The 57,158-nt window shown below is 71.0% G+C and carries 46 protein-coding genes and 3 pseudogenes (1 of these 49 running past the window's edge); 16 read left to right on the top strand and 33 right to left on the bottom strand.

The window, feature by feature from the left end; all coding sequences use genetic code 11:
- A protein-coding gene (locus LG395_RS37425) for a S8 family peptidase (RefSeq protein WP_225813481.1) crosses the window boundary here: on the bottom strand, positions 1 to 2,507 show its 5' portion. Its footprint begins 1,234 nt before the window's first position; 2,507 of the gene's 3,741 nt are visible here — the first part of the coding sequence; it begins with the start codon at positions 2,505 to 2,507; its stop codon lies beyond the left edge, outside the window.
- Positions 2,508 to 3,210: 703 nt separating this feature from the next.
- Here LG395_RS37425 and LG395_RS37420 point away from each other — a divergent pair.
- Complete coding sequence (locus tag LG395_RS37420) at positions 3,211 to 4,332, top strand: epoxide hydrolase family protein (RefSeq protein ID WP_225813480.1); 1,122 nt, start codon at positions 3,211 to 3,213, stop codon at positions 4,330 to 4,332.
- A 364-nt stretch (positions 4,333 to 4,696) separates the two neighbouring features.
- Here the strand turns inward: LG395_RS37420 and LG395_RS37415 are convergent.
- Positions 4,697 to 4,862 (bottom strand): annotated as a pseudogene (locus tag LG395_RS37415) (IS5/IS1182 family transposase); the annotation flags it as partial.
- Between the two features lie 86 nt (positions 4,863 to 4,948).
- Positions 4,949 to 5,737, bottom strand: coding sequence for an SDR family NAD(P)-dependent oxidoreductase (locus LG395_RS37410; protein ID WP_225813479.1), 789 nt, complete (start codon positions 5,735 to 5,737; stop codon positions 4,949 to 4,951).
- A 122-nt stretch (positions 5,738 to 5,859) separates the two neighbouring features.
- Here LG395_RS37410 and LG395_RS37405 point away from each other — a divergent pair, with 122 nt between their 5' ends.
- Together LG395_RS37405 and LG395_RS37400 are read left to right on the top strand one after the other, a co-directional pair.
- Positions 5,860 to 6,498, top strand: a complete 639-nt coding sequence (locus LG395_RS37405; protein ID WP_225813478.1) for a TetR/AcrR family transcriptional regulator — start codon at positions 5,860 to 5,862, stop codon at positions 6,496 to 6,498.
- A 417-nt stretch (positions 6,499 to 6,915) separates the two neighbouring features.
- The gene (locus LG395_RS37400; protein WP_225813477.1) at positions 6,916 to 7,713 is read left to right on the top strand and encodes a hypothetical protein; all 798 of its coding nucleotides are present in this window, start codon (positions 6,916 to 6,918) and stop codon (positions 7,711 to 7,713) included.
- A gap of 48 nt (positions 7,714 to 7,761) precedes the next feature.
- Here the strand turns inward: LG395_RS37400 and LG395_RS37395 are convergent, their stop codons facing one another.
- A complete protein-coding gene (locus LG395_RS37395; protein ID WP_225813475.1) occupies positions 7,762 to 8,628 on the bottom strand; it encodes an SDR family oxidoreductase in 867 nt (288 codons plus the stop codon).
- 385 nt (positions 8,629 to 9,013) lie between these two features.
- Between LG395_RS37395 and LG395_RS37390 the strand changes: the two are divergent.
- Positions 9,014 to 9,135, top strand: a pseudogene (locus LG395_RS37390) (nucleotidyltransferase domain-containing protein); the annotation flags it as partial.
- Positions 9,136 to 9,282: 147 nt separating this feature from the next.
- On the opposite strand, the gene LG395_RS37385 reads toward LG395_RS37390, so the two are convergent.
- Positions 9,283 to 9,762: a hypothetical protein gene (locus LG395_RS37385; RefSeq protein ID WP_225813473.1), complete on the bottom strand. Its 480-nt coding sequence runs from the start codon at positions 9,760 to 9,762 to the stop codon at positions 9,283 to 9,285.
- Between the two features lie 567 nt (positions 9,763 to 10,329).
- On the opposite strand from LG395_RS37385, the gene LG395_RS37380 reads away from it, so the two are divergent.
- The 4 genes from LG395_RS37380 to LG395_RS37365 all read left to right on the top strand — a co-directional run bounded on the left by LG395_RS37380 (position 10,330) and on the right by LG395_RS37365 (position 13,979).
- Positions 10,330 to 10,557 carry a ferredoxin gene (locus LG395_RS37380; RefSeq protein ID WP_225813471.1) on the top strand — a complete coding sequence of 76 codons (228 nt, stop codon included), beginning with the start codon at positions 10,330 to 10,332 and terminating at the stop codon, positions 10,555 to 10,557.
- Entirely contained in the window at positions 10,554 to 11,960 is a 1,407-nt protein-coding gene (locus LG395_RS37375; RefSeq protein ID WP_225813469.1) for an NAD(P)/FAD-dependent oxidoreductase, read from the top strand. Before LG395_RS37380 ends, LG395_RS37375 begins: the two co-directional genes overlap by 4 nt.
- Positions 11,957 to 13,177 (top strand): cytochrome P450, encoded by a 1,221-nt coding sequence (locus LG395_RS37370; protein WP_225813468.1) that lies wholly within the window; start codon positions 11,957 to 11,959, stop codon positions 13,175 to 13,177. The genes LG395_RS37375 and LG395_RS37370 overlap by 4 nt, the downstream gene beginning before the upstream one ends.
- A gap of 262 nt (positions 13,178 to 13,439) precedes the next feature.
- Complete coding sequence (locus LG395_RS37365; RefSeq protein ID WP_225813466.1) at positions 13,440 to 13,979, top strand: manganese efflux pump MntP; 540 nt, start codon at positions 13,440 to 13,442, stop codon at positions 13,977 to 13,979.
- 104 nt (positions 13,980 to 14,083) lie between these two features.
- Here the strand turns inward: LG395_RS37365 and pqqE are convergent, their stop codons facing one another.
- From pqqE to LG395_RS37315, 10 genes are all read right to left on the bottom strand, one after another.
- Positions 14,084 to 15,187 (bottom strand): pyrroloquinoline quinone biosynthesis protein PqqE, encoded by a 1,104-nt coding sequence (pqqE, locus tag LG395_RS37360; protein WP_225813464.1) that lies wholly within the window; start codon positions 15,185 to 15,187, stop codon positions 14,084 to 14,086.
- A complete protein-coding gene (gene pqqD, locus LG395_RS37355; protein ID WP_225813463.1) occupies positions 15,180 to 15,509 on the bottom strand; it encodes a pyrroloquinoline quinone biosynthesis peptide chaperone PqqD in 330 nt (109 codons plus the stop codon). Before pqqD ends, pqqE begins: the two co-directional genes overlap by 8 nt.
- Before the next feature lie 5 nt (positions 15,510 to 15,514).
- On the bottom strand, positions 15,515 to 16,213 hold the full coding sequence (gene pqqC / locus LG395_RS37350; protein WP_225813462.1) for a pyrroloquinoline-quinone synthase PqqC: 699 nt from the start codon (positions 16,211 to 16,213) through the stop codon (positions 15,515 to 15,517).
- Positions 16,214 to 16,519: 306 nt separating this feature from the next.
- Entirely contained in the window at positions 16,520 to 16,615 is a 96-nt protein-coding gene (gene pqqA, locus LG395_RS37345; RefSeq protein ID WP_225813461.1) for a pyrroloquinoline quinone precursor peptide PqqA, read from the bottom strand.
- Between the two features lie 48 nt (positions 16,616 to 16,663).
- On the bottom strand, positions 16,664 to 18,373 hold the full coding sequence (locus LG395_RS37340) for a PQQ-dependent dehydrogenase, methanol/ethanol family (RefSeq protein ID WP_225813459.1): 1,710 nt from the start codon (positions 18,371 to 18,373) through the stop codon (positions 16,664 to 16,666).
- Between the two features lie 22 nt (positions 18,374 to 18,395).
- On the bottom strand, positions 18,396 to 18,860 hold the full coding sequence (locus tag LG395_RS37335; RefSeq protein WP_225813457.1) for an MSMEG_3727 family PQQ-associated protein: 465 nt from the start codon (positions 18,858 to 18,860) through the stop codon (positions 18,396 to 18,398).
- Between the two features lie 274 nt (positions 18,861 to 19,134).
- Positions 19,135 to 21,375: a catalase/peroxidase HPI gene (katG, locus tag LG395_RS37330; RefSeq protein WP_225813455.1), complete on the bottom strand. Its 2,241-nt coding sequence runs from the start codon at positions 21,373 to 21,375 to the stop codon at positions 19,135 to 19,137.
- A gap of 41 nt (positions 21,376 to 21,416) precedes the next feature.
- Entirely contained in the window at positions 21,417 to 22,811 is a 1,395-nt protein-coding gene (locus LG395_RS37325) for a DNA-binding protein (RefSeq protein WP_225813453.1), read from the bottom strand.
- Between the two features lie 477 nt (positions 22,812 to 23,288).
- Positions 23,289 to 23,822: a 2'-5' RNA ligase family protein gene (locus tag LG395_RS37320; RefSeq protein WP_225813451.1), complete on the bottom strand. Its 534-nt coding sequence runs from the start codon at positions 23,820 to 23,822 to the stop codon at positions 23,289 to 23,291.
- Between the two features lie 9 nt (positions 23,823 to 23,831).
- A complete protein-coding gene (locus LG395_RS37315; protein WP_225813449.1) occupies positions 23,832 to 24,833 on the bottom strand; it encodes a LysR family transcriptional regulator in 1,002 nt (333 codons plus the stop codon).
- Between the two features lie 84 nt (positions 24,834 to 24,917).
- Here LG395_RS37315 and LG395_RS37310 point away from each other — a divergent pair, with 84 nt between their 5' ends.
- Together LG395_RS37310 and LG395_RS41345 are read left to right on the top strand one after the other, a co-directional pair.
- Complete coding sequence (locus tag LG395_RS37310; RefSeq protein WP_225813447.1) at positions 24,918 to 25,868, top strand: PhzF family phenazine biosynthesis isomerase; 951 nt, start codon at positions 24,918 to 24,920, stop codon at positions 25,866 to 25,868.
- Positions 25,869 to 26,038: 170 nt separating this feature from the next.
- Positions 26,039 to 26,173: a hypothetical protein gene (locus tag LG395_RS41345; protein ID WP_263983504.1), complete on the top strand. Its 135-nt coding sequence runs from the start codon at positions 26,039 to 26,041 to the stop codon at positions 26,171 to 26,173.
- Positions 26,174 to 26,180: 7 nt separating this feature from the next.
- On the opposite strand, the gene LG395_RS37305 is transcribed toward LG395_RS41345, so the two are convergent.
- Both LG395_RS37305 and LG395_RS37300 read right to left on the bottom strand, forming a co-directional pair.
- On the bottom strand, positions 26,181 to 26,822 hold the full coding sequence (locus tag LG395_RS37305) for a hypothetical protein (RefSeq protein WP_225813445.1): 642 nt from the start codon (positions 26,820 to 26,822) through the stop codon (positions 26,181 to 26,183).
- Positions 26,823 to 27,011: 189 nt separating this feature from the next.
- Positions 27,012 to 27,179, bottom strand: a complete 168-nt coding sequence (locus tag LG395_RS37300) for a hypothetical protein (protein ID WP_225813443.1) — start codon at positions 27,177 to 27,179, stop codon at positions 27,012 to 27,014.
- A gap of 463 nt (positions 27,180 to 27,642) precedes the next feature.
- Between LG395_RS37300 and LG395_RS37295 the strand changes: the two genes are divergently transcribed.
- Positions 27,643 to 28,176, top strand: a complete 534-nt coding sequence (locus LG395_RS37295) for an EF-hand domain-containing protein (protein WP_225813441.1) — start codon at positions 27,643 to 27,645, stop codon at positions 28,174 to 28,176.
- Positions 28,177 to 28,358: 182 nt separating this feature from the next.
- On the opposite strand, the gene LG395_RS37290 is transcribed toward LG395_RS37295, so the two are convergent.
- The 9 genes from LG395_RS37290 to LG395_RS37250 all read right to left on the bottom strand — a co-directional run bounded on the left by LG395_RS37290 (position 28,359) and on the right by LG395_RS37250 (position 38,025).
- Positions 28,359 to 29,264: a class I SAM-dependent methyltransferase gene (locus tag LG395_RS37290; RefSeq protein WP_225813439.1), complete on the bottom strand. Its 906-nt coding sequence runs from the start codon at positions 29,262 to 29,264 to the stop codon at positions 28,359 to 28,361.
- A gap of 80 nt (positions 29,265 to 29,344) precedes the next feature.
- Positions 29,345 to 30,451 (bottom strand): NAD(P)-dependent alcohol dehydrogenase, encoded by a 1,107-nt coding sequence (locus LG395_RS37285; RefSeq protein ID WP_225813437.1) that lies wholly within the window; start codon positions 30,449 to 30,451, stop codon positions 29,345 to 29,347.
- A gap of 2 nt (positions 30,452 to 30,453) precedes the next feature.
- Positions 30,454 to 31,857: an aldehyde dehydrogenase family protein gene (locus LG395_RS37280; protein WP_225813435.1), complete on the bottom strand. Its 1,404-nt coding sequence runs from the start codon at positions 31,855 to 31,857 to the stop codon at positions 30,454 to 30,456.
- Between the two features lie 8 nt (positions 31,858 to 31,865).
- Positions 31,866 to 32,621, bottom strand: a complete 756-nt coding sequence (locus LG395_RS37275) for a (5-formylfuran-3-yl)methyl phosphate synthase (protein WP_225813433.1) — start codon at positions 32,619 to 32,621, stop codon at positions 31,866 to 31,868.
- 268 nt (positions 32,622 to 32,889) lie between these two features.
- Positions 32,890 to 35,184 (bottom strand): FdhF/YdeP family oxidoreductase, encoded by a 2,295-nt coding sequence (locus LG395_RS37270; RefSeq protein WP_225813431.1) that lies wholly within the window; start codon positions 35,182 to 35,184, stop codon positions 32,890 to 32,892.
- Positions 35,181 to 35,690: a universal stress protein gene (locus tag LG395_RS37265; protein ID WP_225813429.1), complete on the bottom strand. Its 510-nt coding sequence runs from the start codon at positions 35,688 to 35,690 to the stop codon at positions 35,181 to 35,183. The genes LG395_RS37270 and LG395_RS37265 overlap by 4 nt, the downstream gene beginning before the upstream one ends.
- Positions 35,687 to 37,039, bottom strand: a complete 1,353-nt coding sequence (locus LG395_RS37260) for an MFS transporter (RefSeq protein WP_225813428.1) — start codon at positions 37,037 to 37,039, stop codon at positions 35,687 to 35,689. Before LG395_RS37260 ends, LG395_RS37265 begins: the two co-directional genes overlap by 4 nt.
- Positions 37,040 to 37,135: 96 nt before the next feature.
- On the bottom strand, positions 37,136 to 37,471 hold the full coding sequence (locus LG395_RS37255; RefSeq protein ID WP_225813427.1) for a carboxymuconolactone decarboxylase family protein: 336 nt from the start codon (positions 37,469 to 37,471) through the stop codon (positions 37,136 to 37,138).
- Positions 37,471 to 38,025, bottom strand: coding sequence for a hypothetical protein (locus tag LG395_RS37250; protein WP_225813426.1), 555 nt, complete (start codon positions 38,023 to 38,025; stop codon positions 37,471 to 37,473). Before LG395_RS37250 ends, LG395_RS37255 begins: the two co-directional genes overlap by 1 nt.
- A 513-nt stretch (positions 38,026 to 38,538) precedes the next feature.
- On the opposite strand from LG395_RS37250, the gene LG395_RS37245 reads away from it, so the two are divergent.
- Positions 38,539 to 39,420, top strand: a complete 882-nt coding sequence (locus LG395_RS37245; RefSeq protein ID WP_225813421.1) for a LysR family transcriptional regulator — start codon at positions 38,539 to 38,541, stop codon at positions 39,418 to 39,420.
- A 28-nt stretch (positions 39,421 to 39,448) separates the two neighbouring features.
- On the opposite strand, the gene LG395_RS37240 is transcribed toward LG395_RS37245, so the two are convergent.
- Positions 39,449 to 40,348, bottom strand: coding sequence for a LysR family transcriptional regulator (locus tag LG395_RS37240; RefSeq protein WP_225813420.1), 900 nt, complete (start codon positions 40,346 to 40,348; stop codon positions 39,449 to 39,451).
- 99 nt (positions 40,349 to 40,447) lie between these two features.
- On the opposite strand from LG395_RS37240, the pseudogene LG395_RS37235 reads away from it, so the two are divergent.
- Positions 40,448 to 41,277 (top strand): annotated as a pseudogene (locus LG395_RS37235) (SDR family NAD(P)-dependent oxidoreductase).
- 135 nt (positions 41,278 to 41,412) lie between these two features.
- On the opposite strand, the gene LG395_RS37230 reads toward LG395_RS37235, so the two are convergent.
- The 3 genes from LG395_RS37230 to LG395_RS37220 all read right to left on the bottom strand — a co-directional run bounded on the left by LG395_RS37230 (position 41,413) and on the right by LG395_RS37220 (position 49,245).
- Positions 41,413 to 41,700 carry a hypothetical protein gene (locus tag LG395_RS37230; RefSeq protein WP_225813418.1) on the bottom strand — a complete coding sequence of 96 codons (288 nt, stop codon included), beginning with the start codon at positions 41,698 to 41,700 and terminating at the stop codon, positions 41,413 to 41,415.
- Between the two features lie 73 nt (positions 41,701 to 41,773).
- Positions 41,774 to 47,860 (bottom strand): DNRLRE domain-containing protein, encoded by a 6,087-nt coding sequence (locus LG395_RS37225; RefSeq protein ID WP_225813417.1) that lies wholly within the window; start codon positions 47,858 to 47,860, stop codon positions 41,774 to 41,776.
- A 788-nt stretch (positions 47,861 to 48,648) separates the two neighbouring features.
- On the bottom strand, positions 48,649 to 49,245 hold the full coding sequence (locus LG395_RS37220; RefSeq protein ID WP_225813416.1) for a dihydrofolate reductase family protein: 597 nt from the start codon (positions 49,243 to 49,245) through the stop codon (positions 48,649 to 48,651).
- 312 nt (positions 49,246 to 49,557) lie between these two features.
- Between LG395_RS37220 and LG395_RS37215 the strand changes: the two genes are divergently transcribed.
- Complete coding sequence (locus tag LG395_RS37215; protein WP_225813415.1) at positions 49,558 to 50,736, top strand: S1 family peptidase; 1,179 nt, start codon at positions 49,558 to 49,560, stop codon at positions 50,734 to 50,736.
- A gap of 218 nt (positions 50,737 to 50,954) precedes the next feature.
- Here LG395_RS37215 and LG395_RS37210 read toward each other — a convergent pair whose 3' ends face one another.
- From LG395_RS37210 to LG395_RS37200, 3 genes are all read right to left on the bottom strand, one after another.
- Entirely contained in the window at positions 50,955 to 51,320 is a 366-nt protein-coding gene (locus tag LG395_RS37210; protein ID WP_225813414.1) for a nuclear transport factor 2 family protein, read from the bottom strand.
- Positions 51,321 to 51,403: 83 nt separating this feature from the next.
- On the bottom strand, positions 51,404 to 52,075 hold the full coding sequence (locus LG395_RS37205; RefSeq protein WP_225813413.1) for an enoyl-CoA hydratase-related protein: 672 nt from the start codon (positions 52,073 to 52,075) through the stop codon (positions 51,404 to 51,406).
- 46 nt (positions 52,076 to 52,121) lie between these two features.
- Positions 52,122 to 52,733, bottom strand: coding sequence for a TetR/AcrR family transcriptional regulator (locus LG395_RS37200; protein ID WP_225813412.1), 612 nt, complete (start codon positions 52,731 to 52,733; stop codon positions 52,122 to 52,124).
- A 450-nt stretch (positions 52,734 to 53,183) separates the two neighbouring features.
- Between LG395_RS37200 and LG395_RS37195 the strand changes: the two genes are divergently transcribed.
- Positions 53,184 to 55,406 carry a peptidoglycan recognition protein family protein gene (locus tag LG395_RS37195; RefSeq protein WP_225813411.1) on the top strand — a complete coding sequence of 741 codons (2,223 nt, stop codon included), beginning with the start codon at positions 53,184 to 53,186 and terminating at the stop codon, positions 55,404 to 55,406.
- A 268-nt stretch (positions 55,407 to 55,674) separates the two neighbouring features.
- A partial coding sequence (locus LG395_RS37190) for a lamin tail domain-containing protein (RefSeq protein WP_225813409.1) occupies positions 55,675 to 57,158 on the top strand: 1,484 nt, incomplete at its 3' end.

The following is a 57,158-nucleotide window of genomic DNA, read 5'->3' as shown; positions in this document are numbered from 1 at the left end:
TGGTCGGTGGCGGTCACCTCGGTGCTGTGCCGGACGACGACGGCCTTGCCGCGGGCGTCGAGGCCGGCGTACTCGGCGGTCGTGCCGGTGCCGGCGAAGACGGCTTCGACGTGGGTGGTGCCGTCCGGGAAGGGGTGGCTTCCGGGTTGCGTCAGCAGAGTGTCGTCGAGGGTGTGCCCGCCGCGGTAGGTGATCCTCAGGGGGGTCTGTTCGGCGCGGATGCGGGTGGTGAAGACGAAGCTGCCCTTCTTCACCCGTCCCTTGGTCGGCAGCGCCCACAGGCTGTCGTAGGCGGCCGAGGGCATGAGGATCTCGTGCAGGGCCTGTCCGTCGCCGGGTGACGGGGTGTTCGAGGTGAAGGAGCGGAACAGGTCGATCCTGCTGGTGGTGACGGATGTGGGCTTGGGGGTGTCCACCTTGATCCGGCGGATGCGGGAGGCGTCGAGGACGACGTCCCGGTCGCCGGTCAGGTCGAGTTCGGGGTCGGTCAGCACGGCGTAGCCGAGGGAGTGGGGGCCGTGGCGTCCCTCGACGTCCAGGGTGGAGACGATCGTGTACGAGCCGGGGGCCAGGCGGGTGGTGAGCGTTCCGTGCGGTACCCACATGACGGTGGTGCGTCCGTCCGCGCCGGTGATCTCGACATCGTTGTCCACGGGCTTGCCGTGCCGGTCCTTGAGGTGGACCGTCAGGTCGTACTTCTCGGACTCGACGGACATGCCCACGACCGTGTGGACGGCACCCGTCGCGGAGCGGGCGACGACCTGTGCGCCGTACTGTCCCGGTGCCAGCCCCTTCGGGTCGGCGAGGAGACCGACCGTGGAGGTGCCGTGGGCCGGCACGGTGACGTGGGAGGCGGCCGGTGTGAACACTCCGGCGGGCGAGGTGCCGGGGTCGACGGAGAGGGCGAGCGTGACGGCGTGGCCGGTGGTGTTGCGATAGGTGAGGTGCCGCTCGACCGGCGCGTGCTGGTGGTCCGCCGACCAGCGGACGAGTCCGGCGTCCACCGAGCCGCTGGCGATGATGTGGTCGTTCAGGTAGGCGGCGGCGACGTCGACACGGCCGGCACCTGCCTGGTAGGGGCTGTAGGCGGGGGTCGGCGTGCTGGTGCTCATCAGCGCGTTCTTGATGTCCGCACCGGTCCACTGCGGGTGTTTCTGGGCGAGCAGGACGGCCGCGCCGGCGACGTGCGGGGCTGCCATGGAGGTGCCGCTGTCGGTGCGGTAGTAGCCTTCGCCGCCTTGCGAGTACTGCGACCGCGCGGCCAGTACGTCGACGCCGGGTGCGGTGATGTCGGGCTTGAGGCCGTCGTCGTTCTGCCGCGGGCCGGTGCTGGAGAACCCGGCGAGCTGGTCGGAGGCGTCGACCGCGCCGACGGTGAGGGCGGCGTCGGCGGTACCCGGTGAGCTCACGCTGTAGGGGTTGTTGCCGGTGTTGCCCGCGGCGATGACGAAGAGGGCCCCGGTCTCCGCGCTGAGCTGGTTGACCGCCTGGCTCAGGGGGTCGTCCTGGGTGTGCCAGACCGGTGTGCCCAGGCTCATGTTGATCACCTTGGCGTGCTCGGTGCGGGCCGCCCACTCCATGCCCGCGATGATCTGTGACATCGCGCCGGAGCCGGAGTTGTCGAGCACCTTGCCGACGAGCAGGTCGGCGCCGGGGGCGACGCCTCGTTCCTTGCCGCCGGACGCGGCGCCGGTTCCGGCGACGGTGGAGGCGGTGTGGGTGCCGTGGCCGTTGTGGTCGATGACGTCCTCACCCGGGACGAAGCTCCGTGTGCCGATGATGCGCGGGGCGAGGTCGGGGTGGGTGGTGTCGACGCCGGAGTCCAGTACGGCGACCCGCACCCCGGCGCCGGTGCCGCCGGCGGACCAGGCCTGGGGAGCGCCGATCTGTGCGGTGGTGTCGGCCAGGTCGGCGTGGGCCTTGGCGTCGAGCCACACCTTGCCGACGCCGGCGGTGAACGACGGGGTGGCGCCGCCGTCGGCGGACCGCTGGGCGTCGGGGTTCGCGGTGGCGGTGAGGGCCGTCCAGAAGGCGGCGGCCTTCGTGCGCTGGGCGCGCACGGCCTGCGCCCGGATGGCGGGGAGTTGCGCGGTGGTCCGGGCGCCCGGCAGGCCGGTGCCGCTGCCGGTCCTGGCCGTGGCGGTGCCCTGCGCGCGGGTCATGATCAGGGGGAGGGCGCTGGTGTGTGCGTCGTCGTAGCCCTGGGTGATCAGCTGGGTGACGTTGAAGAGCTGCCGGTCGAGTCCGCCGGTCGCGATGTAGGCCATGGCTTCGTCCGGGTACACATACGTGTCACCGTTCTCCACGGTGACCCGCACCGAGCCGGCGGCTCCCGGTGGGCGTTGGACGCCTTGCACCGACACGGCGTTGCCCGGTCCTCGGGTCACCGTGATCCGGTCGCCGGTGATCAGCGTGATGGTGAGGGGCGCGCCGTGTGACTCGCTGTGTTCCGTCGGGGAGACGGCGGCAGGGGCTGGGGGGTCGGCGCCGTGGGCTGCTGTCGGCACACCGAGGGCGGCAAGGAGCAACGCAGCGGCCGATGTTGTACATATTCGGGAGAAAGGGACGGGCACATGTCCTCCATGATCGTGATCGGTGGCATCCGACCATCTTCCGGCAGGCATGTAAAGCCCTTGGATAACTGGTGTTAACACGGCGCGGGTTGAGCCGGGGGTGTGGCCCTGGGCGGGGCCGGGGTTTGTTCGGTCACCCGCACACGTATGGGAGCGTGCCGTGCCCGGCGGGCCGAGCGCGGCACGACACCGTGTGTCGAGTGCGGAAGGCGTGCCCTGGCCCGGCGTGCGGCGTGGACGACCTGTAGCGCCCCGGGGCCACCGCGAACGCGAGCTGTAGGCCGTCCGGCGCCCCGGGGCCACCGCGAACGCGAGCTGTAGGCCGTCCGGCGCCCCGGGGCCACCGCGAACGCGAGCTGTAGGCCGTCCGGTAGCGCGGACGCGAGCTCCTGGCCGTCCGGTGGCGGGATGTGGCCGGCGGGGCATGTCCGTTGCGGTGGTCACCGGGTTTCCACCTCGGCCCGGACTCGTTTACCCCACCCGAACTGGTCGGTCCCCCAAGGTCACGGTCCGCGCCGGGGAGGTCGTTCGTCACCGTTCACGCCCTGCGGGTAGTTGTCCTGGGAAAGGCGTCCCGGGAACATCGCCGGGATGCGGCCACCACTGTCGTTTCGGACGAACGAGAGGACGACCGGGCATGATCAGCACGGAGCACGCCACTCCACCAGTCGTGGAGGAGTCGGTACTCGAGGATCTGCGCGCGCGCCTGCGCAGCTACCGCCGGATCGACGTCCCCGCCGGGTTCGGATGGGCGCGCGGTGTCGACGGCGACCCCCTCGCGGACCTGATCTCTTATTGGGCCCGCTCCTACGACTGGCGCACGCACGAAGCCCGGATCCGCAGCCTGCCCTGGGCCCTGGCCGGCCGGGCCGACGCACCGGTGCGGGCGGTCCATCTGCGAGCGGCGCGCACCGACGCGGTGGCGGTGGTGCTCCTCCACGGCTGGCCCGACTCCGTCCTGCGGTTCGAGAAGGTCTGGCCCCTGCTGTCCGACCTCCACGTGATCGTCCCGGCCCTGCCGGGCTTTCCGTTCGCCGCGCCCGTGGCCGCCCGGGGCATGTCGTCCGGGGACATGGCCGAAGCGATCGCGAACGCGATGACCGAGCTCGGCTACGAACGGTACGTCGTGTCCGCGGGCGATGTGGGCTGTGATGTCGCCGAGGCGCTGGCCGCTGCGCACCCCGACCGCGTGGCCGCCCTGCACCTGACCGATGTGTCGCAGTACCGCTTCCTGGTGGACCCGCCGCAGGACCTGTCCGACGCGGAGCGGGCCTACGTCCGGCGCGGTCATCACTGGCAAGCCACGGAGGGCGGCTACATGCACGAACAGGCCACCAGACCGCACACGTTGGCGGTGGCGCTCGGTGACTCGCCCGCGGGCTTGGCGGCCTGGATCCTGGAGAAACTGCGGGCGTGGACCGACTGCGGCGGTGATGTGGAAGCGGTGTTCGACCGGGACGAATTGCTCACCTGGATCACCGCGTACTGGGTCAGCGGCGCCATCGGCACCTCCTTCACCCCGTACGCCGAGAGCGCGGAGAAACCGACCGGACGCATCGACGTCCCGACGGCGTTCACGATCTTCCCGAAGGACCTGGTCAACGCCCCGCGCGAGTTCGCGGCACGCTTCTTCGACGTCCGCTCCTGGACCGAGGAGGCGGCCGGTGGTCACTTCGCGGCCTGGGAGTGCCCGTCGGAGTACGCCACCGGCGTCCGCACGGCAGTCGACCTCGCGCGGCAGGGGTTCGCGGCCCTCTGAACGCCAGGGCCTGTGTGCCGGCCGAACCCGCAAGCCGGCCGCCGGCCCGAAAGGCCGGCGTGCCAGGTCATACCCGCCCCGGCGCTCCAGCGGAACCACGACACCGGCGCCCAGCGAGCGCCACACGGACCTCGCCTGGGGGCTCGCCTCCCGACAGGTGACCGTGTGGCGCTTCGACGAAGCCACCTTCGCGCACCCGGATCGTCTGCCATCGGACTTCACCAGGACCGCGGCGAGTGCCTGGGGCAGGTACTCGCCGCGGTCCTGCTGCTCCGGCAGCGGCCCGAGGTGGCACCGGAGCGGTTGTCCCTGCTCGGGCAGAGCGGGGGCGGCGAGGTGGGGCCCCGGATCGCCGCTACGTTGTCACGAGCGGCGTGCGGTCTTCCGGCGGTGGAGTCCACGGACGGCCCCGCCGCGCCGCATCCGCTCTCCCGTCGCGACACGGTCACCGGCCTGCCGAAGCAGCGCGGGCTCAGCCCGGTGAACGGAGCTGTCCAGGACGGCTCGGACGTCGTGCTCACGACTGCCACAGCCCGTCATCATCGCAAGGCAGGATCGCTTCCGCCTCGAACAAGATGGGCGCCCGCGACTGCGCACTCCGTACCGCGATGCCGGCTCAAGCTGCGGTGCCGACTTCGGGTTGGAGTGCGGGGCCGAGCAGCAGGCCCCCGTCCAGGACGAATTCCGAGCCCGTGGCGAAAGACGCGTCCTGGGAGGTGATGAAGAGCAACAGGCGGGTGATCTCGTCGGGTTCGGCGAGGCGGGGGATGGCGAAGGGATCAGGTGAGTAGAAGTCGGCGACGGCCGGCTGACCCGCGACGGTGGGCTCGTTGATCAGCGGTGTGGAGACGACGCCGGGGTGGATGGAGTTGACCCGGATGTTGTCCCGCCCCAGCTCCAGCGCGGCCGTCCTGGTCAGCCCGCGCACGGCCCACTTGCTGGCGGTGTAGGGAGCGTAGAAGGCCGTGCCGACGTGGGCCATGGTCGAGGCGATGTTGACGATGGTTCCGCCACCGCCCCTGCGCATCGATGGGGCCACGGCCCTGATGCCGAGGAACTGGCCGGTGACGTTGACGCTGAAGGTGTGCTCCCAGATGCGGAGTTCGGTGTGCTCGATGGGGGCCGCCGGGTTCTGGACGCCCGCGTTGTTGACCAGGATGGTGATCGGCCCGAAGCGGCCTTCGACTTCTCGCACCACCGCCGCCCAGTCGTCCTCGCTGGCGACATCCAGGTGAACGGACAGAGCCCGGTGATCGAGCTGAGCGGCGAGATCGCGGCCTGCGTCGTCGTCGCGGCCGGCGATGACGACGTTCGCCCCCTCGGCGTGGTAGCCCCTCACATGACTACTGCCCATGCCCCCACTGCCGCCCGTGACGAGGACGGTCTGACCCTCGAAGCGTCCCATGGTGCATCCTTCCAGGCTCGCCTTGATGGTGAGCCGAGTGACTCACCTCCTCTCTCAAGGTAGGCGGCGGAGCTGAGGTGAGTCAAGTGACTCACCTCGCTGCGGGAGGCATACTGGAGGGCATGACGGCACAGCCTTCGGAATACCACCGGCGCGTGGCAGCGCAGAAGCGGACCTCCATCATCGAGGCAGCGACGAAGCTGTTCCTCGACTCCGGCTACGACGGCACCTCGCTGGCCCGCATCGCCGAGGCGGCCGGAGTGTCGAGGGCGACGCTTTTCAAGCAGTTCTCCACCAAGGCGGCCCTGTTCGAGGCGATCGTCACCGAATACTGGAAGGTCGACGACGGGGAGGCGCCTCTCCCGGAACCGGGAAACCTCCGCGCGGGGCTCGAGACCATCGGACACCGATACGTGGCGCTTCTCACCCAGCCCGGCATGGCCGCCCTCTTCCGCATCGTCATCGCCGAGGTACCGCGCTTCCCCGAGCTCGGCGAGACCCAGTTCAAGCTCGGCAAGATGCCCTACTTCGAATCGGTCCGCCGCTACCTGGCGGCGGAGAACGCCGCCGGCACAGCCCGGCTTGACGACGCGGAGACGGCGGCGACCCAGTTCCTCGGGATGATCTCCAACTACGTGTTCTGGCCGCGCATGCTGCTCGCACGGTGGGAGCCCGACGACTCCGCCATCGCCAACGCGGTCGACCAAGCGGTGCTGACCATGCTGGCCCGATACGGCGCGGACGGGACTCACGGCGCCTGAGACATGAGGCAGCCCATCGCGCCCGTGACCACCCACCTAACTTCCACGGCCGGCCTCGACTCCCGTCGAGTCCACCTTCGCTCACATCGTCGACGGCGAGGGTGCATCGGGATCAACGCGATGCAGCGGGGCCGGACCGCACAAAACGGCCATCCCACGCCGGTCCTCGTCAGTGAGCCTCTTCGACCGGCACGGTGAGCTCGCGGGCCGGCCAGTCGCCGAGCTTCACGCTGGTGAGCGAGCGGTCCGCCGACGGCTCGGGCATGGGCGGAGAGGCCGTCCTCGACGCTCTTCGTCATGAGTCTCTTGCGCCCGGGGCCGGCGTAGAACACCTGAGGCGTTACCGTCCTGTCCTGCCCGGCCAAACGCGGCCGTCTGCCCGCGTTGCTGTCAGTGGCGCGTGCCAGACTGCCGGCCATGTCGCTCGCTGATCTCACTCTCGACCTGTGGCGGACCTTCGACGAGGTCACCGCCCGGCGGATCGCCCAGAATGCCGCCGACCACGTGGGCGGCCGGGTGTCGCTCGTCGAGGCCACGGAACATCTCGGTGCCCCGCTGCACCGCGTCCGGATCGAGCGGGAAGGGCAGGAGTTCGCCCTGATACCCGGAGGCCGGGTGTCCCTGGGCTTCGACGCCGATACCTGGAAGCCGACCGCGCGGCAGGCCGCCGACTACGCCGGGAGCCTGGAGCAGGGCTACGGTTACGGGCCCGATCTGCGCACCCACCTCGAGCGGACCCTCAGCGCTCGCCGCAGCGTTCACCTGGCCACCGTCCTCATGGCCGTGGAGGACGAGAACCTGACGGAACCGCCGGCCGACATGCCGGCTGCCCTCTCCGTCCGTGGTCTGCGGATGCCGAGCTCCGACGAGTGGGAGCACGCCTGCGGCGCCGGGTCGGACACCCTGTTCCGGTGGGGCGACGACTGTGCCCTCGACCGCATCCCCTACGGGGACGACACCGGCCCGCACAACGAGCTGAACGCCTTCGGTCTGCACATCGCCTACGACACCTACCGCGCCGAACTGACCAGCGATGTCACCGCAGTCCACGGCGGCGACGGGGGCGAGTCGGTGTGTGGCGGCTACGGCCACCTACTGGCCTGGCTTCCCCTGGCGACCGCCAACCGCAACCCCGGCATGGCCGAGTTCGTGTACGGGCCGGACGGAGAGGACATGTACGAGGACTTCTCCACGCGACCGGTGCTCACGCTCTGAACGACCGCCCGCGGACCACCCGATCGCACCACTCACCGGGCACCGTCGTCACCCGGTGGGCGTCACGGGTGCGGCGTCTTCCCCCGCGCGCTCGGCGGGGTCGTGGACGAAGGCGTGCGCGGCCGCCAACTCGGCGCGGGCCGCGGCCTCGACCGCCTCAAGGAAGTCGTAGGCGTCCGCGCCGATCGGTACGCGCAGTGGTGCCGTGGGCGACGCCACCAGGCGCAGGACGTGGCGGGCGAAGACTGCGGGCCGGCTCAGCCCGGGGTTGCCTGGCATGCCCCGCAGGCCTGCCTCGACCTCTCCCGTGCTCTGCGCATAGGCCTCGATGCGGCCGGCGGCCTCGGTCAGCGAGGTGCCGTAGCGGGTGGCGAATCCGCCGGGCTCGACGGCGTGCACCCGGATGCCGAAGGGCGCGACTTCCGCCGCCAGGGCCTGACTCATCCCTTCCAGCGCGTACTTGCCCGTCACATACGCCGACAGGCCCGGCAGCCCCATCCGTCCGGCGATCGAGGAGACGTTGACGACGTGTCCGTGACCCTGACGGCGCATCAGGGGGAGGACCAGGCGGGTGAGTCGCCACGGCGCGACAGTCAGCACCTCGAGTTGCGCCCGTAGTTCCTCGTCGGATACCTCTTCGACCGCGCCGAACAGTCCTGCCCCGGCGTTGTTCACCAGCACGTCGACGCCGCCGAAGCGATCGACCGCGTGGGCGACCGCCGCTTCGCACTGCTCGGCGTCGCACACGTCCAACGCCACCGCCGACACCCGGTCCGGGTACCGGTCGGCCAGGTCGTTCAGGCTGGCGGGCCTGCGGGCGGTGGCGATCACCAGGTCGCCGGCCTGGGCGGCGGCGCCCGCCAGCGCCCGCCCGAGCCCTGAAGAGCATCCTGTCACCAGCCATCGCCGCGTCATGCGTCCCCCGTCGCCGTGTCCGTGGCCGCGGTGCCGAGCCGCGCAGGGCGATGGTGGCAGCTTCCTGTTCCGGCCAGTAGGGGCGCGCGGAAGCACGGGCGGCGCGCATCCAACCTCATCGGAAAGCCCCGCGTGCCGTACGTGCGCGCCGTGCGGGCGGCGTGCGGCCCCCCGTCCCGCTGCACCCCGCCTCCTGGGCCGTGTCGCAGCGGTGTCTGAACGCGAGGCATGGCCGAAGGCCAACCCGCACGTGATGGACGCCGAGGGGACGAAAGCCGGGCGGAGCCGGGCCTCGGATGATCCGTAGCATGCGCCTGGTCGCCCTGGTGAAAGTCAGCGAATCCATTCGCCGGCCCGAATGACCGACGCTGGCCTGCGCGGGGTGATGACGGCCGACGACGCACTGTCCCTCCTCGCCCTGCTGCGGAAAGCGGGCGCCGACATCTGGATGGCGGTGGCTGGGGTGTCGATGCCCTGGTCGGTCGGCAAACCCGCCGGCACCGCGACGGGCCCGGAGCCGCTCGTGCGCGGCATCCCGCCCATCCGCTCCCGCGTGGTCCCGGCGCCGTGCTTCGCCGACGGAGCCATCGGCGCGGGTGGTCGTGGTCGTAGCCCTCGTCGGCGTCCAGCTCCGCCGGCCAGCCCGTTGTCCGATCAGGGCCAGTAGGCGGTGGAACCCTTGTGGCCCGCGTGCTTGCCCCAGGCCTGGGCTTCAAGGTGCCAGCCACTGCCGTGCCGGTACTTCACGGCTCGTGTGTTCTGCGAGGTACCGGAGTGCACCGTTGCCGCACAGACTCCGTAGTCCTCCCAGGAACCGTAGTCGATGTCCCACCGGAGTTGGACCGGGTCGCCCCTCCTCGCGCCGGTGATGGACGCCCACACGTAGTAGGGCGCTCCGGCCTTCTTGTTGCCGTAGCGCACCTGGATGCGGGCGCTTCCGGCCTTCGCGGTGGGCCCGGTGTGGCGGCGGCTGCTCGGGATGTAGGTGTTGGGATCGACGCTGGGGCCGCAGGTGTCGGCCGCAGCCTCGGCCGGGTGCTGTACGTGGGGTGTTGCCGCGGTCGCCGTCGGCGCGGCGATCAGCATGGTTGCGGCGACGAGTGCGGTGGTGATGATCCGTGGGGTCTTTGCCATCACATCTGCCGTTCCTGCCGACTGCGAGATGTCACGATGCGCTGACACACAGCTACCGCAGTGGCCCATCGGGAGGTTGGCAGCCGTGCAGGGGGCGTCACAAGTAGCTGTTGAGCCATCCATGCGCTCCTTCTGGCCGCGCGTGTACGGCAGCGTGCGGTCCGGCGCAACCATGCGGCGGCCGGGGTGCGCCGGCCGGCGGGGGCGTCCGCCGCGGGCCGCGAGCCGGTCTGCCACCTTTCCGCCGTGCTGCGCCACGCCGACTCCCGCCCCGGCCACCGACCGAGCCGTACGTCGCCGGGCTTCAATGGTCCGTGGCTTCGACACCAGTGAGCAGGCCGCCCTTCCCCCGCGGGTTTTGGGACCTAACATGAGTGTCGTGGAGTCTTTCCGACGTCGATCGCCGCAAGTGCGATGGTCCGGTCTTTGCCTGGAGACCGACGAGTTCGGTGCCCCTCGCACTTCGCAGCGGCAGGCGGCGACCGCATAGCTCTTTCGAGGCTTGTCTCGGGCCGGAGCGGCGCCGGTTCGAGGGTCTGAAGTTCGCACTCCCCCGTGGAGATCGGGATGAGAGTGGTCGTTGATCTTTCCCGGTGTGAAGGGTACGCACAGTGCGCCTTCCTGGCTCCGGAGGCGTTCCGGATGCACGGCGAGGAGGCGCTGATGTACGACCCGGGCCCCGACGACACCCAGCGCGGCCCTGTGCTGCGCGCCGCGGCGGCCTGCCCGGTCCAAGCGATTCTGGTCGACCGGCTGGAGGAACGGGACGCCCCGGTGGAGGCGTCGGCGCCGTGACCAGTGCCGGCACTCCGCGGGCGTTCAAGCGCGATGGCCGCGTCGTGGTCGTCGGCGCGTCACTGGCGGGACTGCGGGCTGCGGAGGCCCTGCGCGCCGAGGGTTTCACAGGATCGTTGACCATGATCGGTGACGAGTTGGGCGAGCCCTACGACCGGCCTCCCCTGTCCAAGCAGGTACTGACCGGGTGGGTGCGGGCCGGGGGCACCACGTTGCCCCGCCGTCGCGGCCTCGACGCGGAGTGGCTGCTGGGTGTGCCCGCCGGCGGGCTGGACCTCGCGACGAAACACGTGCGACTCGCCGACGGACGCTGCGTCCCCTTCGACCGGGTACTGATCGCCACCGGAGTACGGGCCCGGCCGTGGTCCGTCGAGTCCGAGGCGGCGCTGGACGGGGTGTTCGTGGTGCGCACGCGCGAGCATGCCGAGAGCCTGCGGCGAGCCCTCGCCGCCGGGCCTTCCCGCGTCCTGATCATCGGGGCCGGATTCACCGGCTGCGAGATCGCCTCCGCCTGCCGTGAGCGGGGCCTGCCGGTGACGGTCGCCGAACTCGCAGCGGCACCGCTGACCGGGGCGCTGGGTGCCGTGATCGGTGACGTCGCGGCCGACTTGCAGCGCACTCATGGTGTCGACCTGCGGTGCGGTGTCGAGGTCACCCGGCTTGAGGGCGACGCGCGGGGGCGGTTCCGCCGTGCTCACTTCGGCGACGGCGGTACGGTCGACGCCGATGTGGCGGTAGTGGCACTCGGAAGCATCCGCAACACCGAGTGGCTACGAGGGTCGGGACTGGCGGCGGGCGTGTGGGGAGTCGCCTGCGACACGGGCTGCCGCGCCCTCGATGTCAGTGGCCGAGCCACCGAGGACGTCTTCGCCGCGGGGGACGTGGCACGTTGCCCGCATCCCCTCTACGAGGACCGGCTCATCTCACTGGAGCACTGGGCCAACGCCGTGGAGCAGGCCGAGGTCGCGGCACACAACATGGTCAGCGCCGAGGCGGACCGCCGGCCGTGTCTTTCGATCCCGGTGTTCTGGTCGATCCAGTTCGGCGTCAACATCAAGTCCGTCGGCGTGCCGACCTTCGCCGACGAGGTGGTCGTGACCCAGGGATCGGTGGACGACCACCGGTTCGTCGCCGCATACGGCTGTCGGGGCCGCGTCACGGCCGCCGTGAGCTTCGACAGCGCCAAGTGGCTGCACCACTATCGGCGGTTGATCGAGACGGCCGCGCCTTTCCCGCCACGCTGTCCCATGCCGGACCAGCCGGCCGACGCACGACCGGTACCGGTCGGCCTGCCCGGCCCCGGCCTGCTCGCCCAGGGCGCCACCGCGGTCGTCACCGGCCGGACCCGGGTGAGCGCCGCGTCAGGGCCGTGCACCGGTACCGGCGGGAGGAGGGCCGGATGACCACGGCCCGGACGCACGGTACCTTGCGACGGATCTTCGACTACTCCGCGCGGGCCGACCCGTACCCGCTGTATGCCGAGTTGCGCCAGAACCCGGTGGCGGTGCACGAGGACGCCGGCTACGTCGTCAGCACCTATCACGAGATCACCGACCTGCTGCACGACCCGCGCCTGAGCTCCGACGTGCGCAACCTGTCGCGTCCGATGCCCGCGCTCGAGGAAGGCGTCACGACGGCGTTCATCAAGAAGGACCCGCCCGAGCACGATCGCCTGCGGCGTATGGCGATGCGCCACTTCGGCCCCCCGCACACCCCGGGGCTGGTGGCCGGCATGGAAGGCGACCTGACCTCCACGGTGAACAGCCTGATCGACGATTTCGCGGGCAAGGAGCGGATCGACGTCGTCGACGATTTCGCCTGCCGGTTGCCCGTGACCGTGACCTGCCACCTGCTCGGCGTTCCACGTGAGGACGAACGGCGGTTCCACCGCTGGGTGAACGACATCATGAACTCGGTCGACTACGACCCCGAGACCGACCCCAAGGAGAGGCTGGACAAGGGTGTACAGGCGCGCAAGGACCTGCGCCGGCACCTCGGCGGGCTGGTGGAACAGCGCCACGGCCGGCCCGGCGACGGTCTGCTGGCCCGGCTGGCCAACGATGACGGGCCCGACGGCCGGATGACCGACGCAGAAATCGCCGCCACCGCCAAACTGCTGCTCATCGCCGGCCACGAGACGATCGTCAACCTCATCGCCAACGGCATGCTGACGCTGCTGCGCCACCCGCAGGTGCTGCGACGACTGCGTCACCAACCCGACCTCGTCGTACCACTGGTCGAGGAACTACTGCGCTACGAGCCACCCGTGCACATCGTTCCCTGGCGGGCGGCCTACAGCGACATCACCGTGGCCGACACCGTCATCCCCAAAGGCTCGCAGATCATGCTCATGCTGGCCTCCGGCAACCGCGATCCGAACCGCTTCCACGATCCCGACCGCTTCGACCCGGATCGGCGTGACAACCAGCACCTGGGCTTCGGCAGCGGCATCCACTCCTGTTTCGGCGCCGCGCTGGCCCGGCGGGAAACCCAGATCGCGCTGACCGAGCTGGTACGCCGACTCGACCGCCCCAGGCTGGTCGCCGATCCGCCGCCGTACCGGCCCAGCCCCGTTCTCCGGGGGCCGGTCCATCTGGACGTCGAGCAAGGTGGTGATTGACGCGGCAACCGAGGCCGGCCGGGCGGCGCCTGGGGCGTTCGGTCGGTGCCGCCGGTGTCCGGGCGACGTCCACCTCGCCGGTCCGAAGGACGGCACCATAGCGTGCCGGACGGAATTGACACTCAATGAAAATGATCCGGACTTCGACTTTTCCAGGTTTATTTCGCGCACCGTCTGAGATATTCTTGAGGATTATGGGGAATGTTGAACCCGGCAGAGTCGTTTCCGTCGACGCCGGCCGTCATCGGGCAGCCGCGTCACCATGATCTGGGAAACAATTGGCCTGGGTTTCCTGCTCAGTCTCGACAATCTCCGAGTATCGATCGCGCTCGGCACGGTCCCGTTCGGTTTGAAGCGCGCGGTGCAGGTGGCGCTCACCTTCGGGCTGTGGGACGCGGTCATGCCCCTGGTCGGGATATTGATCGGTCAACGGATCGGGGAGTCCGTCGGGGACGTCGCCGGTGTGGTGGGCGCGACCGCGCTCGGCGGGTACGGTCTCTACCTCGTCATCTCGTCCCTCCGGAACCCTGAGCCGGACGAGTTGGACCACCCGTGGGCGCTGTTCGGCATCCCGTTGACGCTGAGCCTGGACAACTTGCTCGCCGGGGCGAGCCTGGGGGTCCTCGGGTTCTCACCGTGGTTCTCGGCCGCCGTCTTCGGCGGCATGACGGCAGTGTTGTCGCTGGTCGGGCTGCAACTCGGGCGGGCCGCGGCGCGTCTCGTCCGGATCCGCTCGGACCTGATGAGCGGACTCGTCCTGATCATCGCCGCCGGTACGCTGCCCCTGTGGTTCGGCGACTGACCCGCTCCTCGGCTCGCGGGCCGGCCCGCGAGCCGAGGAGCGGCGCAAGGCCGCAGGCCCGCGAGTCGGCGTTGGCGGCCTCGACCGCCCGGTCCATCGGGTCGCTACCGGGCGACGGGTGGCGGAGCCGGGCGGTGCGGTCGGGGGACCAGCGGAGGGTCGTCGTCCCGCGAGTCGGCGTTGGCGGCCTCGACCGCCCGGGCGACCAGGTCGTGGTCGGGCGACAGGTAGCAGACCGGGTCAGTGCGGGCGGCGTCGCCGGTGAGCAGGAACGCCTGGCAGCGGCACCCGCCGAAGTCCACCTCCCGCCGGGGGCAGCTCCGGCAGGGTTCCGGCATCCAGTCGGTCCCGCGGAACGCGGTCATCACGGGCGCCTCGGCCCAGATCCGATCCAGCGGTTCCTCCCGCACACTGGCCCGTGGCAACGGCAGGGGCTGGGCGGCCGGGCAGGGCAGGACGTCGCCGTTCGGCGTCACGGTCAGCTGCCGGGAGGCCCAACCGCCCATGCAAGGCTTCGGATAACGGCTGTAATAGTCCGGGATGACCCAGATTATGTCCATGTGGTCCCGCGACCGCTCGACGGCGGCCCGTACGACGGCCTCGGCCGCTTCGAGCTGGGCCCGGCTCGGCAGCAGCGCGGCACGGTTTCGCCAGGCCCAGCCGTAGTACTGGGTGTTGGCCAGCTCCACCCGGTCCGCGCCCACCTCCTCGGCCAGAGCGAGCAGGTCGGCGACGCGGTCGATGTTGTGCCGGTGCAGCACCACGTTCACCGTGAGCGGCCAGCCCAGCTCCTTGACCACACCCATCGCCTCGATCTTGCGCCGGAAGGAGGGGACCCCGGCGATCCGGTCGGACACGGCCGGTTCGTCGGCCTGGACGCTGATCTGTACGTGGTCCAAACCGGCGGCCCGCAACTGCTCGGCCCTCGGACGCGAGAGCCCGAGCGCGCTGGTGATGAGGTTGGTGTAGAGGCCGAGCGCATGGGCGTGCGTCACGAGCTCCACGAGGTCGCGCCGCAGCAGCGGTTCCCCGCCGGACAGGTGGCACTGCAAGACTCCCAGGTCCTCGGCCTCGGTCAGCACCCGCAGCCACTCGTCGGTGGTCAGCTCGTCCTGGTAGCCGGCCAGGTTCAGCGGGTTGGAGCAGTAGGGGCAGGCCAGCGGGCAGCGGTAGGTCAGCTCGGCGAGCAGCCCGAAGGGGCTATCCATCGGTGAGCTCCACCCAGCGCCGGGCGACGAGCCGGGCCAGGAACTGCCGGACGTCGTCCTCGGGAACGGTCTGATAGCGGGCGCCCAGCTCGTCCACGATCTCGGCCACGGTGTGCCGCCCGTCGCACAGCTCCAGGATGGCCGCGCCGCTGCCGTTCAGAACCACGACCGTCTCGGGGTGCAGCAGGACCTTGCGCTGCCTGGTCCGGCAGAAGGTGAGCCGGACATGGGCAGCCAACCGGGGCCGGTCCAGGCCGGACACCCCGGCGCCGGGCCGGGTCGTGCTGCTGCTGTGGGTCGTTCCGGTACGGGTCGGGTCCATGGTGGTCACTCCGGGTAGGCCTGGTCGATGGCGTCCATGAGGCTCCACAGGACATCGCACTTGAACGACAGCGCGTCGACGGCGCGCGCCTGGGACTCGGCGGAGAGGCAGTGCGCGGTGACCACCTCCAGGGCGTGCTCGCAGTCGCGGGGGGCCTGCTCCAGGCGGGCGCGGAAGTAGGCGAGGCCCTCGGGGGCGATCCACGGGTACCACCGCTCGAACGCGGCGAGCCGCGCCGCCATCAGGTCGGGCGCGAACAGCTCCGTGAGCGAGGACGCCACCGCCTCCACCCACGGGCGGGTCCGGGCGAAGTTCACGTAGGCGTCGACGGCGAACCGCACCCCCGGTACCAGGTGCCGGTGGTCCCGGACCTCCTCACGGGTCAGCCCGGCGGCCTCGGCGAGGCGCAGCCATGCCTCGATGCCGCCCTCGCCCGCGGCCGTGCCGTCGTGCTCGACGATCCGCCGGATCCAGCGGCGACGGACCTCCACGTCGGGGCAGTTGGAAAGGATCGCGGCGTCCTTGCGGGGGATGTTCTCCTGGTAGTAGAAGCGGTTGGCCACCCAGCCCCGGATCTGGCGACGGCTCAGCCGGCCGGCGTTCATCCGGACGTGGAACGGGTGCTGGTCGTGGTAGCGCCGCGAGTGGGCCCGCAGCGTCTCCACGAAACCGTCGGCGCCGGTTGTGATGGTTGTCGTCGTCACGGCTGTACACCTGGACCTCGAGGCCGTTCCTGGCCCCTTCCATGCCGCTCCTCCAGGGAACGCCGCTCGGGCGTGTCCTCCACGGGGACCGGGGCGGCGTTGTTCGTGTGCACGCGGATCGTCCGCCCTCATCGGGCGAAGGGGACCCGCGTCAGGCTTCAGTCCGGGCCGTCGATGGAAGGCGGCCCATGACCCGCGGCGTCTCGCCGGCCGGACCGGGCCGCACGAGTGCGTGCGTGTCGGCCGGCCGCGGCCTCCCGAACCGTCGGGCGACGCCGGACCAGGTCCGGTGCCGCCCATCATCCGCTAGTCCTCCAACCGGGCAAGGTACATGGTCACCTCGGCCGCGACTGCGACCTCGTCGAAATCGGGCGTCTCCCACACGGCGAGCTGAGACTCCATGGATCCACCTCCTCTCCGCCGGGAATCACGGCAGGCTCCGGTCACGCGCTACGACGGTTCCGGAAGGGCGAAGACGATCAGGGCGCTTCCGTGCCCCGCGCCGAGCATGCCGGGGAGGAATCCCTCGGCCCATCCGCCCCAGCCGACGGGCACGGCCACGTACTGCCTGCCGTCGACCATGTAGGTGGTCGGGCTGCTGTGGTGGCCGCTTCCGCACTGGAACTGCCACAGCAGCTCCCCGGTGCGGGCGTCGAGTGCGTTGAACTCCCCGGAGGGCTCACCGGCGAACACCAGGTCACCGCCGGTGGCCAGCGTCGAAGCGCACATCGGGAGGTCGTTGCGCCAGCGCCACTTCTCCTCGCCGGCGGCGTCGAAGGCGCTGATGGACCCCGCCATGTCCCCGATGTCCACCTGAACGCCCGCACCCCAGTACGGAATGCTCTCCTTGAACTCCCGCCGCCGCCGGGTGGCCGTGGCACCGGTGTCCTGGACCGGGACGTAGAACAGTCCGGTCTTCGGACTGTAGGCCGCATGGGTCCATTCCTTGGCACCGGCCGGACCGGGGTAGAAGTGGACCGGTTCTCCCTCCTTGTCCGGGTACACCTTGGCCGTCACCTGGCCGTCCCTCGTGATCGCCCCCCAGGTGATGCGGTCGACGAAGGGGGTGATCCCGACCCTCGCGCCGTTCGTGCGGTCGAGGACGAAGAAGTAGCCGTTCTTGTCGAAGTGACCGAGCAGTTTGCGGCCGTCCTGCTCGAACAGGATGCACTCGCCGATGCTGTCGTAGTCCCACACGTCGTGCGGGGTGCACTGGTAGTGCCAGCGGATCTGACCGCTGTCCACGTCCACGGCGATGATGCTGTCGGTGAAGAGGTTGTCGCCCTCGCGGACCTCTCCGTCGAAGTCGGGCGCCGGGTTGCCGGTGCCCACGTACAGCAGGTTCGTCTCCGGGTCGAAGGTGCCGGTGATCCAGCAGTTCGCCCCGCCCCGTGCCCAGGCCTCGCCGTCGGCGGGCCAGGTCTCCGAGCCGGGCTCCCCGGGCTTGGGAACCGTGTAGCAGCGCCACTGGTGCTCGCCGGTTTCGAGATCGAACGCGTCGAGGTGGCCGCGTACGCCGAACTCGCCGCCGGAACTTCCGACGATGACCATGTTCTTCACGACGAGAGGGGCGAGCGTGGCGCTCTCCCCCGCCCGGACGTCGCCGTAGGTCTTGTCCCAGACCCGCCTGCCGGTGGTGGCGTCGAGCGCCAGCACCCGGGCGTTCGCCGTGACGAAGAAGACCTTCCCCTGGGCCACGGCGACCCCGCGGTTCACGTTCCCGCAGCACAAGGACACGTCGAAGGGGACCGCGTGCTTGTACCGCCAGATCTCCACGCCCGTCTTCGCGTCTAGGGCCCATACCCAGCCGTCCCAGCCGGAGAGGAACATGACCCCGTCGACGACGATCGGGGCGGCCTCGAACGAGTAGGTCGACGCGCCCGCGATCAGTCCGGTCGTGCCGGCCTGGAAGACCCAGGCGGGGACCATGCGCTTGACGTTGTCCGTGTTGATCTGGTCCAGCGGGCTGTAGCGCTGCCCGTTGTAGGCGCCGTAGTAGGTGAGCCAGTTCTGGGGTTCCTGGCGCGCGTTGAGTATGCGCTCGTAGTCGACACCGGCCACTACCGGCGGCGCGACGTCTCCGCCAGGGGTCTTGTAATTCAGGGTTCCCTGGTCGACGGCCTCACCCGCGTCGACGTAGTCGGCGTAGTCGACGGTCATTTCCTCCACCTCCTGCTTCTGCCTACGGCCGCGGCTGTTCGGGACGGTCGAGGCGGGCCTCCGGCGGAGCGTCTCCCAGGACCACGATGGACCCGGTCAGCCCCCGGCCCTCGTCATTGCCCGTGGGCGAGCCGAACCAGTAGTAGCCCGGACCGTCGAGGTTGAGGTGCGCATGCCCGTGCGAATGGTTCACCAGCCAGATGAACTTCCTGTCGCCATTGCTCGGCAGAAGTGCGCAGTGCGTGTTCTTGTCGTCGTTGACGAGCTCCAACTCGATATCGCCTCCGTGCGGCATGACCAGAATGGAGGGATCCCAGGTCAGCTCGTCCGGATGGATGCGAATGGTGGCCTTCATACGGCCGTCCGGTTCCTCGGTTGCCTGCCCGATGCTTCCGGTTCCCAGCACCTGACCCAGCGCTGCTTTGTTCTGTGTGGCCAACCCGAGCTTGTCCAGCAGGTCGGCCCGCTCGTGCGCGGTCGTCGTCATCGGGGCTTCTCTCCCCTCATCCGATTCCCTGTATTTCCTTCTTCGCGTCGCCTGGGCCCGCTTGTAATCGGTACTCCAGGAGCGCGCCGCGCCGAATGAATAACAGCGGAAAGGATGTGATATCTGCAGTCGGTAAACACGCTACGCCGGACGGATCACACCGACAAGGTGCGTCCTGTTCCGGCGCGAATCACGCCGTTCGTCCGCGAACTTCCGCCGTTGGTAACCGATGTGCCGCCGTTGAGACCGGCCGAGTCGCACCGCGCCGCTTCGGTCAGACGAGGTCGTACCGGTCGAGGTCCATGACCTTGGCCCACGCGGCGACGAAGTCCCGCACGAACTTCTCCCGTGCGTCGTCGCTCGCGTAGACCTCCGCGACGGCTCGCAGCTCGGAGTTCGAGCCGAAGACGAGGTCGACGCGGCTACCGGTCCACTTGACCTCGCCGGTGGCGCGGTCGCGCCCCTCGAATGTTTCCGCGTGCGCGGACGTCGGCTGCCATCGCGTGCCCGTGTCGAGCAGGTTCACGAAGAAGTCGTTGGTCAGCGACCCGGGTGTCGAGGTGAAGACACCCAGCGGCGACTGCTGGTGGTTGGCGCCCAGCACCCGCAGGCCACCCACGAGGACGGTCATCTCGGGCACGGTCAGGCCCAGCAGGTTCGCACGGTCGACCAGCAGGCGTTCCGACGGCAGCCTGTTGCCCTTGCCACGGTAGTTGCGGAACCCGTCCGCGGTCGGTTCGAGCGCGGCGAAGGAGTCCACATCGGTCCACTCCCGCGTGGCGTCCGTGCGTCCCGCGCTGAAGGGGACCCGGACGTCGTGGCCGGCGGTCCTGGCGGCCTGCTCGACGGCGGCGGCTCCGCCGAGCACGATGAGGTCCGCCAGCGAGACCCTCTTGTTCCCCGTCTGGGAACTGTTGAACGACTCCTGGATCTCCTCCAGCGTGCGCAGCACTCGTGCCAGTGTCTCGGGGTCGTTGACCTCCCAGCCCCGCTGCGGATCCAGGCGGACGCGCGCGCCGTTCGCCCCGCCCCGCTTGTCGCTGACGCGGAACGTCGAGGCAGACGCCCACGCGGTCGCGACGAGCTCGGAGACGGACAGCCCGGAGGCGAGGACCCGGCTCTTGAGCGCGGCGATGTCCGCCGCCCCGACGAGCACGTGGTCCACGGCCGGGACCGGGTCCTGCCAGAGCAGCGTCTCCCGGGGAACCAGCGGACCGAGGTAGCGCTGGACCGGGCCCATGTCGAGGTGCGTCAGCTTGAACCAGACCCGGGCGAACGCGTCCGCGAGCTGGTCGGGGTTCTCCAGGAATCGTCGCGAGATCGACTCGTAGACGGGGTCCGACCGGAGCGCGAGGTCCGTCGTCAGGATCGTCGGGGCGTGTGTCGTCGACGGATCGTGGGCGTCCGGCACGGTGCCGGCCCCGCCGCCGTCCCTCGGGATCCACTGCCACAGACCAGCAGGGCTGAGCGTGAGGTCCCACTCGTAGCCGAACAGGGTCTCGAAGAAGCTGTTGTCCCATCTCGTCGGGGTAGGTGTCCACGTACCCTCAAGCCCGCTGGAGACGGTGTCCCTGCCCTTTCCGGTGCCATGGCTGCTCTTCCAGCCCAGTCCCTGCTCCTCCAGGGGCGCGCCTTCGGGTTCGGGGCCTAGGCAGGCGACCGGGTCGGCCGCGCCGTGGGTCTTGCCGAACGTGTGACCGCCCGCGATCAGCGCGACGGTCTCCTCGTCGTTCATCCCCATGCGCCGGAACGTCTCACGAATGTCCCGTGCGGCGGTGAGCGGGTCCGGGACGGTGTTCGGGCCCTCCGGGTTGACGTAGATGAGGCCCATCTGGTCGGCGGCCAGGGGGCTCTCCAACTCCCGGACGCCGCCGTGACGTTCGTCGCCGAGCCAGGCGTGCTCGGGACCCCAGTAGACGTCCTCGTCGGGCGCCCAGACGTCCGCCCGGCCGCCGGCGAAGCCGAAGGTGGTGAGGCCCATCGTCTCCAGCGCGCGGTTGCCCGCGAAGATCATCAGGTCGGCCCAGGAGATCTTGCGGCCGTACTTCTTCTTCACCGGCCAGAGCAGCCGGCGCGCCTTGTCGAGGTTGCGGTTGTCCGGCCAGCTGTTCAGCGGCGCGAATCGCTGCATGCCGGCGCCGGCGCCGCCACGGCCGTCGTGGACGCGGTACGTACCCGCGCTGTGCCACACCATCCGGATCACGAGCGGCCCGTAGTGGCCGAAGTCGGCCGGCCACCACTCCTGCGACGTCGTGAGCACCTCGTCGACGTCCCGCGCCAGGGCGTCGAGGTCGAGCGTGCGGAATTCCGCGGCATAGTCGAAGTCCTCGCCCATGGGGTCGGCCGTTGCGGGATGTTTCCGGAGGATCCCCAGGTCGAGCCGGTCCGGCCACCAGTCGCGGTTGCTCGCGCCCCCCGTCGCGTGGCCGCGGTGCGCGGCAGGGGCGGAGAGGCCGAGGCCGCCCGCGCCCCCAGCGTTCGTCTCGCCGTCAACGACGTCCGGACTGTCGGACACGGGACTCTTCCTTTCCGGGAACAGAGGTCGGGCCGGCGCACTCAGATGCCCAGCGCGTGACGCACGGCCGGCGCGTGCCGCCGGGAAACCGGCACCATGGCGTTCGCCCGGTCGTCCATGACCAAGGACAGCTCGCCCTTGAGGCCGCGCTCTATCTCCCTGACGCGGCTGAGATTGACCACGTACCGGCGGTGAACCCGCAGGAAGCCGACACCCGCCAGCTCACCTTCGAGTCTGTCCAGGCTCGGTGAGGTGGATCGCAGGCGCCCCTGGTCGGTGGAGAGCCAGACGTCGTTCCCGTGCGACTCGGCGAAGTGGACTTCCGGCAGCCGCAGCAGCACCGTCCGGTGGTCCCGCGTCGCGACCAGCCGGCGCGGTCGCGCCCGAAGGTGCACGACCCGCTCCGCCTGGGGCAGCTGCGCCCCGTCGGTGGTACCGAAGGAGACCAGGTTCCCGATCAGGCGTCCGGACGAGAAGACGGGCCGGATGCTGATCGACGTCGGTTCGTCGGCGAGATGGGCGAAGATCTGTGTCGAGCCGACCCAGTCGGGATTGTTGACCGCCTGCCCAGTGGCATACCGAGCGGCAGTGATCAGTTCGGGCAGCCCGGGGTTCCATCGCAGCGTGGGGTCGACCGCCGGGGTGCATGCCGGAACGCCCAGGACGGCGCTCGCCATGTCGTCCGCGATCACCACCTTGCCCGCGGTGTCGACCGCGGCGAGTGCCGCACCGGACTGTGTTCTGGCCCGGGTGTAGGCGGCGACCAGCTCGGCACCGCTGTGCCGGGCGCGCCTCTTCAGCGGGCACTGAGTCATGGTGGCCGCGTTCGCCAGCCAGCTTTCCGTCGACGCGGGAAGCCGGCTGCGCCAGCAGCAGACGTTCAGGACCGCGATCGGCTCTCTGGTCACCACGTCGCGCACCGCGATGCCCGCGCCGACCCAGTCGTGGAGCACCTGGCACCAGTGCTCCGCGCCCCTGATCGTCACCGGGCCGTGCGCCTCGAGCGCCGTGCCTATGCCGTTCGTGCCGACCGCGCACTCGGACCAGCAGAACCAGGGCGCCAGATTCGGGTCGCCGGCTCTGGCGAGCGTGGCTTGGTCACCCCACTCGGCCAGGATCCGGCCGGTGGCGTCGGTGACGGTGACGACGCCACCGAGGCTGCCCACCTCATGTGCCAGGGAGGCAGCACGAAATCCCAGCTCGGCGAGTACGACATCGCGCTCGGGCGTGTGGTCGAGCTCCGCGACGGCCACCGGAGCCTCCGTGAGGTGCGGATCCACCTGGTACTGCTCCCGGCAGCGATGCCAGGAGATCGCCACCAGGGGCCGGACATCCGGGTCCTGGTCCTCACCCCGCACGAACCGTTCCCAGGCCGCGAGGACCGTGCCGCCGTCCAGGTTCACGGAGCTGCGTTCGAGCTGATGTACATCGCTCATGGTTCGGAACCACCCTCGGCCCATACCCGGCCCTCGACGGCGCGCCTGCCCGTGCCGGTCGCCTCCCGTCGCGGCCTGGCCGCAGCGGACCGGGCCCTGCGTCGCGCGTCTTCCTGCTTCGTCACTCGTTCCAGGATGTGTCCCGGAACTGCGCTCTCCAGCCTAGGTACCGTTGCCGGCCCGCGCACGTCCCTGGTGCAGGCCGCGTGCGCGAGACGCCGCCTCCTGGCCGACCGTGGCCGGCGCACCCGCGGGCGAGGCGCGCGGCGCGCGGCACTCGGTCCGCCTCGCGGGCGCCGGCGAACCGGATGCGGCGCAGCCGCGGACGGCGGCAGGCTGGGCCTGCCACCCGTCGCACCGGCCGCCGCCGCGGCCCCGGCGGCCTGCCTGCGGGCCTCGCAGGCGGAGGAGGCGCGGCCGCGGTCAGCGGTGCGGTCAGCGGCAGGCGGAGGAGGCGCGGCGTCACGACGGGTGCGCTCAGGAGCGGGGCACCAGCACTTCCAGGGCGCCGGTCCGGGTGTCGTAGCTGCGCAGGGTGGTGAGCCGGAGCGACAGCGGCGGCGACGGCAGCAGCTCGGGAACCCGTCGGTCGGCGAAGGCACCGGCCCGTCGGGTCCGGCCGAGGGTGATGTGCGGGCTCCAGCGCCCAGGTGCGTGCAAGGGGTTGAGGGTCTCGGGCGGACTGTCGGAGGCCACCGCGTCCCACACCCAGCGGTGCAACCCGGCCAGTGCGCAGTCGAGGTCCAGCGCCCAGGCCAGTACCGAGGTGGGCCGCTCGAAGCGGACCACGCCGGTGCACCGCACCGGCAGCGGCAGGGCGGCGGCCGCTTCGGCGAGTTCCCAGCGGATCGCAGGGGTGAGTTCCGGGCAGGTGGTCAGGGTGAGGTGGGGGCTGTTGGTCGGTGAGCGGTGGCGTGCCTGACTGGGCAGCCCCGCGTCCGCCAGCCGCCGCCAGGCCTGCCTGACCGCCTCATCCGCCGCCTCGTCCAACAGGAGTTCGACCGTGCGCACCGCCGCAGCCTACCGGCGATCGCCCGGGGTTCCGCCGTCGGCCGGCCCGTCGGACCGGGGGCTCGTCGGCCGCTTGGTGCCCGCCGTGCCCGTTCCCGGCCCGCCGTCCCCGTTCCCGGCCCGCGCGAGGTGCCGGACGAGGGCGCGGGCGACCTCGCGCGCGGCGGGCGCCGCCCAGCGCCGGCGGTGCCGGGCCAGTCGTACGGGTACGTCGGGCAGGGGCGGGCCGTCGAGGGCGATCGCGCGCAGCCGTCCGTCGCGCAGGTGCTCGGCGACGGTCGTCGCCGGCAGCAGGGTCAGGCCCAGGCCCGCCGCGGCGCAGGAGCGGGCCGCGTCCACGCTGCCGAACCGGGTGAGGCGCGGGTTCGCGCCGGGCGCGGCACGCAGCCGCTGTTCGAAGGCGTCGCTGTAGGCGCAGCCCTCCTCGAGGAGGAAGAAGTGCTCGGCCGCCAGATCGCCCCAGGCCGCCGGGCGGTCACGGCCGGCCAGCGGGTGGCCGGGGGCGGCGACGAGGGTGAGGGCCTCGCGGGCGACCGGTTCGGTGGCGATCTCGGGGGACTCGGCGTCCTCGTTCATCAGCAGCGCCAGGTCGAGGTCGCCGGAGCGCAGTCCTTGTACGCACTCCTCGGTGCCGGCCGCGTGCAGGTCGACGTCCACGTCGGGGTGTTCGGTGCGCAGGGCGGCGATCACGGCCGGCAGCCGGGTGGCGCACAGCGATTCCGGCGTGCCGACCACCACCCGGCCGGCGACGGGCCCGTCCTCGCCGGCCGCGGAGCGCAGTCGGGCCACGGCGTCGAGCACCTCCTCGGCCTCCGCGAGGAGCCGTCGGCCGGCCTCGGTGAGCGGGGCGCCGGTGGGCAGCCGGTCGAACAGTGGGACGCCGAGGTCGCGTTCGAGGGTGCGGATGTGCACGGTGACGGTGGACTGCGCGAGGTGGAGTGCGGCCGCGGCGGCGGTGAAGCTGCCGGTGCGGGCGAGCGTGGTGAAGGTCGTCAGCAGTCGCGTGTCCACCCGCGCAGCATATGCGGAAAGTCGATGGTGTGCATCACGATCCATCGTTGGACGCGATGGCGTCCGGGGTGCCAGGGTTTCACCATGACGACCAACGACACGACCGCCGCCGTCGCCGCCAACCACACGGCCGCCTCCGCCGGTGACACCGCGACCACCACCCCGGCCCGCGGCGGCTCCGGCGCGGCCCCCGAGATCCTGCGCTACTCCGCGTTCACCCGCACACCGGACGGCGGCAACCCCGCCGGGGTCGTGCTCGACGCCTCCGGGATGGACGCGGCGGCCATGCTCGCCGTCGCCGCCGAGGTGGGCTACTCGGAGACCGCCTTCGTCACCGCCGCCGATCAGGACGCCCGGCGCTTCACGGTGCGCTACTTCAGCCCGCTGGCCGAGGTGGCCTTCTGCGGGCACGCGACGGTGGCCCTGGCCGTCGCCCTCGCCGACCGGCTGGGCCCCGGCGACCTCGCCCTGGACACTCCGGCGGGCACCATCGCGGTGACGACCGCCACCGACGGCACGGGGGCGGTGCAGGCGACGCTCACCAGCGTGCCGACCCGGTCCCGCCAGGCGCTCGCCGGCGAGCTGGAGGCCGCCCTCACGGCCCTCGGCTGGAGCGCGTCGGACCTCGACCCCGCGCTGCCGCCGCACGTCGCCTTCGGCGGCAACGACCACCTGGTGCTGGCTGCGGCCTCCCGCGAGCGGCTCGCCGCGCTCGACTACGACTTCGACGCGCTCGCCGACGTCATGCGCCGCTACGGCTGGACCACCGTCGACCTGGTGTGGTGCGAGTCGCCGCGCCGTTTCCACGCCCGCAACCCGTTCCCCGTCGGCGGTGTCGTGGAGGACCCGGCGACGGGCGCGGCGGCGGCCGCGTTCGGCGGCTACCTCCGCGCCCTCGGGCTGGTCACCGAGCCCGCGGACATCGCGGTGCGGCAGGGCGAGGACATGGGCCGCCCGAGCGACCTCGTCATCGGTGTGACGCCCGAGGACGCCCGGGTACGGGTCACCGGCGCGGCCGTGCTCCTCCCCCGCTGACGGGCGGTCGGCGGCGCGGCGTGCCGGGTGCCGGGTGCCGGGTGCCAGCGCCAGGTACAGGCTTTCCCGGCCGCGCGCCCGGGGTGGTGGTCCGAAGCCGTGGGACGAGGGCAGAGCTCAGGCGGTGCCGCCCGCCTCTTGCGGTCGCATGAGGCCGAGGTCGTCGCCCCATGCGTCCGGCCGGTGATGCGATCGGCAAGCTCGACTCCTACGGGCTCGACGGTGTCAGCGAGGACGTCCCGCACGAAGTCGCCCGCCGCTCCCCCGGCTTCCACGCCCCGCAGGACCCGCACCCCTCGCCGTGAACGCCGGTCAGTGCAGGATGCTCACGGCTCGTGCGATCACCAGCAGCGACGTCACGAGGGCGGAGACGCTCTGCACGCTCATCATGGCCTTGGCGCGGGTCGACAGCGGCATGGTGTCGGTCGGGCTGAAGGCCGTGGAGTTGGTGAGCGACACGTACAGGTAGTCCGCCAGGGTGGGAACCCAGTCCGAGGCGCCGCTGGCGCCGTCGGCGACTTCTTGGACGGCGTCGTCGTTCTCGTCCTGTGAGAAACGGAAGTCCGCCAGGGGCAGGGCGGAGCGGGGCACCTGGGTGCGGCTGACCGGGCCGCCCCGGTCCAGCTCCCAGTAGGCCAGCCCGAAGACGATGATGTTGGTGAGCCAGACCTGGAGCGCAGCCACCAACAGTGCACGGCCGTCCTTCACTCCGGCGTACACCAGCTCGTGGATCAGGATGGTCAGCGCCACGAGATTGCTGACGGCGATGACGGCCACGAGCGTCAGCGAGAGCACCCGGAAGGCCTTCGTCTGCCGGGTCAGACGTTTGGGGTTGATCGCGATGAGCGGAATGAGCAGCAGACATTCCAGGGCGGGGAGCACATAACGCGGAGCGATCAGCAACCGCTGCGGCAGGAACAGGTACAGGGCGATCGCGGCAAGCGTCGCCACCACTGCCGGCAACCGTGCCTCGCCCCTGCGCTCATGCCGAGGATGCCGGGTCCTTGCATCCGCACGCGTACGCGCCATACGGTCCGCCCCTTCCGGTTGCTGCCACGACAACGTCACCGCACCCACGCATCCGTCCGACGACGCAGGTCACCGCGCACGTCCTCAGCATCTACCCCGATCCGCGGCGTTGGATCAACGCGGACGGGCACGCGAGAAGGGCCGGCCGCCCGTGTCACCGAGATGGTTGGCGTAGGCCTCACGTTCCTGGGCGGGGGCGTGGCGTCGTCGGCTGTTGTCCCCGCGGAGGGTGACCTTTCCGCTGCGGTAGGCGTCGATGCGGATCCAGAAGGTGTCGCTCACGGCGCGACGCGCGGGCCGACGTGGGCTGGTTGCCGCCGTTCGCGACGCTCGGGCGCGGAGTCGGGGCGGCGTCCTAGCGGCGGCGCCCTGCTGCGGGACTTCGACCCCGCCACCGGCGCGGGCGTCCAGGTCGGGGTCTTCTCCCGCTACGACGATCCCGCCCAGATGTGGTCTGTCCGTCGGCCAGGTGAGCGTCGGGACAGGTCGAAGCGGTCTGGTTTGCACAGGCAGGGCATCCGAAACGTCACATATGCTCGCTCTGCATTCTTTCTGTCACCAGAAGCGAAGATCGCAAGCCCGCGGCTCGCCAGGACGGTTCCATGGTCATGGCCGTTACGCGCGCTGGGCCGAGGGCAGCCGAGGTCGCTGACATCGGGGTCCGGTGTGTCCCGACGCGGTCGAGTAGAGGCCCTCATTGGCCCAGGCCCGGAATCTTCGGGTCGCGGAAGACAGGTGATGGGAAATGCGAGACGAGGCCGCCAAGCGGGTCGAGCTGGTCTTCTCCCTCTTCGACACCAACGCCAACGGAGTCGTCGACTCCGACGACTTCGATCTGATGGCGAGCCGTGTGCTGGAAGCGGCGGTCGCTTCGGACGACGGCGCCAAGGCCGCCATCCGGGCCGCGTTCCGCCGCTACTGGACGACGCTGGCCACTGAACTGGACGCCGACGGCGACGGTGTGATCACCATGGACGAGTTCCGTCCGTTCGTGCTCGACCCCGAGCGTTTCGGTCCCACGATCGCCGAGTTCGCCGAGGCCCTCTCCGCACTCGGCGACCCCGACGGGGACGGTCTGATCGAGCGCCCCCTCTTCGTATCGCTGATGACGGCGATCGGCTTCGAGGAGGCGAACATCCACGCACTCTTCGACGCCTTCGGTCCGGACGCCGAGGACCGCATCACCGTGGCCACGTGGGAGGCCGGCATCAAGGACTACTACGCGCCGGACATGGCCGGTATCCCAGGCGACCGGCTGGTGGCTGCCCGGGCCGCCTGACTCGGTCCGTCAGCGGCTCTCCCGGCCGTGGACGGCACCGCTGGACGTGACCGGGCTGCCGCATCCCTCGGGACGCGTCCCGGCGAGCGGGGCCTGCGACCCCGGGCCCCGCCCCAGGGTCTTCCGTGTCGATCGAGGGGCCCTGAGCGTCCGGGCGGACGTCGGCGTGAGCGGTGCGCGGGTCAGGGCGTGGGTTTGTGGGCGAACACCCACCGGTTCCCCTCCAGTGCGTCGTTGGGCTCGGGCAGGGGGCCACGTCGGTGCCGGCGGCTGAAGTCGAAGGGCGTGTGCATCGAGGTGGACCAGCCCTTGGCCGTCAGGTCGCCCGCGGAGTCGGGCCGGGGTCCCTTGTCGAAGAGCTGGAGCAGGTCGATGCCGGTCTGCTCCCGCGTCGCGGTGTAGATCGGGCTGTCGCGGTACGCCAGCAGGTCCTTCTCCAGCTTGGCCTCGAAGGCCAGTGTGCTGCCCCGGGTGGTCAGCCGGTCCACCGTGTCGATGAGGTACGTCTCGGCGGGGCTCGGCAGGTAGAAGAGGAGTCCCTCGGCCAGCCAGGCGCTCGGTGCGGCCGGGTCGAAGCCGGCGGTGGTCAGCGCGGTGACCCAGTCGCCGCGCAGGTCGATCGGTACGGGGACGCGCTCCACCGTCGGGGTGGCTGTCAGGTCCGTGAGCACCCGGTGTTTGAACGCCAGCACGCCCGCCCGGTCGATCTCGAAGACGACGCAGCCGGAGGGCCAGTCGAGTCGGAAGGCGCGGGTGTCCAACCCGGCTCCCAGCAGGACGACTTGGCGAGCGCTTGTACGGACCGACCGGAGGAGGAAGTCGTCGAGGACCCGGGTCCTCAGGCCGAAGTAGCGTGCGAACCGCCCCCATAGCGGGTTGCCGTCCCCGTCCGGGACCTGCTCGATGCGCACCGGCCAGTCCGCGCACGCCGGGGCGGCGCGCACGAAGTGCTCCGCGTAGGCGTCCTGGGCCAGGCTGTCGTGGCGGTGGGTCTCGATCGCCCGGGCCGCGGCGACCAGGAGGGCGGTCAGACCGACCCCTGCGTCCACACCTTCCACGTCCGTGTGCTGCGGGGCCGTGCCGGCCATGTGTCCTCCGTTGGCGGGAGTGGGGACCGCGGGGGGTCCGCCGGTCGGATGCGCTGGGTCTGCGGTGCTGTATGCCTCGCTCATCGGCTGCTTCGCTCCAGGAGCAGGACGGGTTTGACCACGCGGCCCGCTTCGCAGTCGCGTTCGGCCTCGTTGATGTCGGCTAGTGGATAGGTGCGGATCAGCTGGTCGAAGGGGAAGCGTCCGGCCTGCCACAGCCCGGTCAATCGGGGTATCAGCAGTCCGGGCAGGGCGTCCCCTTCGCAGATGTGGCGGATGCTGCGGCCTCGGTCCAAGGTGCCCGGTTCGAGCGGCAGCGCGGTGTGGAGCCGTGCCACCAGGCCGAGGGTGCCGGTGGGGCGCAGTGCCCGGAGCGCGTCGTTGATGAGCGGCGGCGAGGCCGTGGTGTCCAGTGCGTACTGCACGCCGCCGTCGGTCAGGTGCCGGATCTGCTCGGGCAGTCCGGCCGTTGCCGCGGGCAGCGGGACCGCACCGAACCGTTCGGCCAGGGTCAGCCGTTGGGGGTGCCGGTCGACGGCCACGGTCAGGGCGCCGGCGGCGGTGGCCGCCAGCACGGCGGCCAGGCCCACGGCTCCCGCGCCGAAGACGGCGAGGGTGTCGCCGGGGACGATGCCGAAGGTGTTCAGCACGGCCCCGGCGCCGGTGAGGAACCCGCAGCCGAGTGGCCCGAGCAGTTCGAGGGGCAGGGCGGGGTCGACCCGGACGGCGTTGCGGGCCGGGACGAGCGCGTACTCGGCGAACGAGGACTGGCCGAACCAGCGGGGGGCCAGCGCTTCCCCGGTCGCGTCGGTGAGCCGCGGCGCGTCCTCCTTGCGTCCTCCGAAGAGGTTGAGGGAGGCGAAGGAGTCGCAGTAGGCGGGGGCCGCGCCGAGACAGGTCCGGCAGCGCCCGCAGGAGTCGAAGCTCAGCACGACGTGGTCACCGACGCCGATCGCGCCGTCCGAGCCGTCGCCCGTCGCCACCACGACCCCGGCCCCCTCGTGGCCGAGCACCGCCGGCAACGGGCTGCGGCCGGCCGATCGCCGGACCGCGAGATCGGTCCGGCACATTCCGCAGCCCGCGATCTCGACCAGGATTTCGCCGGCGCCGGGCTCTGTGCGCAGGGTCACCTCCTCCACCGTGAACGGGCCCTCGTAGGAGCGCAGTACAGCTGCCCGCAACCTCATCGTCACGCCTCCTGCGGACGGTGGACCACGAACGGCCGGAGGTTGCCGTAGAGGCCCCACGGCCCACCTGCGACGCCGACACCGCTGTTCTTGACGCCGGCGAAGGGCTGGGCGAGGGACAGTTCGGCATGGTGATTGATCCAGGCCGTGCCACAGTCGAGCCGGTCGGCCACGGCCTCCGCCCGGTCGAGGTCGGTGCCCCACACGGAGCCGCCCAGCCCGAAGTCGGTGCCGTTGGCCGCTTCGACGGCTTCGTCGAGGTCCCGGTACGGCAGCACCGGCAGGACCGGTCCGAACTGTTCCCCGGTCACCACCGGGTCGTCGGCAGGCACGTCGGTGAGGATGGTGGGCGCGAAGAAGTGGCCGGGTCCGTCAAGCCGGTGACCGCCGGCCGCCGCCCGGGCGCCTGCCGCCAGGGCCTGCCGGGTGACCCGCTCGACCCGGGCCAGCTGGGGAGCGTTGTTGACCGGCCCGAGCCGGGTGTCCGGGTCGAGTCCGGGTCCGACGACGACGGTCTTCGCCCGGTGGGCGAGGGCCTCGACGACCTCGGCGTGGAGCCGGGCCGGGGCGTAGACGCGTTTGACGGCCATGCAGACCTGCCCGCAGTTACGGAAGGCGGCCCAGAACAGCCGGTCCGCGATCCGGTCCACGTCGACGTCGTCCAGGAGGACGGCCGCGTCGTTGCCGCCCAGTTCCAGGGTGACCCGGGCGAGCGAGGACGCCGCCGCTCCGGCGACGGCCCGCCCGGTCGGCACCGAGCCGGTGAAGGTGACATGGCGGATTCCCGGATGGGAGGCGAGGCGGGCACCGAGGGGTTCACGACCGGTGACGACGGTCAGGACGTCCTGGGGCAGGGCCGTGGCGAGGACGGAACCGAGCAGCCGGGTGGCGAGAGGGGTGTACGGGGACGGTTTGAGGACCACGGTGTTGCCGGCCGCGAGTGCGGGCGCGAACTTCGCCGCCGCGATCTGGAGGGGGAAGTTCCACGGCACGATCGCGCCGACGGGTCCAAGGGGACGCCAGCGGATCTCGCCGCGCACGGGCCGGCCGTCGTCGACCGGGCGGGTGCGGGGGGCCAGGCCGGCGAAGTAGCGCAGCCGGGCCGCCGTGCGGGCGACCTCGGCGTACGACTCGGCCAGGGGCTTGCCCTGTTCCCGGGTGAGCAGCGGAGCGAGGTCGTCCCCGGCCGCCTCCACGGCGTCGGCGGCGGCGCGCAGCCCGGTGGCGCGGGCGGCCGGATCGGCGCGCCATCCGGTCCAGGCACGCCGGGCCCGGTCGACCACGGCGTCCAGCTCGTCCGGCTGCTGGTCGGGGGCCTCGTCGAAGGCATCCCCGGTGGCCGGGTCCACGACGGCGAGGCGCGAGGCACGGTGTCCGGGGGTGCGGCCGGCTTCCGGTGTCGGCATCCCGGTGGTCAGTTCACGGCCGGGACGCCGGCGGCGTGCTCCCGGGCCTGCCGGTCCATCTCCGCCCGGAAGGCGGCGACCAGGTGTGGCTGGATCCTTCCGGCGTTGCGGTCACCGCCCTCACAGACCGCTCCCCGTACGCCCACGATGTCCGTACCGATGCGGGTCAGCGGGCCGAGGTCGGCCTGGGTGACACTGCCCGCGAGAGCCGCCAGTCGGCCGGATGCGTGGGTCAGCCGGACGAACTCGGCGCAGACGTCCGGCGGAACGTGGTCGAACAGCCGGGTCCCGTCCTTGACGGCGGTGTCGAGCATGGCCGCGTCGGCGCCGGAGCGGGCGGCGACGTCGGGCACGGCGAGCGGATTGACGCAGCCGATCCGGTGGGCGTCGGCATAGCCCGAGGCGACGACGAGCGCGTCCGGGCGGTGGTCCTTCACCGCCCGGACGACCGCGCGCATGACCTCGATGGCCTGGTCGGGCGTGGTGCATCCATAGAGGCCGACCTTGATGTACGTGGCCCCGGAGACGACCGCGCCGAGCGCGGCCTGAGCCACCGTGCCGGGCTTGTAGGGGACGTCACCCACGGTCGCGGACACCGGCTTGTCCGCCGGGACCGCGTCGCGGATCTCCCTGATGACCCAGGGGAAGTTCGCGCCCAGAGAGCCCTCGTCAGGCTTCTTGACGTCGACGATGTCGAGATGCTCCGCCGCCTTCGCGCATTCGAGAGCCTCCTCGACACCGTCCGGGGAGATGAGAAGCAACACCCTGACCTCCTTCACCGCCGGTCCGCCCGGCCGAGGGACAGGGGACCGCGGATCACCTGGCTCATGTGCGGTGCGCTCATCATTTCCGTCCCCCAGGGGGAACCGGAAGGGCGCACACGCACTCATAAGGTGCTCATGGCCCATGCAGTGCGCCGGACATATCGGAGCGAACCGTCCCGCAAGCACGATCCGCACCGTCGCGAACCGCTCGTGGAAGGGGTGGCGACCGGTCCGTCCCGGGCCACCGGCACGCGCCGCGGGCCGGTGGTCAGGGTGCGGGCGTGGCCGGTGTCACGGTCACCTTCACGTGCTTCATGAGGGGCTGGTCGCTCTGTGTGCTGTAGTCGCCGATCGCGCACAGCACGTTCATTTCCGGCATGTAACCGGCCGCGCAGCCGGGGGGAATGTCGTAGGGGACCGCCAGGAAGCCGTCCAGGCGGCGCTTGCTGCCGTCCTTCGCGGTGCTGACGATGTCGACCGGATCGAACGTGCCGATGCCGCGCTCCCGCATGTCCTCGTCGTTCATGAAGACGAGCGTGCGCAGGTTCTTGATGCCGCGGTAACGGTCGTTGTCGGAATAGACGGTGGTGTTCCACTGGTCGTGCGACCGGATCGTGGCGAGGGTCAGCGTGCCGTCGGCGTTGAGGACGTCGGGCAGCCCGGCGTGGGAGAATTCGGCCCGTCCGGACGGGGTGAGGAACACCCGTTCCCGGGCGGGCTGGTGGATGCGGAAGCCCAATGGCCGGCGTACGCGCCGGTTGAAGTCGTCGAAGCCCTCCAGCACCTGGGCCATGGTGTCGCGGATGCGGTCGTAGTCGTCCACGTAGGCTTCCCAGGGGGTGGCACTGTCCGGGAGCGCCGCGCGGGCCATCCCGGCGATGATCGCGGGTTCGGACTTCAACTCGGTTGAGGCCGGACGCTTCATGCCCTTGGAGAGGTGCACCATGCTCATGGCGTCCTCGACGGACACGGACTGCAACCCGCCGCGCTGGTGGTCCTTCTCGGTGCGTCCGAGGCAGGGCAGGATGAGCGCCTGTCGCCCGTGGACGAGGTGGCTGCGGTTGAGTTTGGTGCTGACCTGGACCGTCAGGTCGCAGTTGCGCAGTCCGGAGTAGGTGTACGCGGTGTCGGGAGCGGCCAGGGCGAAGTTGCCGCCCATGCCGACGAAGACCTTCACCCGCCCGCTGTTCATGGCCTCGATCGTGCGCACTGTGTCCAGCCCGTGAGCGCGGGGCGGAGCGAAGCCGCACACCTCCTGGAGGCGGTCGAGGAAGGCTGGGGCGGGGCGGTGGTCGATGCCGCAGGTGCGGTTGCCCTGCACGTTGCTGTGGCCGCGTACCGGGGACGGGCCCGCGCCCTCGCGGCCGATGTTCCCGCGGAGCAGGAGCAGGTTGACGATCTCCCGGACGGTGTCCACGCCGTGTTCGTGCTGGGTGAGACCGAGACACCAGCTGATGATGGTGCGGTCCGCGGCGCGGTAGATGTCGGCCGCCTTGAGGATGTCCCGCTTCGCCACTCCCGACTGGTGTTCGATCGTCTCCCAGGAGGTGTCCTCGCACACCTGGCGGCAGGCCGCGTAACCGTGCGTGTACCGACCGAGGAACTCGCGGTCCACGGCATCGGGGTCCGTGCGTGAGGCTTCCAGCAGGGCCTTCGCCATGCCACGCAGCAGAGCCATGTCTCCGCCGATGCGTGGCTGAAGGTTCAGGGTGCTGGTCGGGGTGGCGTGGAAGCGGGCCATCTCGACGAACTCGTGCGGAACGATGGTGTCGCGGGCCGCGGCCTCGACCATCGGATTGATGTGCACGATCTGTGTTCCGCGCCGGTACGCCTCGGCCAGGGCGGTCAGCATGCGCGGAGCGTTGGAGGCCGCGTTCACCCCGAAGACGAACAGGGCGTCGGCCGCCTGCCAGTCGTTGACGTCCACGGTGCCCTTACCGGTCCCGATGGACGCCTGGAGTGCCCTGCCGCTGGCTTCGTGGCACATGTTGGAGCAGTCCGGCAGGTTGTTGGTGCCCAGTTCCCGGGCCAGCAGCTGGTAGAGGAACGTGCCTTCGTTGCTCAGTCGTCCCGAGGTGTAGAAGGATGCCTGGTCGGGGTCGTCCAGCGAGCGCAGCGCCCGTCCGACCATGGCGAAGGCGTCGTCCCAGGTGATGGGGAGGTACCTGTCGCTCGCCTGGTCGTAGACCATCGGCTCGGTGAGGCGGCCCTGGTTCTCGAGGTCGAAGTCGGACCACTCCATGAGTTCCGTCACCGTGTGCGCCGCGAAGAAGTCGCGGCCGACCCGCTTGCGGGTCATCTCCCACGTGACGTGCTTGATGCCGTTCTCGCAGATGTCGAGGTGCAGCCCTTTGCGGTCGTCGGGCCAGGCGCAGCCCGGACAGTCGAATCCGCCGTTCTCGTGGTTCATGCGCTGGATGGCACGTGTGCCGGACACCAGGCTGCGCTCGCGCACGAGGAACTCGGCGACGCTCTTCGCCGCGCCCCATCCGGCTGCGGGATGCCGGTAGGGGCTGGACTTCGGAGCCTTCCTCCCGCTCCGGGCTTCTTCGTGTGCGGTCATCGTGTTCCCTTCGTCGTCGCTGCGGGGGTGTTCCGGCCCGTGCCGGACGCGACGGCGGCGGCCGGCGGCAGGCCGTCGCCGTGGATGATCAAGGCAGGACAGGGAGCGTGCTCGGCACATGCGGCACTGACCGATCCCAGCAGCAGACCCGCGAAACCGCCGTGGCCTCTGCTGCCGAGTACGAGCATCCGGGCTCCCGCGCTCACGCTGAGCAGGACGGCCGCGGCGGCGCCCTCTCGAACCGTGGTCCGCAGGTCCCCGGGCGGGGCGTCGCCGAACACCTCGGCGCAGCAGGCGGACAGCATGGCGCCGGCGTCGGCGGCGGGGTCCCAGTCGTCGGCCACGCCGGTCCAGGAAGGGGGGTCCTGCCACGCGGTCACGGCCTCCAGCACCCCTCCCATCGTGGCGGTCAGGTAACCGCCCCAGGCCAGAGCCCGTTTCGACGAGGGTGAGCCGTCGACGCCCACGACGATCCGCGGGGCCGTGCCAGGCGTCGGCTGGTTCATGACGGTTGGTCTCCCTTGGGTGCCGGAACGCCGCCGTGCGAGGAGGAACGGTGCCCGCGCGCGGCACGGGGCCGGCTGCCGTCGGCGCACACGTCGACCGCGGTGTCGGGGCGGCTGGACACGGGCACCGCGGGAGCGGACGAGACCTGGGCGGACCGGCGTCCGAGAGTGCCGGCGAAAGCCACCGCGGCCGACAGCATCACGGCTGTGCCGTACTCGTAGGCAGCCCTTGCCACGCCGCCGCCGTACACGACGATCACTCCTGCGACGATCGTCGGCAGGCCGAAGCCGAGATACGAGATCAGGTACATGACCGACAGCAGTCCCGACCGCTCGTGCGGTTCGGCGAGCGGTACCACCGTGCGGACGCCGCCCTGGAAGCCGGCCCCGAATCCGACACCGGCGATCCCCGTGCCCACGAAGAACAGTCCGGCGGAACCGAGCGCGACAGACACCAGGGTGATCCCCACACCACCGATGAGAGCCAGGGCCCCCACCTGCATGGTGGTGACGGGGGCGGCGTCGCGCAGCACGAGGACGGTCAGGGCACCGCAGGCCGTGAGCGTGAACAGGGCGAGTCCGCCCAGCAGCGCGCCCTGACCGGGGACGACGCGATGGACCAGTGCCGGGCCCAGGGAGCCGTAGAAGCCGGCCAGCGCCCAGACGGCCAGCACCACTGGCGCGGCCCTCACCAGCGGACCGCGTGCCCGCGCCGGCAGGGTCCAGCTCACGCGCAGTGAGCGCAGCGCGCCCGGGGTACGGGCAGCGGTCTCGGCCATGAGGAGCACGCCGACGGCCTGCAGTACGTAGACGACCAGAAGAACGTCGTAGACGAGGTGCGTGGGCTGGGGCGCGTAGGTCACCAGGAGCCCCGATCCCATGGCGCCCACAGCGGTACCCGCGGCCGGCGTCACCGCGTTGGCGAGGGTTCCCGCCGAGCGGCTGACGTCGATCATGCCGGCGCCCACGGCACCCACGACCGTGCCGGTCGCGAGCCCCTGGAGAATCCTGCCGCACACCAGATCGGGCACTCCGTCGGCGCCGGCGAAGACGACCACCGCTGCCGCCTGGACCACGAGGGAGCCGAAGATCACCGGCCGGCGACCGACATGGTCGGAGAGCGAGCCGACGATGAGCAGGGCGAGCAGGACCGCGATCGCGTACACGCCGAAGATCACCGTGGTGGTGATCGGCGAGAAGTGCCACCGCTGCTGGTAGGTGGCGTAGAGCGGAGTGGGTGCGCTTGCCCCGGCGAGGAAGAACACCACGACCGAGGCCTGGAGACAGAACGCCTGCCGGGGGGCCAACCGCCGGCAGGGGCCGGCCGCCCGTTCCTCGTCTGTCGTCATCGGACCTCCTGTTGCGCGGGACGCGCTGGTGCGGTCCTCGACGTACGGGGGAAGACGGGAACGGGCGGCGGCCCGGCAGACCCGCGGTGTGCGTTCTCAGTCCGGGAGGGTGCGGGCGGCGATGGCCGAGGCGCTGATGGCCGCGGGGAAGCCCGCGTAGAACGCGATCTGTGTGATGAGCGCGCCGAGTTCGGCCCGGGTCACCCCGTTGTCGACGGCGCGCCGCAACTGCGCGGGCAGTTCTTCGGGGCGGTACAGCGCCACGACCGCGGCGACGGTGGCGATGCTGCGGTCCCGCGGGCTGAGGGCGGGATCCGCCCAGACCTCGCTGTACAGAGGGTCCTCGACCAGCTCGGTCAGGGCCGGCGTGAAGGCGCGGGCCATCTCGCGCGGCGACAAGGGCGTGGAAGGCGTCTCGGACCGCGTGGTCATCACGAACTCCGAGCGAGGGCGTGGCGCGCGATGCTCGCGGCGAACAGCGGGGTTTCCCGCCGGTTGTGGTCACCGGAGGCTGCCTGCCGTGCGGCGGCGGCCTGCTCGAAGGTGATGCCGTTCTTCTCGTTGAACTCCAGGAACTCCTGGGTGGGGTGACTGGTGACCTGGTTGGTGTAGGTGACGGTGCCGTCGCCGTTGTCCTTGGCCGACAGGTCCCAGATCACCTGGACCGACGTCCAGCCGTGCGGGGTGAGCACATCGGAGGTGGACACCATGTGGCAGTGGTGCTTCTCGGCGATCTCGGCGACGTAGTGCTGGATCACCAGTCCGGTGCCGATCATCTCCACGTTGATCGACATCGGCCTGCCGTCGTCGGTCGTGGTGTAACCCGCCGCCTTGTGGTCGGGCGGCGCGCAGCGCTGGTACTCCTTGTCCGGGAGGTTCAGCAGCCAGTCGGCGATGTCGATCGCGTCCCAGGGCGCGTCGAGCGGCGCGTGCTCCGTCGAGCTGGACAGGACCAGATCGGTCAGGACCTTCTTCGGATCACTCATTGTTCACTCCTTCAGTGAGGGCCACGGCGGGAACCGGGCCGGCTTGTGCAGGGGTAGGCCGACCGGACACTGCCGGTTCGACCGCCCCCGGTCATCCGTCGACCGCTTCTGCGGTCCAGGACGGGGCGGGGTGAGGAGGTCGTGCGGGCCGGGGCCGTCGCCGCGGGTTCCGGCACCGGGATCACCGGCGCCATGCTGTCGGTTCGGTGACTTCGGATGCCGCAACCCTAGAACCGGCGGAACCGCGGCGTTTGTCCGTCAGCGCACCGCCGATGTCGCCGCGACGCACTGATCAGCGGCCCACTGATCAGCGGCAGCAGCCCGGCGAGTGCGCCGGTGACCGCGACGAGGTGGCCGGCGGTCGCAGCAGCGGCTGCGAAGCGCGGTATCGGACCAACCCTGTCGAGGCGCTCGGACGCCTGTCTCACCTCCGCCATGCCTCTAGGGTGAAGATAAACAACATCGAGGTCAAAGACCATTTTTCGATGCCAGCAATAAGTGAGGTGAATGATCGTGGAGCTGAGAACGCTGCGGTTCTTCGTCGCCGTGGCCGAGGAACAGAGCTTCACGCGCGCCGCCGACCGGCTGTCCGTCGCACAGCCCGCCGTGAGTCACCAGATCCGCTCCCTGGAGAGGGAACTCGGGGAAGCGCTCTTCGAACGCAATCCACGCAGCGTCCGCCTGACCGAGGCCGGCCGGGTGCTGCTTCCCCTGGCCAACCAGACCCTCGCCGATGCCGACAGGGTGACCGCGGAGTTCGCCTCCCGCACCGCGCTGGTCACCGGCACCCTCCTCCTGGGCACCGTGGACGGGGTCCAGCACACCCGTCTGCCCGCGCTCCTCGGAGCCTTCCACCGCCGGTACCCGGGTGTCACCGTGCAGCTCGTCGAGGGGCGCAGCGCCGGGCTCATCTCGCGCGTCGAGAACGGCGAGCTGGACGCCGCCGTGGTGGCCCTGCCGGAGCATCCCCTGCCCCAGGGCATGCGCAGCGTGGTCATGCTCGAAGACGAGATCGTGGCCGTCGTCCCGGCGGACTCCCCTCTGGCAGGTCGCACGAGCATCCCCATCGAGCTGCTGTCCGGAAAGACCCTGATCAGTTACGGCCAGGACAGCGGACTGCGGCCATGGCTGCAGTCCGCGTTCGATGCCGCAGGCATCGACTTCGCCACCCGGTACGCGACCAACGACGCGGCCCTCCACGTCGCCCTGGTGGAGGCCGGCATCGGCGTCTCCCTGACGGTGGGCACCGACCGGGCTCTCACCGGCAACCCCCGCGTCAGTGCCGTCCCGGTCAGCCCCTCCCTCGCTTACCGCAAGGCACTGATCTGGCGGGGCGCACCGCAGCCCACCCGGCCACTGCGGGCCCTGCTGGCCCTCGGTCCCGCGGCTCCATGACGCTCATCGTGGCCGGCCGCGCGGTTCCTCACGCCGCGCGCTCCCGGCACGCTTGCGCATACGCCCGTATCAGTGGCCGGTGCGCGTCCTGTCTCCGCCAGGCCAGCGCATACCTACTGGGTCCCAGGCCGCGCACTGGGCGGGTGGTGACTCCGCCCAGGGTGATCAGGGGCGCGTTGCCCTCGGCCACCAGGCAGATGCCGAGGCCCGCGACCAGGGCCTCGTACGTCTCCTCGGCGCCGGATATCTCCGCGCCGATCCGGGGTGGGCGGCCGGCGCGGGCGTCCAGGGCGAGCCAGTGGTCCCGCAGCCGGCCCGCGCTCTTGGGGAGGGCAAGGAACGGCTCGTCCTGAAGGGCGGCGAAGTCGACCTCGGCGTGGTCGGCCAGCGGATGCGACTCGGGCAGGGCGAGCAGCCGGGGTTCCTCGGCGACCACCGTCCAGTCGTAGCGTTCCTCGTCGGGCAGCGGCAGCCAGACGAAGGCGACGTCGGCCGTCCCGTCCGCCAGACCGGCCGTCGGATCGTCCCAGCTCATCTGGCGCAGCCGGACCGTGACCTGAGGATGCGCGGCGGTGAACCGGGAACGGATGGCCGGCAGCAGCCCGCCCCGGCCCAGGCTCGTGCTCATGCCCACGACCAGCGTGCTGCGCTGGGCCGCCTCGACCGCCTCCACGGCCGCCGCCCCCGCGTCCCAGGCGGCCAGCGTCTGCCTGGCATGCGGCAGCAGTGCCTCCCCGGCAGCCGTGAGCGCGACGCGGTGCCGGTCCCGCCGGAACAGGTCCGCCCCCAGCTGCCGCTCCAGCGCCCTGATCTGCTTGCTCAGCGCGGGCTGCGAGACGTAGAGACGCTCCGCGGCGCGCGTGAAGTGCAGTTCCTCGGCGACCGCGACGAAGTAGCGCAGGTCCCGGACGTGGACGTCGTTCGCCATAACCGATGGTTATCACCATGGGTCTTGGACTGGCAACGGCGCGCCGCAGCAGTCTTGTTCGTGTCCGGTACGCGGACGACGACGGTGCGGGGAGTGCTGATGAACAAGGTGTGGCTGGTGACCGGGGCGAGCAGCGGGTTCGGGCGGGCGATCACCGAGGCGGCCGTGGCCGGCGGTGACGTGGTGGTCGGAGCGGCCCGGCGTCCACAGGCCCTGGAGGACCTGGTGGCCGCCCACCCCGACCAGGTGGAGGCGCTCCGGCTCGACGTCACCGACCCGGCCTCGGCCGAGGAGGCCGTGCGGGATGTCGTGAGCCGGCACGGGCGGATCGACGTGCTGGTCAACAACGCGGGGCGCACCCACGTCGGCGCCGTCGAGGAGACCACCGACGACGAGCTGCGCGGCCTGTTCGACCTGCACTTCTTCGGTCCGGCCGCCCTGGTGCGGGCGGTGCTGCCACACATGCGGCAGGGCGCGGCGGTGCGATCGTGCAGATGAGCAGCATGGGCGGGCAGATGTCGTTCGCGGGCTTCGGCGCCTACAGCGCGACCAAGTTCGCCCTGGAGGGCCTGTCCGAGGCGCTCGCGGACGAGGTGCGCGAGTACGGCATCAAGGTGCTGGTCGTCGAGCCCGGGGCCTTCCGGACCTCGTTGTTCGAGGGCGAACGGGCCGGGGCCAGCTCCGACACCGGTGCGTACGACAAGGTCGCCGAGACCCGCGGCCTCGTCGCCGGCGGCCACGGCACCCAGCCCGGTGATCCCGCGAAGGCGGCCGCCCTCATCCTGGCCGCGCTGGAGGCCGAGCGCACTCCACTGCGGCTGCCGCTCGGCGAGGACGGGGTGAGCGCGGTCCTCGCCCACCTCGATCAGGTCCGCGAGGACGTCGCCGCGTGGGAGGAGCGGGCCCGGCTGACCGGTTTCGACGCCTGATCCTCGCCGTGCTTCGGCCTCGCGCTGTCCCGAGGTGGGCTGTCCGCGCCCCGGAGAAGGCCGCCAGGCCGGCTGGGAGCGGTTCTGATCGACGGCGCCCGCATCCGGTGATCATTCCCCGCACGCGGCAGCGGCTCAGGCCACCCAGCCGATCAGCAGTCCTGAGAGCAGAGCCGCGGGGCCCGCCAGCCACGCGGTGACCGCATGCTCGGTACGCCATCTGTCCATCACGAGCGTGGCGAACACGGCTACGAAGAGCCGGAAGAAGGTGTCGGCCAGGTTCCCGTCCAGCGCGGTGATGACCTGGCTCGTTCCGAAGCCCACGGCGGTCCAGAGCAGGAGGGGGTTCGGCGTCTGTCTGCCTGTCGCCAGGACCAGGACGGCGATGACCAGCACGACTTGCAGTACTTCGACGATCAACACGACTGTCTCTCTCGTACGGGCGGGTGGCGGCCGGGTGTGTGCCCGGCCGCCACCCGCCGGCTGTCGGTTCGGCCTACTTGCAGCCGTTGGCCTTGCCCCAGTAGGTGTAGGGAATGAAGCCCGGGTACAGCCACCACCACTGAAGTTCGAGGCAGTGATGTACCTTCTGTGCCCACTTCGCCTTCTTCTCGATGAAGTAGGCGTCGATGGACAGGTAGTTGAGCGCCGTGGCCTTGGCGATCTTCAGCAGTGAGGCGATGGTGCCCGCCTTGCCGCTCAGCCCGGCCCAGCTCTCCGCCTGCGCTGTCTCGTGCTTGTTGAAGCGGATGCGCAGACCGTAGTAGTGCCAGGAGAAGCGCAGGCGTCCGGTCAGATCGAGATCGTTCACCGGGTCGCCGGGGTAGGTGTAGGCGTCGGAGTTGCCGCCGTACACCGGGTCGGTGCTCAGGAACCGGCCGGTGGCCGGGGAGTAGAGCCGGACCCCCATCTGCATCACGCTGCCGAGCGCGTCGGCCGGCCGCTGGTATCGGCCGAGCCATCCGTAGGTGCTGCCGGCGGTCGCGTCCAGTGAGTTGCCGTACTCGTCGAAGTGCTGGACGACGGCGGCGGCTCCGGCGTCCAGCGGCTGGCGGACGCTGACGTCGCCGTGCACGTCGGTGAACTGCAGCACGACGTCACCGCCGGCCGAGGTGGTGGCCGCCAGACCGTCCTCCAGGTCCCGGACGTCACGGCTGATGGCCTTGCCGGAGGCGCTCCAGGTGGGGCTGTCACAGGCGCAGCCGTAGTGGTTGGTGACGGTCGCGGTGTCACTCCAGGTGCCGCTCGCGTCCTTCGTCTGGGTGGTCTGGACGGCGAGCCGATAGGCGGCGTCAAGGCTCCACGCGGTGCGCGTGGAGCCCACCGTCTCCGAGGCGACGAGGTCGTTGGTGTAGTACGACAGGGCCGTGCCGCCGCTGGTGGTGGTGCGCCCGAAGGCATCGTAGGCGTAGCCGGGGTCGGTCAGCCGGTCAGCCGAGTCGTAACTGTGGGACGAGGTGGTCGTGGTGGCGTCGGCGGTGCTGTCGTCGCAGTCGTCCGACGTGGTCTTGAGCGAGTCGCGGTTGCTGTTCGCGTCGAAGCCGTAGGAACGGGTGGTGCAGCCGGTGCCGGTGGTGTCGGTGGCCTGGGTGAGGCGCCCGGCGGCGTCGTAGGTGTAGGCGGTGTCGATGCTCGGGCCGTCGGTCTGGGTGTGACCGAGCTGCTGCCCGCTCGTGGAGTACTCGGCCGTGTCGGAGGCGACGGGGGTGCCGTCGGACGTCGTGTACTCACGGCCGGTCTGGTTGCCCGCCGGGTCGGTGCTGACGGCCAGGCTGTAGCCGCCGGGCAGGCTTTCGGACAGGAGGGAGCCGTCGGCGTCGTAAGTGCCGGTGAAGGTGCCCGCGACCGAGTCCGTCAGCGTCCTGACGTTCTCCGCCGTGTCGTAGGCGTACGTCACGGTGGAGGGGGCCGAGTCGGTGGTCCTGACGGTCCGGCCGAGGATGTCGTAGGCCCGGGTGGCGGTGTTGCCCGCGCCGTCGTTGTACGACAGGAGCCGGCCCAGGTCGTCGTAGGTGTACGCGATGGTCTGGCCGCCCGTGGACTGGGTCGCGATCTGGCCGTTGCGCGGGTCGTAGCCGATGGTGGTCGCAGGGGTCTGCGTGCCGGTGCCGCCGGAGACGGCGCTTTTGACACCGCGGCCGGCGTCGTCCGCGGTGATGGTCGTGGTGCGGGTCACGCCGTTCGCGGTCTCGGCCTTGGTGGCCGTCTGGCCCCAGCGGTCGTAGGTGTAGACGGTGGTGACCGCCTCGGTGGGGTTGCCGCCGCCGTTCGTGATGGCGGCCGCCGGCGCCGTCCTGCACAGGAGTCCGGCCCATTCGGGGCGGGCGCCGCAGGTGCCGGAGCCGTCCGCGGTGTAGTAGGTGGAGAGCAGGGTGTCCGCGTCGGAGCCGGACGACCCGGCGGTGCGTGTCGAAGCCACCCGGCCGGCGCTGTCGTACGACGTCACGGTGCCGTCGGTGGCACCGCCCCGGGTGGCCTTCTGCCGGCCGGTCGACCAGTCATAAGTGGTGGTGACGGTCGTGGTGTCGCCGTCCGTGGCGTATCCGGCGACCGCGGCCCCGATCACCGTGGTGGTGACCAGGTTCGAGACCGCCGCGTCGGCGGGCCGGTTCTCGTCGTAGGTGTACGACGTGTGCGACCGGGCCGGGACCGCGCTGCCGGCGGCCAGCGTGCCGGTGCCCTTGAGTTCGGTCGCGAGGGTGATCTGGTGCAGCGGGCCGTACTCGTCGAGCAGCCGCTCGCCGTCGGCGGAGTACACCCGGACGGTGCTGAGCCGGCGGGCCCGGTCCGCGGTCGGCAGGTCGGTCAGGCCGAGGGCGGAGAGCTTCTCGGCGGCTCCCTGGCCCGTGCCGAGCGCGAGGGCCCGGTTGGCGGCCGTCAGGTTCGTGACTTCGTGGCCGTACTCGTCGTGGCCGGTGACGGCCATGGCGCCGCCGGGCGTCGCCAGGTCGGTCTGCTCGCCGTCGGCGTTGATGTAGGTGACGGTGGCGCGGGTGTAGTCGCCGGCGGTCAGGTCGCTCCCGGTGCTGGAGGCGGGGACGCTGTCGGCCGGGAAGACCGCGGTGGCGTCGGTCGGTGCCTCGTCCTGACCCCAGGTGGCAACCGTGCCGGCGTCCGTCTGGTGCGGGGCGCCCGTACCGGACAACGGCACGTCGTACACCACGGTCGTGGTCGCCTCACCGGAGGTGGTGTTCGCGCTGCCCTCGGCCAGCGCGGGCCGCGAGGCGCTCAACAGCATGCCCGCGCCCGCGGTCAGGGCGGAGCCGGCCTTGCCGTAGGCGAAGGTCCAGGGCAGCTCACCGGGCTTGGTGAGGGTGGCGACCCGGCCGTTGGAGTCGTACGTGTACTGCGTCTTCAGCGCGGGGGTGATACGCGGATCCCACACCTGGCGAAGCCGGCCGGCTGCGTCGTAGCCGTAGGAGGCGACGGTCTCGGCCGTGGCGGCGGAGGCACCGGGGTCGGTGGCCCACAGCCTGATCGCCTTGACCTGACCCCGGTGGTCGCCGGGGGCGGAGTCGGTGCCCGTGGTGGAGTCCGCGTAGACGAACTCCAGGACCCGGCAGCCCTTCGTCGCGGGGGCGCTCTGGCAGGTGGCGGCCGGAACTCCGGCGGTCGGGGAGATCACGTACTTCGGGCGGGCCAGCTTGCCCGTGTCGTCGGTCTCGGAGACCGTCGTGACGGTGGAGTCGGACACGGCGGTGGCCGACGAGGACAGGGTCCAGGTCGGGAGCGAGGAGGCCGTCTTCGTGAACACCGTGGTGTCGGCGTCCGTGTCGGTCAGCGTGAACGTCGTGCCGGACAGGGTGCCCTTCAGTGTCACGCCCTCGGCGCCGGTCTCCGGCTGCCAGCCGCCACCCGAGGTCGCGGTGAAGGCGATGGTGCCGCCGTCCGCCGCGAGGAGTTCCACCGAGGTGGCGGAAGTCCTGCGGATCTGCGTGTAGTCGCTGCCCGCGGCGGCGATGGCGGAGGTCCAGCCGGGGCCGAAGATCTCCGCCTGGCCCTCCTTGTCCGTGTCGTTGGCGCGCGACGAGTACGTGCGCTCCACATCCGCGGCGAAGGCGGAGGCGTCCGTGGCCGACAGGGTGTAGTCACCGGTGAGTTCGTTGACCGTGCCAGGGCCGACGTCCGCGGTCGGCGCGGTACCGGCGTCACGGTCGAGGGTGACGGCGACGGTCTGCGAGTGGCCGGTGCTGATGCCGTCCGTGAACACGGCCCGCAGCTGGATCACACCGTCCTCGGCCAGCGATCCGACGGTGTTCCACACCAGCTTGGTGGCGTTGCCGTCGCTGACGGCGACCGGCCAGGCGGGCACGGCGTCGCCGGACGCGGTGACGTCGCCCACGGGCACGGTGTGCCAGCCGTCCGTCTCGCCGCGCCGGTACTCCCAGGTCACCCCGGTGTAGCTGGTCAGGCCCCTGGCCGCCAGCGTCAGCCGACGCGCGGTGGTGTCACCGTCCTTCGGGGCGATGACCGCCGCGCCCTCCGCGCCGACGCCGAAGGAGTACGTGGTGGTGGCGGAGAGGTTTCCGGCGGCGTCGACGGTGCGTGCGTACAGCGTGTGCCAGCCGTTCGCCGGGGCGATGCTGACGGTCTGTGCGTCACCGCCGGTGCCGTCGGTGGTGTCCTGCTTCTTGTTCGGCGCCGAGGAGTCGTCCAGGCCCCAGGAGTAGCCGGCGCCGTCCGACGAGGAGGTGTCGAGCGTGCACGAGACCGCGTCGGCCGCCTTCGCGTTCCAGCCGTTCTCCTCGTACGTGTCACAGCTGACGGCCGGCGCCGCGGGCGCGTCCGTGTTCAGCGTGAACGTGGTGTAGCCGGACCAGGGGCCGTAGTCGGTGCCGTCATAGGCCCGCACGCGGTAGCGCAGGTGCTTGCCCGCCGGCAGGGCGGAGGCGGACGGGATGGTCAGCTGGGCCGTGGAACCGGAGGCCACCGAGGCGGAGGTGCCGGTGTAGGAGTAGGTGGTGTCCGCGTACGCCGGGTCCGCGGTCACCTCGAACTGTCCCTTGGTGGTGGCCCCGTCCGGGTCGGTCGTCTTCGCCGACAGGGTCGGCGTGAGCGAGGTGACGTACCGGGTTCCGCTGTAGGCGTTGACCTGGGAGGGCGAGATCACCGGCGAACTCGGCACAGCCGGGTACGAGTTGTAGGTCACCGTCAGCTTCGGCGCGTAGCCGGGGGTGGTGTAGTTCGCCGAGCGGAAGCGCCGCCAGGTGGTGGCGTCCTTCTCGTCGTCGCCGCGGATCTGCAGACCGTAGTTCGGGGCGCCGTCGGCCCACGACTGCGCGATCGACTGCAGGTTCCAGTGCGACCAGTTCGCCGGGCAACTGGAGTCGTAGCCCCAGTGACCGGTGTTGGAGGACATACCCGTGGTCGTGGTGGACGGCTGTACGCCCCAGGTGATCGAGGACGACGACCAGCCGGAGGTGATCCGCTTCGCCACGGTGGCCGCCCCGGCGGTGGAGCAGGTCGCCGAGTAGTAGTTGTACAGCGACATCGTCGCACCGGTGATGTGCTTGCCGGTGAACTGGGAGACGTCGAACTTCAGATACGAACGTGCCACGTCGGTGCCCGCGTCGTACGTGCCCGACTTCAGCTCCTGGGAGGAGATCTGGGAGTCGGGGTAGTCGGGGTTCTGCACCCAGGTGTCGGTGGTGACCGCCAGCGTGGTGGTCGGATCCACGGTCACCGGGTAGGTGGCCGTGGCCAGGAAGTCCTGGTCCGGGGTGAGCACCAGGGTCTGGGCGCCGTCGGAGGCCGTCTCGATCTCCGTCTTGACCTGCTGCTGGTGCGCGGACTCGCCGGATGCGGGGTCCTTGGAGGCGTCCCACATCATCGGGGCGGGCGCCTCGGCCACCAGGTGGCCGTCGCTGTTCTTCAGCAGCAGGTGCCCGGAGGCGGCCTGGGACAGCTTCAGGCCGTCCAGGTCGAGCGGAATCCGGTAGGAGACCGTGTCGTCGCCCGGCCGCTGGGTGAGTTTGATGGCCTCCGAGAAGCCCTGCGCCAGCGCGGTGACCGAAAGGGTCTGTCCGCTGCCCAGGTCGTAGGAGGCGGTGTTGTCCTTGACGGTCGGGCTCGGCAGGTTGTTCTCCCAGCGCAGCCCGAAGGTCTCGTCGCCCTTGGCCACCGAGGCGAGCTGCTTGTCCCCGCCATCGGACACCGCGATGTCCGCCGCCGCGGCGACCGGTGCCAGGTCGGGGCCGGCGTCGGACAGCGAGGTGTCGATGTCCTTCCACGTGCCGTCCTGCTTCACCCGGACCGGCCCGGCGTACGCCTCCGTCCGCAGTTCGCCGCTCGGTAGCGCGAAGGTCGTCGAATCCTCCGTCCGTTCCGACAGCACCTCGATCTTCCGGTTGAGCGTCCGCGCCGTCAGCAGCGCCGACGCCACCGAGTCCGCGGACGTGGCGGCCGACTTGACGTCGGACGCCTTGACTGTCCGCGCCGCACCGGAAGCGGTCGCGAAGCCGACCCCCGTGCCCAGCGACATCAACGCGGTTTCCGCCGCCAGCACCGCGGCCACCGCGAGCGCGGTCCGTCTCAGCCGGCTACCTCCGCGTGGCGGTCCCGACCGCCACGGCCTGTTTCTCATCAACGCCCCTCCGTCAAGCCGGTCGGGGGCACGGATGCGACCCCCGATCAGGAGGTGAGAGAAAGGGAGCCACATGTCTCCCAGGTGAACGAGGCCGCCTCTGAGCAGGGAGAACGCTTCCTCAGATCCCGCTCAAGTCCCTTGCGCCGGACCTGTTTTGACTTGCTCATGACCGGCGAGATTATGCGTCTCCCCAAGCGACCGTCATGTGATCACCAAGCCGAACCGGACACATGACCGCTGATCAGACATCGGCTCCCCACTCGTCCTCCACGGAAGACGCACAGCTCCCACGGTGATCCTTTACGAAGCCGTGATCAGCCACGCCTCAGCCTCCGGCCGAGGCCCTGCCCGCTCGGGCGGCGGCGCGTTCCGCCAAGGCGGCTGCCGCCCGCCTGGACCCCCGCTCACTGGGTTGGTCAGGCGGACCGGTCGGTCACGCGGACCGGTCGTTCGCGACGAACTCCACGGTCGTTCACGATGGACGCCACGGTCGTTCGCGCCCACCAGCACAGGGACGCGTCGCGAAGACTGGCGGGTGGCGCGGGCCGTGTGCATCTGGTGCCCGGCCGGTGCCGGGTTCGTCTGCCGGCTGTGACGCGGTGGCTCGGTGCACCGAGCGGACTTGACGTGAGGTCAGGCCGAGGGGCCGCACGTGCTCTCCGACGCCCCGGCTACGGCGCTCCGCCGCTCCGCCGCTCCGGCTGCGCGTGGGGCACGGCGGCGCTTGCGTGGCCCGCTGAGCGCGGTCGCGCCCGGCCCGCGCAAGCGCCGCCCGTCCGGGGCGTTCAGCTGCCGACGCGCATATAGGTGAGGAACACCGCGCCGCTCTTGAGGACGGTGTGGTCCGCGAGTGTCCAGGTGCGCGGGTCGAAGGCGGCCTTGCGGGAGAACAGCGGGATGCCGTCTCCGATGGTCAGCGGGCTGGCTTTGAGGACGAGCGTGTCGATCTCGGCGTACAGGGAGCCCGCGAGCTCGGCGCCGCCCAGTAGCCAGATGTCCTTGCCGTCCTGTCGCTTCAGCTCGCGCACGGTCGCCACCGGGTCGTCGGCCACCAATTCGACGGCCGGGGCCGGGCTCTCGGTCAGGGTCCGGGAGAACACGAGGTGTCGCAGGTGGGGATAGGCGTCGGTGATGCCGGCCGCGAGGCCGATCTCGTAGCTGCGCCGCCCCTCCAGCACGGTGTCGAAGTGCGTGCCCTCCGCCGTGACGGACAGGGCCTGCCGGGCCTGGACGGGCAGCGTCTCCGGGTACTCCGCCACGAGGTGCTGTATGTAGTCCCCCGGTATGGGCCAGAAGCCGTCGGGACCGGTGGGGTCCCCGCCGCCGGGGCCCGCGATGAAGCCGTCGAGAGTGGTGGCGACGTAGTGGACGAGTCTGCGCATTCCGGGTTCCCTCCGTTGGTCACGCTGTCGCGCTACGGCCCGGCACCGGCGGACGGCATGAGGAGGTGCGAGGCCGCCGAGTGATCATGGCATCTGTCCGACCGGCGTGTACGCCTTCCGTCGAATCCCGTGGTCCTCCGCCCGCGCGCCGCCGTCGGCAACCCACCCCGGCGCCCTCCCGTCGCGAATCGGTCCACGCATTGGCATGGACCTGACTCAAAGTCCGTACTAGGCTCTGCGGCGCCACGATTGAGAGCGCTCTCACCATCGGCTGTTCCACCCCCACTACTGGAACGACGAAGGGCAACCCCCATGAGACGCACCAGGCTCGCTCACGCGGTCTCAGCCGCACTCCTCGTCCTCGGCGGACTGGGCGCGGCCGGCGCCTTCCCCGCCTCCGCGGCCGGCTCCGGGACAACCGCCGCATCCACCGCACCCACCACATCCACCGCGCCCGCCGCCGACGGCATCGTGAACGCCATGCAACGCGACCTCGGCCTGACCCGCACCCAGGCGGTGGCCCGGCTCGCGGCCGAGAAGGCCGCCGCCGACCTCGCCCCCAAGGCACGCCGCACGGCCGGCGCCGCCTACGCGGGCTCCTGGTTCGACGCACCGAGCGGACGCCTGACCGTCGCCCTCACTCCGGACGCCCCGCCCGCCACCCGGCGGACGATCGAGCGCTCCGGGGCCGTCGTCCGCACCGCCGATCACAGCGCCCGGCAACTGGACGCCGCCAAGGCGCGGATCGACCGGTTGACCGCGCCCTCGGGAGTCACCGGCTGGTACGTCGACCCCAAGGCCGGGGCGGTCGTCGTCGAGATCGTGCGCGGCAAGCAGGCTGACAACGATGTCCGGCGCTTCCTGTCCCAGGCGCGCCGGACCGGGCCCGTCACCATCGCGGCGACCTCGGCCCCGAGAACCCTCGCGGCGGGCACCGTTGGCGGCGACCCGTACTACACCGGCAACGTCCGCTGCTCCATCGGCTTCTCGGTGTACGGCGGCTTCGTCACCGCCGGGCACTGCGCACAGCCCGGCGCCGCGGTCAGCGGCTGGGACGGCTCCTACATCGGCACCTTCCAGGGCTCCTCGTTCCCGGACAACGACTACGCCTGGGTCAGCGTGGGCAGCGGCTGGTGGACGGTACCGGTGGTGCTCGGCTGGGGCACGGTGCCGGACCAGCTCGTACGCGGCTCGGCCGTCGCACCCGTCGGCTCCTCGGTCTGCCGTTCCGGCTCCACCTCGCACTGGCACTGCGGCACGGTGCTGGCGCTGAACGAGACCGTCAACTACAGCCAAGGTGCGGTGCACCAGCTCACCAAGACCAGCGCCTGCGCCGAACCCGGGGACTCAGGCGGCTCCTTCATCACCGGAGACCAGGCACAGGGCGTCACCTCCGGCGGCTGGGGCAACTGCTCCAGCGGCGGCGAGACCTGGTTCCAGCCGGTCAACGAGATCCTCAACCGGTACGGTCTGACTCTCCACACCTACTGACCGCACGCACCGGCCGACCGGCCCGGGGGCTTCGCGCATCCGGCGCGGAGCCCCCTTCCGCGGGTCCGAGCCCGGGGCGGAGCGCCGTCGTGGGCCGGCTCCTGCGCGCAAGGCCCGCTTACCCCAGGAGGCCCTCGACGCCTTGGTGGCCCGCGCCTGCGTCTCCTCCTCTGTCACCCTCGCCGTGAACAAGCCGGGCCCGGTCCGGGCCCATACGCTCAGCCGGCCGAAGTGCCCTGGTGGAAGTACATCCGCCAGCCCGTCTCCGTCAGCCGCCACAGAGAGCTCCGCCATGCGCGACGGCCCTGGTTGTCGGCGAAGTACGTCAGGTGAACGACGCCCGGAGCAAGGACGACTCCGGACATCTCGCCGACCTCGACCGGAGACTCCTGGGACACCGAGCCGCCACTCGTCACCGCGAGGACGGTCTCGACGTCCCACCGGCGTCCCGAAGCCCCGATCTCGGTGAAGTCCGGATCCAGAAGCTCAAGGACGCGCGCCGGGGAAGCACGTACATCGGGATCAAGAAGCCGCATCTCCCCGTCGATGGCCGCCCGCACGGCCCGCTCATTCTCATCCGTCATACGGGAACCCTACGGACGCGGCGTTCGTCGGACGGCCAGGGGCTCGTCCGGGGCGCGGCTCGGTGCGGTCGGTGGGGTACTGGTCAGCCGAGCGGGTCGGCGGTGTCGCGCAGGGTGGCCAGGGCCGGTGCGTACATGCGGGCCTTGATGGTGCCGAGGGTGTCGCCGGCCTTGTTCACCTGAGCCTGGGCGATCTCGATGGCGGTGGAGCGCACGGCGTCCTCATCGACCGCTCGGTCGACGATGCCGGCGGCCGCGGCGTCGGTGCCGCCGTAGCGGCGGGCGGTGAGCATGGCCTCGTGCGCGGTCCGCGGGGCGAGCCGGGACTGGATGAGGGCGGTCATGCCGGGGGTGAAGGGGATGTTGATGTCCGCTTCGGGCAGGCACCAGTAGCCGCGGTCGGCGCGCATGACGCGGAAGTCGTGAGCGAGGGAGAACATCGCGCCGGCGGCGAAGGTGTGCCCCTGCAGCGCGGCCACCGTGACGACCGGCAGCGACAGCATCCGCGCGAACAGCTCGTGGACGGAGACGACGTAGTCCTGGTGCTGGTCGGCGTGGGCGAACAGCCACTCCAGGTCGAGCCCGTTGGAGTAGAACTTGCCGGTGGCGGCGGTGACCAGGGCGCGGGGGCCTTCCGCCTTCGCCACCTCGTCGAGCGCGGCGCTGACGGCGGTGAGCCAGTCGGGGTGGAAGCGGTTCTCGCCGTCTCCGAGGTCGAGGACGAAGACGTTGTCCTGACGGTCGAGCGAGGGCATGACGACTCCTTCGGGGTATGCGGGTGATGCGCCGGGTGGCCGCGGGTTACGGCCGGGGACCTGGTTCGGCGCCGGGGCGGTCGCGCAGGGCGTGGCGGAGCAGGTCGTGGATCTCGGCGGCGGCGGCCTCGATCGGGGCGGTGCTCTGTTCGGCCCGGCACATGATCACCGCGCCTTCGACCGCGGCGATGATGAAGGCACCGAGCCTGCGGCTGCGTTCCTCGCTCAGGCCGTGCCTCAGGAGGAGGGCCGCGAGGGCCTCCTGCCAGCGGGCGAAGACCGCGGCGGCAGAACGGGCGAGCTGGGGCGCGTCGTCGTTGGTCTCCACGGCCACCGCCACGATCGGGCAGCCGGCCCGGAAGCCGCTCTCCTCGAGCCGGTCACGCCACAGCAGGAAGAACGCGTCGACGGCCGCCACGGGATCGTCCGCCTGCGTGGCGGCGTCGATCAGCCCCGCGATGAAGTCCCCCGCCAGCGCCACCGCTTCGTCGATGAGCTGGGCGCGCCCGCCGGGGAAGTGGTGGTACACCGAGCCTCGGGGAGTTCCGCTGTGGGCGAGCACCCGGTCGATGCTGGTCGCGCTCGCGCCGTACTCACGCAGCAGAGCGGCAGCACTGAGGATCATGCGTTCACGGCTGTCACTCCTGCGCGGGCTCATCCGCTCAACCACCTTCCCAACGGCCGTACGGCCCACCGGGCCACCCGATCTACTCGACAGTAACTTATGGGGTATGCCATAGAACATGCAAGAGGAACGGCAGACGGTCATGGAGTCCGTGGTGAACGCACCGTGGCGGTGCCCCTGAGCGCGCCCGGGTCCGCGAGGAACCGCACTCCAAGGCGCCAGCGCCCCCGCACCTCATCGATCGCTGTGATCCGCGTCGCTGTCCCTCGTTCGTCTGTGACGTTTGCCGGCCGGCGTCCGCTGGGAGAACGGGTCACCCGTGTGACGGGTGTGCCGATCTGTCTTTCTTCTGTGGCCGTTGCTGGCCTTCTGTGGGGTGGATACGTCGTGAGCCGTCGTACGTCGCATGCGTACAGACCGCTGAGCTTCAGGCGACGGGCGTGGTTGACGCTCGGTGCCGTGGTGCTGGGCGGGGGAGGGATCGTGACCTATGCGGTCGCCAGCCCGTCCGGGGGTCCGGGCGCCGAACGCGCCAAGCGACCGGCGAAGGTCTACGACCTGTCGCTGGCGGGCAGTTCGCAGGACAGACGGGAGCTCACGCGCGAGGACACCGAGGAGTTCTCCCTGCTCGGCGTCTCCTGGACGGGTGCCGCCAAGCGTCTGGAGGGCACGGTGCGGGTGCGCACCCACAGCCTTGGGACCGGCGAATGGAGTGCCTGGCGGAAGCTCGAAGTGAACGTCGACCCGCTGGAGAAGCCGGGCCGGCGCGTGCGTGGCGCCTCGGAACCGTTGTGGGTCGGACCCTCGAACGGCGTGCAGGTGCGGGTCGTCCACGAGAACGGCCACGCCGGCAGGCTGCCCGGTGGGCTCGAGGTCAACCTGGTCGACCCGGGTGTGGTGTCCACCGCCGAGACGAAGGCGAGCGGTGCTCCGGCCGAACCGGCCGGATTCGCCGTCCCCGCGGAGACCACGGACGCCAGCAGCTCGCCGGCCGACTCCGGGGCGCCCACCGAATCGCCCACGTCGAGCGACAGCGCCGACGCCACGCCCACGGACGGGCAGACCACCACGGCTCCCGCGCCGACCGGCACCACGTCCGATCCCGGCCCCACCGGCTCGGTTTCCGCGTCGCCGTCGACGAGCACGTCCACGAGCCCGTCGGCCACCCCGCCGTCCGCGCCGCCTTCGACCGTGCCGCGGCCGCCGATCGTCACACGTGCCGGCTGGGGCGCGGACGAGTCGATCAGCCCGGAAGCACCCGAGTACAACAACGACGTCAAGGCCGTGTTCGTCCACCACACCGACGGGGCGAACGACTACTCCTGCGCCGACTCGGCGTCGATCGTGCGGAGCATCTACGCGTACCACGTGCAGGTCAGCGGCTGGAAGGACATCGGCTACAACTTCCTCGTCGACAAGTGCGGCACCCTCTTCGAGGGGCGCAAGGGCGGGGTCGACCTGCCGGTGTTCGGCGCCCACACTTACGGCTGGAACCGGGAGTCCACCGCCGTCGCGGTGCTCGGTGACTACACCACCACCAGCGCCTCCGACGCCGCGCTGGCCTCGATCGCCCGCCTCGCGGCCTGGAAGCTCGGCCAGTACGGCGCCCAGCCCACCGGCACAACCGAGCTGACTGCCGGTGCCACCCAGAAGAACCTTGCCGGCACCGGCTTCACCGCCGGCGGCACGTACACGTTCCAGCGGATCTCCGGTCACCGCGACGGCTACAACACCGAGTGCCCCGGCGGCCTGCTCTACGACCAGCTGCCGACCATCCGCACCTGGGCGGCCGGCCCGGTCCAGGGTCTGAAGGTCACCTCGGTGAGCGGCGCCACCCTTTCCGGCTCGACGTACTACACCAAGGGCGCCCTCACGGTGAAGTGGACGGCCACCACGCCGGCTTCGCTGATCTCGAAGTTCGAGCTGCTGGTCGACGGCAAGACCGTCGCCACGACGTCCGGCAGTGCCACCTCCGCCACCACCACCCTGGCCGTGGGCAGCCACAGCGTCGCCGTCCGGGCCGTGCACCAGTCCGGCAAGACAGCGACCAGCGCCGCACTGCCCGTCGTCGCGGAGACGACCGCGCCGACGTTCACCACCACGCCGAAGCTGTCCCTGCGGACCGGAACCGTCAGCACCACCGCCGTCCCGGTCGCCCTCGGCTGGAAGGCCACCGACGACAAGGCCCTTCGTTACGTGAAGCTGCTGTCCCCCACCACCGGCACCTTCACCCCCGCCACGACCGGCTACAACACAACCGCCAAGTCCGGCACCGCCACCACCTGGTCGATGCGTGCCTACGACTACGCCGGCAACTACCGCACGTCCTCCCCCGCGTACACCCCGATGATCCTCCAGGAGAGCTCCGCCACCAGGTCCGGCACCTGGAGCACCCGCTCCTCCACCAGCTACCTCGGCGGCAAGTCGTACTCCAGCGCCTCCAAGGGGGCCGCCCTCACCTGGACGTTCACCGGCCGCTCGGTGGCCTGGGTGGTCTCCCGGGCCACCAGCTCCGGTCAGGCCTACGTCTACGTCGACGGCACCAAGGTCTCCACCGTCGACCTGAAGTCCTCCACCACGTCGTACCGGCAGGCCATCTGGACCAAGACCTGGTCCGGCAGCGCCAAGCACACGGTCAAGATCGTCGTGGTCGGCACCAGCGGCCGTCCCACCGTCACCACCGACGGCCTCGTCTACATCAAGTAACCCGCCGGCCGCGGGGTTGCGGCACGCCCTACCGACCGGCGCACGCGGAAACGCGTGCGCCGGTCGCTGCGTCCGTATCCGCAGTGTGACGCCGGACGTCCCCATACCTTTGCGCCGGCCGTGTGGGCCGGGCCGGTGTTCCGGCCCTCTTCGGCGGAGCCGTCGCCCCGGTGTGACGGCGACGCGCGCCTGACGTTCCGGTGGTCAGCAGGTGGCATTCAGCCGAAGTACACGCCGTTTCAACGTCGTTTCACCAGAGTTCCGCCTCGTGCCTACCTCACACTCACGCGTCGGCGTCGCCTCGGTATGCGCCGCGACCCTGGCGTTCTCAGGGCTGATCGCCACCGGGCTGCTCGCGGCTCAGCCCGCGGCTGCCGCCGATCCCGCCGGTTACCAGAACGTTCGCATCAACGAGGTCACCTCCTCGAACAACGACACCGTGGAGCTGTACAACTCCGGCTCCACCGCCGTGAGCCTCAGCGGCTGGAAGATGTCCGACGACGGCTTCTCGCCGCAGTCGTTCACCCCGTCCGCCACCACGATCACTCCCGGCGGCTTCGTCACCTTCAACTCGCCCAAGGGACTCGGTGACTCGGACAAGGTGGTGATCTACACGGCCGGCGGCGCGGTGGTCGACCGCGTCGAGTGGGCCACCGGCAAGGCGAAACCGGCGATGGCACGCTGTGGGGGCGACGGCACCGGCGCGTGGGTGACCGCGACCACCGCGTCCACGTTCGGTGCCGCGAACGCCTCGGCCTGCCCGTCGTCGATCCCGTCGGCGAGCCAGGTGCGGATCAACGAGGTCTCCTCCGACGGCTCGGACACCGTGGAGCTGTACAACGGCGGAACGAGCGCGGTCGGCATCGGGTCGTGGAAGTACGTCGACAACGACACCAGTCACTCGCCGGTCTCGGTCTCGTCCTCCTCTCCGAGCGCGACGAGCATCCCGGCGCACGGCTACGCCACGTTCGGCTCCGCGCTCGGTCTGGGCGACGACGACTCGCTCTTCCTCCTCGACGGCAACGGCACCACGGTGGACTCGGTGACCTGGGCCACCGACGGCGCCAAGCCGTCTTACGAGCGCTGCACGAACGGCACCGGCTGGTTCCAGACCTCCACGACCGTGACGTTCGGCAGCGCCAACTCCTGCTCCGGCGGGGGCAGCGGCGGCGGTCAGACCGGCCATCTGCTGGGCGGCGGGGGCTCGCTGACCAGTGGCTGCACCCCTGAGGCGCCCTCCGGCACGGGCTCCGCTCCGACGGGTACATCGGCGTGGCCGGGCGGCCTGGACGTCACGATCACCGACAACGTCTGCGCGTTCACCACGTCCACCGGTCCGGAGGGCCGCGACGTGAGCGGGCTGGCGTTCGATCCGGCGAACCCGTCGGTGCTGTGGGCCGCCAAGAACAAGAACTGGCTGTACAAGCTGGTCAAGAGCAACGGCAAGTGGGTCCCGGACCCGTCGTGGAGCGCGACCGGCAAACAGATCCGTTTCGCGGGCGGCTCGGGCCAGCCGGACTCCGAGGGCCTGACGGTCGGCGGCAACGGTCACGTCTACGTGACGTCCGAGCGTGACAACGCCGACAACACGGTTCCCAAGGACACGATCATGGAGTTCGACCCGGCCGCGACCGGACCGACCCTGACGCCGGTCCACCAGTGGGACATGACGTCGCAGTTCCCCCAGCTCGACACCGGCAGCAAGGACGACGCCAACCTGGGCTTCGAGGGCGTCGGTTACGTGCCTGACAA

Source organism: Streptomyces spinosus, from assembly GCF_020400655.1.
Taxonomy (GTDB): Bacteria; Actinomycetota; Actinomycetes; order Streptomycetales; family Streptomycetaceae; genus Streptomyces; species Streptomyces argyrophylli.
Note: the sequence above shows the minus strand (reverse complement) of the source record. Positions and strands in the feature narration are given on the sequence as shown.

Excerpts from the sequence above, each read along its gene's own strand:
- LG395_RS37420 (WP_225813480.1), top strand. The coding sequence starts at position 3,211 with ATGATCAGCACGGAGCACGCCACTCCACCAGTCGTGGAGGAGTCGGTA.
- LG395_RS37410 (WP_225813479.1), bottom strand. The coding sequence starts at position 5,737 with ATGGGACGCTTCGAGGGTCAGACCGTCCTCGTCACGGGCGGCAGTGGG.
- LG395_RS37405 (WP_225813478.1), top strand. The coding sequence starts at position 5,860 with ATGACGGCACAGCCTTCGGAATACCACCGGCGCGTGGCAGCGCAGAAG.
- LG395_RS37400 (WP_225813477.1), top strand. The coding sequence starts at position 6,916 with ATGTCGCTCGCTGATCTCACTCTCGACCTGTGGCGGACCTTCGACGAG.
- LG395_RS37395 (WP_225813475.1), bottom strand. The coding sequence starts at position 8,628 with ATGACGCGGCGATGGCTGGTGACAGGATGCTCTTCAGGGCTCGGGCGG.
- LG395_RS37385 (WP_225813473.1), bottom strand. The coding sequence starts at position 9,762 with ATGGCAAAGACCCCACGGATCATCACCACCGCACTCGTCGCCGCAACC.
- LG395_RS37380 (WP_225813471.1), top strand. The coding sequence starts at position 10,330 with ATGAGAGTGGTCGTTGATCTTTCCCGGTGTGAAGGGTACGCACAGTGC.
- LG395_RS37370 (WP_225813468.1), top strand. The coding sequence starts at position 11,957 with ATGACCACGGCCCGGACGCACGGTACCTTGCGACGGATCTTCGACTAC.
- LG395_RS37365 (WP_225813466.1), top strand. The coding sequence starts at position 13,440 with ATGATCTGGGAAACAATTGGCCTGGGTTTCCTGCTCAGTCTCGACAAT.
- pqqE (WP_225813464.1), bottom strand. The coding sequence starts at position 15,187 with ATGGATAGCCCCTTCGGGCTGCTCGCCGAGCTGACCTACCGCTGCCCG.
- pqqD (WP_225813463.1), bottom strand. The coding sequence starts at position 15,509 with ATGGACCCGACCCGTACCGGAACGACCCACAGCAGCAGCACGACCCGG.
- pqqA (WP_225813461.1), bottom strand. The coding sequence starts at position 16,615 with ATGGAGTCTCAGCTCGCCGTGTGGGAGACGCCCGATTTCGACGAGGTC.
- LG395_RS37340 (WP_225813459.1), bottom strand. The coding sequence starts at position 18,373 with ATGACCGTCGACTACGCCGACTACGTCGACGCGGGTGAGGCCGTCGAC.
- LG395_RS37335 (WP_225813457.1), bottom strand. The coding sequence starts at position 18,860 with ATGACGACGACCGCGCACGAGCGGGCCGACCTGCTGGACAAGCTCGGG.
- LG395_RS37325 (WP_225813453.1), bottom strand. The coding sequence starts at position 22,811 with ATGAGCGATGTACATCAGCTCGAACGCAGCTCCGTGAACCTGGACGGC.
- LG395_RS37310 (WP_225813447.1), top strand. The coding sequence starts at position 24,918 with ATGACGACCAACGACACGACCGCCGCCGTCGCCGCCAACCACACGGCC.
- LG395_RS41345 (WP_263983504.1), top strand. The coding sequence starts at position 26,039 with ATGCGTCCGGCCGGTGATGCGATCGGCAAGCTCGACTCCTACGGGCTC.
- LG395_RS37295 (WP_225813441.1), top strand. The coding sequence starts at position 27,643 with ATGCGAGACGAGGCCGCCAAGCGGGTCGAGCTGGTCTTCTCCCTCTTC.
- LG395_RS37290 (WP_225813439.1), bottom strand. The coding sequence starts at position 29,264 with ATGGCCGGCACGGCCCCGCAGCACACGGACGTGGAAGGTGTGGACGCA.
- LG395_RS37285 (WP_225813437.1), bottom strand. The coding sequence starts at position 30,451 with ATGAGGTTGCGGGCAGCTGTACTGCGCTCCTACGAGGGCCCGTTCACG.
- LG395_RS37280 (WP_225813435.1), bottom strand. The coding sequence starts at position 31,857 with ATGCCGACACCGGAAGCCGGCCGCACCCCCGGACACCGTGCCTCGCGC.
- LG395_RS37270 (WP_225813431.1), bottom strand. The coding sequence starts at position 35,184 with ATGACCGCACACGAAGAAGCCCGGAGCGGGAGGAAGGCTCCGAAGTCC.
- LG395_RS37265 (WP_225813429.1), bottom strand. The coding sequence starts at position 35,690 with ATGAACCAGCCGACGCCTGGCACGGCCCCGCGGATCGTCGTGGGCGTC.
- LG395_RS37260 (WP_225813428.1), bottom strand. The coding sequence starts at position 37,039 with ATGACGACAGACGAGGAACGGGCGGCCGGCCCCTGCCGGCGGTTGGCC.
- LG395_RS37255 (WP_225813427.1), bottom strand. The coding sequence starts at position 37,471 with ATGACCACGCGGTCCGAGACGCCTTCCACGCCCTTGTCGCCGCGCGAG.
- LG395_RS37250 (WP_225813426.1), bottom strand. The coding sequence starts at position 38,025 with ATGAGTGATCCGAAGAAGGTCCTGACCGATCTGGTCCTGTCCAGCTCG.
- LG395_RS37240 (WP_225813420.1), bottom strand. The coding sequence starts at position 40,348 with ATGGCGAACGACGTCCACGTCCGGGACCTGCGCTACTTCGTCGCGGTC.
- LG395_RS37225 (WP_225813417.1), bottom strand. The coding sequence starts at position 47,860 with ATGAGAAACAGGCCGTGGCGGTCGGGACCGCCACGCGGAGGTAGCCGG.
- LG395_RS37220 (WP_225813416.1), bottom strand. The coding sequence starts at position 49,245 with ATGCGCAGACTCGTCCACTACGTCGCCACCACTCTCGACGGCTTCATC.
- LG395_RS37215 (WP_225813415.1), top strand. The coding sequence starts at position 49,558 with ATGAGACGCACCAGGCTCGCTCACGCGGTCTCAGCCGCACTCCTCGTC.
- LG395_RS37210 (WP_225813414.1), bottom strand. The coding sequence starts at position 51,320 with ATGACGGATGAGAATGAGCGGGCCGTGCGGGCGGCCATCGACGGGGAG.
- LG395_RS37205 (WP_225813413.1), bottom strand. The coding sequence starts at position 52,075 with ATGCCCTCGCTCGACCGTCAGGACAACGTCTTCGTCCTCGACCTCGGA.
- LG395_RS37200 (WP_225813412.1), bottom strand. The coding sequence starts at position 52,733 with ATGAGCCCGCGCAGGAGTGACAGCCGTGAACGCATGATCCTCAGTGCT.